42 protein-coding genes and 1 tRNA gene (2 of these 43 only partly in view) are annotated in these 57,671 nt (G+C 62.6%); 19 read left to right on the forward strand and 24 right to left on the reverse strand.

Annotated features, from left to right (window positions below):
• Both RIE53_01340 and RIE53_01345 read right to left on the reverse strand, forming a co-directional pair.
• On the reverse strand, positions 1-1,008 hold the 5' portion of the coding sequence (locus RIE53_01340; protein MEQ9103320.1) for a L,D-transpeptidase family protein. The gene continues 108 nt to the left of window position 1, outside the view; 1,008 of the gene's 1,116 nt are visible here — the first part of the coding sequence; the start codon lies at positions 1,006-1,008; its stop codon lies beyond the left edge, outside the window.
• The gene (locus RIE53_01345) at positions 965-1,567 is read right to left on the reverse strand and encodes a DUF4398 domain-containing protein (GenBank protein ID MEQ9103321.1); all 603 of its coding nucleotides are present in this window, start codon (positions 1,565-1,567) and stop codon (positions 965-967) included. The genes RIE53_01340 and RIE53_01345 overlap by 44 nt, the downstream gene beginning before the upstream one ends.
• Before the next feature lie 272 nt (positions 1,568-1,839).
• Here RIE53_01345 and RIE53_01350 point away from each other — a divergent pair.
• Positions 1,840-1,913: transfer RNA gene (locus tag RIE53_01350), tRNA-Pro, on the forward strand.
• Positions 1,914-2,057: 144 nt separating this feature from the next.
• On the opposite strand, the gene RIE53_01355 is transcribed toward RIE53_01350, so the two are convergent.
• Complete coding sequence (locus RIE53_01355; protein MEQ9103322.1) at positions 2,058-2,744, reverse strand: hypothetical protein; 687 nt, start codon at positions 2,742-2,744, stop codon at positions 2,058-2,060.
• 125 nt (positions 2,745-2,869) lie between these two features.
• Here RIE53_01355 and RIE53_01360 point away from each other — a divergent pair, with 125 nt between their 5' ends.
• The 3 genes from RIE53_01360 to RIE53_01370 all read left to right on the forward strand — a co-directional run bounded on the left by RIE53_01360 (position 2,870) and on the right by RIE53_01370 (position 6,755).
• Positions 2,870-3,433: a helix-turn-helix domain-containing protein gene (locus tag RIE53_01360; GenBank protein MEQ9103323.1), complete on the forward strand. Its 564-nt coding sequence runs from the start codon at positions 2,870-2,872 to the stop codon at positions 3,431-3,433.
• A gap of 48 nt (positions 3,434-3,481) precedes the next feature.
• On the forward strand, positions 3,482-4,225 hold the full coding sequence (locus RIE53_01365) for an SRPBCC domain-containing protein (protein ID MEQ9103324.1): 744 nt from the start codon (positions 3,482-3,484) through the stop codon (positions 4,223-4,225).
• A gap of 109 nt (positions 4,226-4,334) precedes the next feature.
• On the forward strand, positions 4,335-6,755 hold the full coding sequence (locus tag RIE53_01370) for an FtsX-like permease family protein (protein MEQ9103325.1): 2,421 nt from the start codon (positions 4,335-4,337) through the stop codon (positions 6,753-6,755).
• Between the two features lies 1 nt (position 6,756).
• Here RIE53_01370 and RIE53_01375 read toward each other — a convergent pair whose 3' ends face one another.
• From RIE53_01375 to RIE53_01390, 4 genes are all read right to left on the reverse strand, one after another.
• Complete coding sequence (locus RIE53_01375; protein ID MEQ9103326.1) at positions 6,757-7,533, reverse strand: formylglycine-generating enzyme family protein; 777 nt, start codon at positions 7,531-7,533, stop codon at positions 6,757-6,759.
• A gap of 87 nt (positions 7,534-7,620) precedes the next feature.
• Complete coding sequence (locus RIE53_01380; GenBank protein MEQ9103327.1) at positions 7,621-10,041, reverse strand: FtsX-like permease family protein; 2,421 nt, start codon at positions 10,039-10,041, stop codon at positions 7,621-7,623.
• A 50-nt stretch (positions 10,042-10,091) separates the two neighbouring features.
• Positions 10,092-10,784, reverse strand: a complete 693-nt coding sequence (locus RIE53_01385) for a DUF4386 domain-containing protein (GenBank protein ID MEQ9103328.1) — start codon at positions 10,782-10,784, stop codon at positions 10,092-10,094.
• The gene (locus RIE53_01390; GenBank protein ID MEQ9103329.1) at positions 10,781-11,761 is read right to left on the reverse strand and encodes an NAD(P)-dependent alcohol dehydrogenase; all 981 of its coding nucleotides are present in this window, start codon (positions 11,759-11,761) and stop codon (positions 10,781-10,783) included. The genes RIE53_01385 and RIE53_01390 overlap by 4 nt, the downstream gene beginning before the upstream one ends.
• Positions 11,762-11,871: 110 nt before the next feature.
• Here RIE53_01390 and RIE53_01395 point away from each other — a divergent pair, with 110 nt between their 5' ends.
• Positions 11,872-12,564 carry a TetR/AcrR family transcriptional regulator C-terminal domain-containing protein gene (locus RIE53_01395; GenBank protein ID MEQ9103330.1) on the forward strand — a complete coding sequence of 231 codons (693 nt, stop codon included), beginning with the start codon at positions 11,872-11,874 and terminating at the stop codon, positions 12,562-12,564.
• Here RIE53_01395 and RIE53_01400 read toward each other — a convergent pair.
• Together RIE53_01400 and RIE53_01405 are read right to left on the reverse strand one after the other, a co-directional pair.
• Positions 12,551-15,172: an ABC transporter permease gene (locus RIE53_01400; GenBank protein ID MEQ9103331.1), complete on the reverse strand. Its 2,622-nt coding sequence runs from the start codon at positions 15,170-15,172 to the stop codon at positions 12,551-12,553. The genes RIE53_01395 and RIE53_01400 overlap by 14 nt on opposite strands.
• A complete protein-coding gene (locus tag RIE53_01405) occupies positions 15,169-15,492 on the reverse strand; it encodes a PadR family transcriptional regulator (GenBank protein MEQ9103332.1) in 324 nt (107 codons plus the stop codon). Before RIE53_01405 ends, RIE53_01400 begins: the two co-directional genes overlap by 4 nt.
• A gap of 220 nt (positions 15,493-15,712) precedes the next feature.
• Here RIE53_01405 and RIE53_01410 point away from each other — a divergent pair, with 220 nt between their 5' ends.
• Both RIE53_01410 and RIE53_01415 read left to right on the forward strand, forming a co-directional pair.
• Positions 15,713-16,045, forward strand: a complete 333-nt coding sequence (locus RIE53_01410; protein MEQ9103333.1) for a helix-turn-helix transcriptional regulator — start codon at positions 15,713-15,715, stop codon at positions 16,043-16,045.
• A complete protein-coding gene (locus RIE53_01415) occupies positions 16,042-18,675 on the forward strand; it encodes an ABC transporter permease (protein ID MEQ9103334.1) in 2,634 nt (877 codons plus the stop codon). Before RIE53_01410 ends, RIE53_01415 begins: the two co-directional genes overlap by 4 nt.
• A gap of 34 nt (positions 18,676-18,709) precedes the next feature.
• Here RIE53_01415 and RIE53_01420 read toward each other — a convergent pair whose 3' ends face one another.
• Positions 18,710-21,169, reverse strand: coding sequence for a transporter substrate-binding domain-containing protein (locus RIE53_01420; GenBank protein MEQ9103335.1), 2,460 nt, complete (start codon positions 21,167-21,169; stop codon positions 18,710-18,712).
• A gap of 69 nt (positions 21,170-21,238) precedes the next feature.
• Between RIE53_01420 and RIE53_01425 the strand changes: the two genes are divergently transcribed.
• Positions 21,239-22,939, forward strand: coding sequence for an NAD-binding protein (locus RIE53_01425; GenBank protein MEQ9103336.1), 1,701 nt, complete (start codon positions 21,239-21,241; stop codon positions 22,937-22,939).
• Positions 22,936-24,573, forward strand: coding sequence for an NAD-binding protein (locus tag RIE53_01430; GenBank protein ID MEQ9103337.1), 1,638 nt, complete (start codon positions 22,936-22,938; stop codon positions 24,571-24,573). The genes RIE53_01425 and RIE53_01430 overlap by 4 nt, the downstream gene beginning before the upstream one ends.
• 6 nt (positions 24,574-24,579) lie before the next feature.
• On the opposite strand, the gene arsM is transcribed toward RIE53_01430, so the two are convergent.
• From arsM to RIE53_01460, 6 genes are read right to left on the reverse strand one after another with little or no spacing between them, the layout of a single operon-like run.
• Positions 24,580-25,359: an arsenite methyltransferase gene (arsM, locus tag RIE53_01435; GenBank protein MEQ9103338.1), complete on the reverse strand. Its 780-nt coding sequence runs from the start codon at positions 25,357-25,359 to the stop codon at positions 24,580-24,582.
• A 5-nt stretch (positions 25,360-25,364) separates the two neighbouring features.
• Positions 25,365-25,691, reverse strand: coding sequence for a metalloregulator ArsR/SmtB family transcription factor (locus tag RIE53_01440; GenBank protein MEQ9103339.1), 327 nt, complete (start codon positions 25,689-25,691; stop codon positions 25,365-25,367).
• A gap of 33 nt (positions 25,692-25,724) precedes the next feature.
• A complete protein-coding gene (locus tag RIE53_01445) occupies positions 25,725-26,396 on the reverse strand; it encodes a copper homeostasis protein CutC (GenBank protein MEQ9103340.1) in 672 nt (223 codons plus the stop codon).
• Positions 26,397-26,442: 46 nt separating this feature from the next.
• A complete protein-coding gene (locus RIE53_01450; protein MEQ9103341.1) occupies positions 26,443-27,048 on the reverse strand; it encodes a trimeric intracellular cation channel family protein in 606 nt (201 codons plus the stop codon).
• Positions 27,045-27,527, reverse strand: a complete 483-nt coding sequence (locus RIE53_01455; protein ID MEQ9103342.1) for a hypothetical protein — start codon at positions 27,525-27,527, stop codon at positions 27,045-27,047. Before RIE53_01455 ends, RIE53_01450 begins: the two co-directional genes overlap by 4 nt.
• Positions 27,528-27,531: 4 nt before the next feature.
• Entirely contained in the window at positions 27,532-28,572 is a 1,041-nt protein-coding gene (locus RIE53_01460) for a proline racemase family protein (protein ID MEQ9103343.1), read from the reverse strand.
• Between the two features lie 353 nt (positions 28,573-28,925).
• Here RIE53_01460 and RIE53_01465 point away from each other — a divergent pair, with 353 nt between their 5' ends.
• From RIE53_01465 to RIE53_01490, 6 genes are all read left to right on the forward strand, one after another.
• Positions 28,926-30,197 carry an amidohydrolase family protein gene (locus tag RIE53_01465; GenBank protein ID MEQ9103344.1) on the forward strand — a complete coding sequence of 424 codons (1,272 nt, stop codon included), beginning with the start codon at positions 28,926-28,928 and terminating at the stop codon, positions 30,195-30,197.
• 129 nt (positions 30,198-30,326) lie between these two features.
• On the forward strand, positions 30,327-31,235 hold the full coding sequence (locus RIE53_01470) for a dihydrodipicolinate synthase family protein (GenBank protein MEQ9103345.1): 909 nt from the start codon (positions 30,327-30,329) through the stop codon (positions 31,233-31,235).
• Positions 31,232-31,861: a GntR family transcriptional regulator gene (locus RIE53_01475; protein MEQ9103346.1), complete on the forward strand. Its 630-nt coding sequence runs from the start codon at positions 31,232-31,234 to the stop codon at positions 31,859-31,861. The genes RIE53_01470 and RIE53_01475 overlap by 4 nt, the downstream gene beginning before the upstream one ends.
• Before the next feature lies 1 nt (position 31,862).
• Positions 31,863-32,864, forward strand: a complete 1,002-nt coding sequence (locus tag RIE53_01480) for a 4-hydroxyproline epimerase (GenBank protein MEQ9103347.1) — start codon at positions 31,863-31,865, stop codon at positions 32,862-32,864.
• 3 nt (positions 32,865-32,867) lie between these two features.
• A complete protein-coding gene (locus RIE53_01485; GenBank protein ID MEQ9103348.1) occupies positions 32,868-34,124 on the forward strand; it encodes an FAD-dependent oxidoreductase in 1,257 nt (418 codons plus the stop codon).
• On the forward strand, positions 34,117-37,176 hold the full coding sequence (locus tag RIE53_01490) for an aminotransferase class III-fold pyridoxal phosphate-dependent enzyme (protein ID MEQ9103349.1): 3,060 nt from the start codon (positions 34,117-34,119) through the stop codon (positions 37,174-37,176). Before RIE53_01485 ends, RIE53_01490 begins: the two co-directional genes overlap by 8 nt.
• Here RIE53_01490 and RIE53_01495 read toward each other — a convergent pair.
• The gene (locus RIE53_01495; protein MEQ9103350.1) at positions 37,100-37,597 is read right to left on the reverse strand and encodes a hypothetical protein; all 498 of its coding nucleotides are present in this window, start codon (positions 37,595-37,597) and stop codon (positions 37,100-37,102) included. The two genes, RIE53_01490 and RIE53_01495, sit on opposite strands and share 77 nt — an antisense overlap.
• Positions 37,598-37,703: 106 nt before the next feature.
• Between RIE53_01495 and RIE53_01500 the strand changes: the two genes are divergently transcribed.
• Both RIE53_01500 and RIE53_01505 read left to right on the forward strand, forming a co-directional pair.
• A complete protein-coding gene (locus RIE53_01500; GenBank protein ID MEQ9103351.1) occupies positions 37,704-38,099 on the forward strand; it encodes a hypothetical protein in 396 nt (131 codons plus the stop codon).
• Positions 38,100-38,126: 27 nt separating this feature from the next.
• Complete coding sequence (locus RIE53_01505; GenBank protein ID MEQ9103352.1) at positions 38,127-40,325, forward strand: S8 family serine peptidase; 2,199 nt, start codon at positions 38,127-38,129, stop codon at positions 40,323-40,325.
• 21 nt (positions 40,326-40,346) lie between these two features.
• Here the strand turns inward: RIE53_01505 and RIE53_01510 are convergent, their stop codons facing one another.
• On the reverse strand, positions 40,347-40,721 hold the full coding sequence (locus RIE53_01510) for a response regulator (GenBank protein ID MEQ9103353.1): 375 nt from the start codon (positions 40,719-40,721) through the stop codon (positions 40,347-40,349).
• A 92-nt stretch (positions 40,722-40,813) separates the two neighbouring features.
• Between RIE53_01510 and RIE53_01515 the strand changes: the two genes are divergently transcribed.
• Together RIE53_01515 and RIE53_01520 are read left to right on the forward strand one after the other, a co-directional pair.
• The gene (locus RIE53_01515) at positions 40,814-41,407 is read left to right on the forward strand and encodes an ECF-type sigma factor (protein ID MEQ9103354.1); all 594 of its coding nucleotides are present in this window, start codon (positions 40,814-40,816) and stop codon (positions 41,405-41,407) included.
• A complete protein-coding gene (locus tag RIE53_01520) occupies positions 41,404-43,677 on the forward strand; it encodes a protein kinase (GenBank protein ID MEQ9103355.1) in 2,274 nt (757 codons plus the stop codon). Before RIE53_01515 ends, RIE53_01520 begins: the two co-directional genes overlap by 4 nt.
• Here RIE53_01520 and RIE53_01525 read toward each other — a convergent pair.
• The 6 genes in view from RIE53_01525 to RIE53_01550 are tightly spaced (each overlapping or abutting the next) and all read right to left on the reverse strand, a layout consistent with a single transcriptional unit that may run on beyond the window.
• Positions 43,658-47,233 carry an ATP-binding protein gene (locus RIE53_01525; protein MEQ9103356.1) on the reverse strand — a complete coding sequence of 1,192 codons (3,576 nt, stop codon included), beginning with the start codon at positions 47,231-47,233 and terminating at the stop codon, positions 43,658-43,660. The genes RIE53_01520 and RIE53_01525 overlap by 20 nt on opposite strands.
• Positions 47,230-48,774: an ATP-binding protein gene (locus RIE53_01530; GenBank protein MEQ9103357.1), complete on the reverse strand. Its 1,545-nt coding sequence runs from the start codon at positions 48,772-48,774 to the stop codon at positions 47,230-47,232. The genes RIE53_01525 and RIE53_01530 overlap by 4 nt, the downstream gene beginning before the upstream one ends.
• Positions 48,771-49,913 (reverse strand): FIST N-terminal domain-containing protein, encoded by a 1,143-nt coding sequence (locus RIE53_01535; GenBank protein MEQ9103358.1) that lies wholly within the window; start codon positions 49,911-49,913, stop codon positions 48,771-48,773. The genes RIE53_01530 and RIE53_01535 overlap by 4 nt, the downstream gene beginning before the upstream one ends.
• Positions 49,910-51,052: an FIST N-terminal domain-containing protein gene (locus RIE53_01540; protein MEQ9103359.1), complete on the reverse strand. Its 1,143-nt coding sequence runs from the start codon at positions 51,050-51,052 to the stop codon at positions 49,910-49,912. Before RIE53_01540 ends, RIE53_01535 begins: the two co-directional genes overlap by 4 nt.
• On the reverse strand, positions 51,049-53,181 hold the full coding sequence (locus tag RIE53_01545) for an ATP-binding protein (protein MEQ9103360.1): 2,133 nt from the start codon (positions 53,179-53,181) through the stop codon (positions 51,049-51,051). Before RIE53_01545 ends, RIE53_01540 begins: the two co-directional genes overlap by 4 nt.
• Positions 53,178-57,671, reverse strand: the 3' portion of a protein-coding gene (locus RIE53_01550; GenBank protein ID MEQ9103361.1) for an ATP-binding protein. 285 nt of this gene lie beyond the right edge of the window; only the last 4,494 of its 4,779 coding nucleotides appear in the window; its start codon lies beyond the right edge, outside the window — the gene reads right to left on this strand; its stop codon occupies positions 53,178-53,180. The genes RIE53_01545 and RIE53_01550 overlap by 4 nt, the downstream gene beginning before the upstream one ends.

Raw genomic sequence — 57,671 nt, forward strand, 5'->3', positions numbered from 1 at the left:
GCCCTTTCCGCCCTCTCCGTGGATTTCAATGAGTCCGCCAATCCGTGCGTTCGCCGGAATAAGGCCTTCCCGCTTGGCCGTGGTGAAGGCCCGGCGGTCCTCGGCGTTCGGAAAGTCGATTTCCAGGGCCCGGTAATACCGGGTCTCGCCGCGTCCCCGTTTCCGGATGATGCGGTAGCGTCCCTCGGGCGTTGCGTTGTCGCCTTCCATTTGTTTGTCGCCCACCCATTCGGGGCCCAGTTCCACAGGCCAGCTCTGGATGCGGCGACCCGCCGTATACAGATGCAGGGTTCTGTTCAACTTGTCCACGATGATGGCGGATGTACCCGCGTCCCGCGATGCCTTGAGCGTTTCCCGGACCCAACGGTCCCACTGGGGCGCATTCTCCATCCAGGTCGTGAGTTGGGTTTGCAATTCCGTCTCCATCCCCACCAGCAGGCGATTTCCCTGCCGGAGATGCTCGAGCGCCGTGGCGTATTTCCGCGACTTGGCGTGGGCATCGCTGCGATGCAGGTTCAGTTCGGCCTCGGCCCATCGGCGAATGCGGGTCTCGGTGCGTGGCAATTCGGCCATCAGGGACGATACGCTGTTGGCACGGGCATGGACCACCAGGCGTTCCGCCGCCAACTGGCGCCGGAGCGAGTCGCGCAGCGTTGCTGTTTGCTGGATGGTGACTGCTGCCGATTCCACGAGTCGCACGGCCAGGGAATCCACGTGGCTGTAGTTCCTCAGGATGGCCGGACGATCCGATTCCTCACGCAAGGCGGCCAGCGTCTCAGCCCACAGGACCTCGGCTTCAGCCAGTCCGGTCGGGACCAGGTGCCGTGCATCGGAGGCGCGGACCTCGGCCAGGGCGCGACGGGCGTCGTCCACGCTTTGCTCCGGTGCGGCCGGAGACAACGCCAGAAGCACGGCCGTCCCGAGGACGGCCGTGCCGATGGCAATCAGTGTCAGGCGTTTGATCTTAACTGCGGACAGGTGTGCCCGTCCCTGCGATGGCTGTTTCAAGTTCCGTCTGCAAGGATGAGGCCTTCTGCAGGGCCTGCGTTACGATCTGGTTCGCCGTCAGGAAGTCGCCTTCCATCTGGGCCTGCTGTGCGGTCTCAAGCGACTGGCGGACGAGGTCGACATCCACCTGGATGGCAGCCAGCGCCAGGGCACCGTCTTTTCCGCGGGGTGCGCGGGCCATGAGCGTGCCCAGGTTGGTCAACGACTCTTCCAGCGAGACGAACAGACCTTCGTTGGTCGTGCGCATTTCTTCCTTCCGGTCGGCGACCGTCTGCTCGGCCTGCGTAGCGGTTTCCAGGGCGGAAGCCAGCAGTGCGTTGGCACGATCGTAATCACGGGTCAGGGAATTCCTGGCGTTCTGGACTTCAATTTCCGCCTGTGCGGCGGCGAAAGAATCCTGAGCAGCCTGGTAGAGCTCCATGACATACACATCCGCCTCGGCCGCATCGGCCGTCTGCAGGGCCGTCTGGGTGGCTTCAATCTGCTCCTGCGGAGGCTTGGCACAGCCGGCAACCAGAACGGTTACGGCCAGTATCGCTATGAAAGCGAAGTTCTTCATTTCTGTAGGTGTTCATTGGATCCGGCCCTGAGCAATCGCACTTCGACCGCAGAAAACCGGAATAAGGCAATGTTACGGCGGGTCGGGAGGCGGCCTCTCAAAGGCCCATTAAGCTTTGCGTCCGTCCGGTTAAATTCTGCTTAAAAGGCGGTGGATGTCCGCTCTTGCTGGCAGAGGGGGCTTTCATTGCCAGAAAGACCAGCAGTCGGGGCGGATGGCCGTTGAATGCTGGAACCTGCACGCCGAACCTGCATTGCATGGCCCACACATTTCGGGGTGTAGCGCAGCCCGGTAGCGCGCTTCGTTCGGGACGAAGAGGTCGTGGGTTCAAATCCCGCCACCCCGACACCAGAAGAGAAAAGGCAGGCCAACGGTCTGCCTTTTCAATTATGGGGAGGGGTAAGGGATTGTCCAAAGGAAAATCCCGCCACCCCGACTGTCAGGAGGCTTCCAACGCTGCCGCGTTTGGAAGCCTTCGATGTTTACGGCGTCACGCGTGATGGGCGCGACGCCACGTCATCCCCCACCCCGCGAGCACCATCAGGGCGGCCACGCCGCCCAGGGCCAACATGGGTACGAGGGCAGCCTTCGGCATGAATCCCCGGGTGGCCAGGAACAGGCCGAGTCCCATGGCACCGCCGAGCCACCAACCCGCGCGCTCAACAACCGTCATTCCAGCGAGCAGGGCCGGCTCCCCCGCTTCCGCAGGGCCCCGCGCCAACACCGCGTGTCCGGCTGCCCATATCCGATCGGCATCCCAGCACAGCAGATAGATGACGGCCAGCAACATGGCCGTCGTTATCCATGCCGTCAGGCCGAAACCGATACCCCACGTCACGAGCACAATGCTGAAGATGATCGGCAAAAACAGCAGGGCCCCGAGGGTTGCCGTTGCCGGGATGACAATCAGGATGGCGGACAGCACCTGCATGATACCGATGAAGTACCAGTAGGGCCCGGTCTGGTACATGGCTTCGAAAAAGAAACCCACCGGGTTCTCCACCGGCAAGACGGTGAATCGCTGACCGGTCGCCTTGACCAGTCCGGTCGGCAGAAAGGCCATGAGCATGAGGAGTCGATTCGCCAGCGTGAATCGGGCCAGGAACGGAGTCGTCCGGATCCGGGCGTGGAGCGCGCGAAGGCGCGGCGGGAGTTCAGCTGACGGATGACGCGTCATGGTATTCAGGGATGTGTTCGTGGCAACCGCCCTCACTACGGCAGCCGGAGGGCCCGGTTACTTTTTATATTGACAAATAAATTTGTCCATTGTAGATTCGGGGTATGATGCAAAGCGAACTCCACATGATCCATACGCCGCGGGCCGCCTCGGCCGCCCTGGCAGACCTGCGTGTTTCCATCCTGAATGCCCTCCGGGAGCCCAATTCCGCGTCCGGACTGGCGTCGGTCCTGGGCCTTCCCCGACAGAAGGTCAACTATCATGTTCGCCAACTCGAGGATGAGGGACTGGTCCGGAAGGTGGGTGAACGACCCGCCCGCGGATTCACCGAGGTGCTCATGCAGACGGTGGCTCGGCGGTTCATGATTGTGCCGCAGGTACTTGGCGACGTCGCGGCCGACCGGAAAGACATGGAGGACCAGGTATCGAGCATGTACCTGGCCGCGCTCGCCGCAGAAGTCATCCAGGATCTGGCTGAACTGCGCCCGAAGGCCGAGCAGCAGGAAAAGCGCCTTGCCACGCTGTCCCTTGCCTCGACCGTCCGCTTCAAATCCATGGAAGACCAGCACGCCTTCGCCGACAAGCTGACAACGTTCGTCGCCGATCTCATCCGGGAATACCACGCCGACACCGGTCGCGAATTCAAATTGATGGCCGGCGTCTACCCGAATCCCGACACAACCACATAGCACCACGCGTCGCTCAGCGACCAACCCGTCACTCGACCCAGCAAAGCCATGCCAGAACCCAAGAAAACCGCCGGCAAGACCATCCGGATTGCCGCCTCACCCGCCCGCGTTTGGCGGGCCCTCACCGACCCTGAAGCCCTCGCCAGCTGGTTTCCCGTGAAGGCCGAAATCAAGCCGGGCGTGGGCGGAACCATGCGCATGTACTGGGATGAGAAGAACGGATTCGATGAGCGCATTGAGATCTGGGAGCCCGAACGCCATCTGCGCACCGCCGATGACAACGCCGGCTACCCCGGGGTGGCCACGGATTACCACCTGGAAGCGGACGGCGACTCTACCATCCTGCGCGTCGTTTCGTCCGGATTCGGGGAAGACGATCGCTGGCAGGACATCCTGGACAGTTTCCAACTGGGATGGAATTTCGAGTTGGAAGGCCTGAAGTACTGGCTGGAAGTGCACGCGGACAAGCCTCGCACGGTGGTGCGCGCCTCCCGGCGCAATACCGGTGACGTTCACGACGTGTGGACCCGACTGACCGGCCCGGGTGGCTTCCTTCCAGCGTCCGGTCTTTCGGACGGTGCCACCACCCTCGAAACGGCACCACCGTTCCAGATGGTGCTCCGGACGGCACCGGACAGCGCGCTGGGAGATGCCCTGTTGCGGCTCCAGGTGCTGACCGAGGCGGTCGGCGGCCACGTGAACATCTGGGCCTCGTGCTACGATCTGGACACGGCATCCGCAGACCGGATGGCAGCGGAATGGCAACGATGGCTGGACGCAAATGTCCGCTGACGGACACCCGCAGGCCGGGAACGGACAACACAACGCCGTGGAAATCGCGGCGCATCGGCCACCGGGGCGTGATTGAAGGACAGGCACGGATGTTGCTCGTGGCTCCATCATGCTGTATCACTACATCCAGACCGCCATCCGGTCCATCCGCCGGCATCCCGGCTACGCATTCATCAACATTGCAGGATTGTCGGTGGCCGTTTGTGTCGCCCTGCTCCTCTTGTTGTTCACCCGCACGGAGCTGTCCTACGACCGCTTCCATGACAACGCCGATCGCACGTATCGCGTGTCGGTCATGGAGGATTGGGGTCCCGACCAGCAGTTCTTCAATACGACCACCCCATTGCGTATTGGTCCGACCGTCCTGGAGCAGATTCCCGACGTGGAAGCCTGGGTCCGGTACGATCGCTGGCGGACCCGGGTCATAAGCGGCGACGACCTGTTCGACGAGTCGCTCTTCATGGTCGATCCCTCCTTCCACGACGTGTTCGATTTCGAGGTGCTCGAGGGGGATCCCGACACCATGTTCGACGAGCCCACCGCTGTGGTGTTGACCGAAACCGCGCGGGAACGGTGGCTGGGAACGGAAACCGCTCTCGGTGCCACGCTCCAGATGGACATCGGCGATGGCCTGCGGGAATTCACGGTTACGGGGGTCCTGGCGAACCCGCCCATAGAATCGAGCCTCCAGTTCACGGGTCTCCTGTCCTACCGGCTCGGGGAAATGATCCTTCCACCGGGCCGGCAGGATGCCTGGTTCAACGTGGGACCGGAGACGTATGCGGTCCTCGGTGAGGGAGTCACCGCCGAGCAGGTCGAGTCCGACATGGCGGCCATCATCACCCAGAACGGCGTGGGTGCCGAACAGGGCATCGAATACATACTCGGGCTGCAACCGATTACGGATATCCACCTGAATCCCGAGTACCCCGTCGGCCACGGCCGGGTATCGAACCCGGTCTATGTCCAGTTGATGGCGGCATTGGCCCTGTTGCTGCTGGTCGTGGCGTCCATCAACTTCGTCACCTTGTCCATCGGGCGATCCCTCGGGCGCGCCCGGGAGGTAGGCGTCCGCAAGGCCATCGGCGCGGGCCGGGGGCAACTCATGCGGCAATACTGGGGCGAGTCACTGGTCCATACCGGCCTGGCCCTGATCTTCGGCATTGGACTAGCTGAATTGATGTCCCCGGCGTTCGAAGCCCTGAGTGGCCAGCCCGTCCTGCTCAGGGCGGACCTGTCCACGGTGGCGCTCGCCCTGGGCGTCTACGCAGTCATCGGCCTGGCAGCCGGGCTCTATCCGGCCATCCTGCTTTCCGGCATGCAGCCGGTGCGTGCGTTGCGCGGGTCCGCCGGTTCGGTCGGGGCCACCGGACGGGTGCGAAAGACCCTCGTGGTCGCCCAATTCGCGTTCACCATCCTGTTGCTGGCCGGTACCAGCGTCGTGCAGCGCCAGTTGGACTTCATCCAGAAGGCCGACCTGGGCTATGAAGGCGATCAAGTCGTTTACGTATCGGTCGACTTGCCATCCGGAGAGACCTTCGAACTGGCCGAACGCATCCGCACGGCGGCGGCAAGTGACCCCGGAATCCAATCCGTTGCGTCATCCCTGATCACCTTCGGCGAGGCCGGATGGGGACGCGCCGGATACACCGCCACGGACGGATCGTACCGCCGTTTCTACGTGAACATCGTGGACCACGCCTTCGTCCCGACACTCGGTCTGCGCATGGCCGAGGGACGTAATTTCAGCCTCGATCAGCCCGCCGACTTCGCCACCGGACTCCTGGTCAACCAGGCGTTCGTGGATGCGTACGGCTGGGTCGAGCCGCTGCAGGCACAGTTGCCCGGCAACTGGCCGGAGCATCGTATTCTGGGCGTTGTGGAGGACTTCCACTATGCCAGCCTGCACAGCCGCATTGAGCCGGCCGTCATGGCCATGAGCTCAGACCTGCTGTTCGCCGGGATCGAGGATTTTGACTTCCCGGGCGCCATGCGGGGCAACATCGTGTTCCGATTGGACGGTGCAGACCGCCGGGAAGGCATGGCTCGCCTCGAGACCCTCTGGGCCAGAGCGGCACCCGACCTGCCGTTCAACTACCAGCACCTGGACGCCAACCTGGAGGCGCAGTATGAGCAGGAACAGCGCGTGGCCCGGATTACCGGCCTGGGCTCCCTGCTTGCCGTACTCATTGCCGGACTGGGTCTGTTGGGACTCGCGGCCCTCGCCGTGGCGCGCCGCACCAAGGAAATCGGCATCCGTCGGGTCCTGGGTGCAAGCGCCATGGGCATTGTGGGTCTCTTCACGGCCGAGTTCAGCCGACTCGTAACGGTAGCCTTCCTGGTTGCTGTGCCCGTAACCTGGTGGGCGACGGACCGGTGGCTGGAGACCTTCGCCTACCGGACGACGGTTGGGATCAGCCCCTTCCTGCTGGCGGGCGCCGTGGCATTCGGCATCATGCTGGCGGCCGTCGCCGCACGTACGGGCAAAGCGGCCATGGCGCCGCCGGTGACCTCACTCCGGAACGAATAATTTACCGGTCGCGCACGCATCGGAAGCCGATGGACGGCGAGCGGATGTCCTGCAGGGTGCCGGCCCGCCAGTAGATAGCCGTGACGGCGAGCTCCGACGAGAATCCGCCGCCCCGGACCAATCGCATGTCGAACGTCTCCAGGTCATGCCAGATGGGCTCCTGGCCCGGTGCCGGATATTTTTCGTAGTAGGCGCTTATCCACTCCGCTACGTTGCCGCCCATGTCGAAGAGCCCGAACCGGTTGGGTTCACGTGAGCCCACGACGAAGGCCTCCGCGAGCGCGTTCTCGCGGTAGCGCGCATAGTATTCCACTTCCTCCGCGCTGTCCGTACCCGGGAATTTCTGTTTTTCCGTACCCCCGGCTGCCAGGTATTCCCACTCCTGCTCGGTCGGCAGCCGGCCACCGATGTAGGCACAGAAATCCACGGCCTCCTGCCAGACCACCTCGCTGATGGCGCGCGCACCGCGGTTCGGATTGTCCGGTTGCCACATGGGGCGTCCGGTCCGTGACGTGAACCAGTCGTATTGGGCCACCGTCGTCTCGTAACGCGAGACGTCCAGATCGGGAACGGTTACCGGATGGGCCGGAACAGCGTCCGGGTTCGTCCCCTCCCAGGTATCGCCCATCATGTACGTGCCGCCCGGAATCGGGACCCATTCGTAGCCGAGGTCAGTCAGTTCCGCAGCCATCCGACTGCCGGTGCATCCGCTGGCCACCAGCAGGAGCAGGGTCGCGGCCATCGTCACGGCGGCGCCCGGAGAGTTCATTTCGCGCATCTGAAGAAATGGACGGGGGTGCAACAGGAGGCAGGGTGCCCACACGCCCCTGTAGACCCGCATCCCCGTCAAGAGTTGCCCCGGGACCTACGACCGCTGGATGGCCTTGACCGGATCCAGCAACGCCGCCTTCACCGACTGTCCGGCCACGGTCAGCCACGCAATCCCCAGGGCCATGAGCCCCGCCACTCCGAACAGCCACCACGGCATGGAGGTGGCATAGGCAAAACCGGAGAGCCAACGATCCATCATGAACCAGGAGATGGGGAACGATACGATGCACGCCACCAGCACCAATGCCGTGAACTGCCTGGACAGGAGGCGGACCACGGAGACCACCGATGCGCCGAGCACCTTGCGGATCCCGATTTCCTTGTAGCGCAACACGGTGACGTACGAGGCCAGGCCAAACAGGCCCAGACAGGCAATCACGACCGCCAGGATGCTGAAGGTGGTGTAGATGAATCCGAGGCGCTGCTCCTGTTCGTAGGCCGCCCGGAAGTCCTCGTCCACGAACCAGTACGCAAACGGATACTCGGATTCGAACGAAGCATAGCGCTCCTCCAGGGCCGCGAGCGTTTCGGACACCCGTTCGGAGTCGATCCGGATGGGCATGTAACGCGCGTATCCGGCGGTCCGGAAAACCGCCGGCATGATGGGTTTGTGCAGCGATTCCATGTGTACATCCCGCACGACACCAATGATTTCTCCGACGGCATCACCCCCGTCCGGACCCGCTCCCGGGCGATACAGCCGCTTGCCGATGGCATCTTCCGGTGTCCACCCCATGCGCCGGACGGCGGCTTCGTTGACGACCCACGCCGTCGCATCGGCCTCCCGACCTTCCTCGAACGACCGGCCGGCCACGATTTCCAGTCCCATGGTGGCGATATAGGAGTGTGAAACGCTTCCCGTCTGCGCCACGAAGAATTCGCCCTGCGGCATGTTCTCCGAGCGGAACACCGTCGTATTGTGGATGCGATCCTGCCCGGGCAGGATATCGGCCATGGCCGCGTTCCGGATGGCCGGGTTGGCCAGGAGGTCGCCCCGGAAGGCCTCGAATTGCTGTCGGGCCTGCTGTGAATGCACCGGGACCACCACGAGCTGCTCCGGATTGAAGCCCAGGTTCTGTTCGCTCATGAATGCCAGCTGACGGTAGACGACGAACGTGGAAACGAGCATGGTGATGGAGATGGCAAACTGGAACACCACCAAGCCGGACCGAAGCAGCGCTCCACGGCGTCCCCCGGTCACCATGCCCTTCAGGACGGCGGCCGGTTGGTAGGAGGACAACACGGCTGCCGGCCAGGCACCCGCCAGAAGCCCGGTAACGAGAACGGCGCCCAGCATGACCAGCCCGATCCAGGGCTCCAGCGCCAATTGGACGTCCGCCATGCGGTTGAAGGCGGGAATCAGCGCCACCACCAGTACGGAGGCCACCACCATGGCAAAAATCGAGGTCACCAGGGATTCTCCCAGGAACTGCCGGACCAGCTGTCCCCGCTCGGATCCCAATACCTTGCGCAAACCGACTTCCCGGGCACGACCAGCGGCCCGGGCCGTACCGAGATTGACGAAATTGATGCATGCAATGAGCAGGATGAACCCGGCGATGACGCCCAGAAGCCATACGTATCGGAGATCCCCGGCCCGCCCCATCTGGTCTTCGGCCTGACTCTGGAGATACAGTTCCGGCATGGACTGGAGGACCCAGTCATACTTGAATCCAGCCTCCCGTGCATCGTCCATGGTTACCCCCATCATGCGCTCCACATCCTGCCCGACAAATCGGTCCACGGACATGCGTACGGTTTCGCCGAATGCCACCGGGTCCACCCCGGGGCGCAACTTCAGATAGGTGTAGAAGGAGTTGTTCAGCCACTCGGGATCGTTGTGACGGGAGGAAGACAGGAACGATGCCACGAAATCCGGTCGCAGGTGGGCGTTGTGGCGTGGAACCCTGAAAACGCCGGTAATCTCATACGTGGCGTTGCCATCCACGGTGACCACCTTGCCGATCGGGTCCTCATTCCCGAAGTACGTGGCCGCCTTCGTTTCCGACAGGACGAGGGTATTCGGGCGGTTCAAGGCCGTCGCCGGGTCGCCTTTCACGAGGGGTAGCGCAAAGAAATCGAACAGCGTTGAATCGGCCAGGAAAAATCCCGACTCGTTGTATCGGTTGTCCCCGTACGTGACCAGGGTCGGACCCCAGTTGTCCAGCCGCACGGCCGACTCGAGTTCGGGAAACGCATCCAGGAAGGCACCGGCCATGACGGCCGGTGAGCTGGCCGTCAGCACCTTCTGTTCGCCGAGTTCCGCATCCAGTTGGACCTGGAAGATCCGGTCACCGTCCGGGTGGTGTGCATCGAACGCGAATTCGTTCACCACGAACAACGTGATCATGATGAACGCGGCCAGCCCGACGCCCAGACCGAAGACATTGATGAAGGTGTAGGCCTTCTGGCGGGCCATGGAGCGAAGCGTGACGGTCAGATAGTTCCGAAGCATGACAGTACGGTCGTGTGAATGAACACAACACGTGTGTACCTGCGCATTTGTTACGCTCGTCGGATGGCCAACCATAAGGCCAATGGGACTTCCGCAGCAACGGCAAAGACCATGACCGCACCCACCCACACGGCTTCGGCGGATGGATACAGGACCATTCCGAACGTTTCCATCAAGTAGGCGACGCCGGCCAGCCCTGTCAGAACGGCCAACAGCCGAGGGAAGAAGTGCATGCGTGCCATCAGGATTCCCGTCAGGATGAGGCTGACACCAAAGAAGGCACCGGCAATCAAGTACCCCATGCTGTGCAGGTCCATGAATTGCAGGGCCAGATCCGGAGCAGACCCCGGAACAAGTTCCGGATGTTGAAGCACCTCGAGTGCCATGTAGTGATTCAACAGATTGAGGCTGCCGATGGCCGGATGGGCAATCAACCGGAACGTCGCCGCAGCGGTCGCCAGCGTTCGACCCGCCGGACGCAGGACGTACCACAGCAGGACCGCGACCAAGGCATCGGCCATGAAGGCCAGCAGATCCGATGCCAAACCGAACTTGAACAGGAACGCATGTTCCAGGATGTTCGCCGCAGTTTCGGCGGCATTTCCATCCACGACAAGGCGTTCGCGGACACCGCCCTGTGCGAATCCGGCAGCGATGATGACGACGATATAGGCCAGGCCGGCCCAACGGGCGTGGTTTGATCGACCGGACGAAGCGGGCGCAAGGGACGGGGTCGGTTTCATTGGGCCTCCATGGTAATGATGACGTTTCCGGTTTTCCGGCCGGTGTCCACATGGGCATGCGCCTCGGCGATGGCCGACAGCGGCATGGTCCGGTCAATCACGGGCCGGAGGGCCCCGGCGGTCACAGCGTCCCGGACGAACATCAAATCGGTTCGACGGTCTTCACGGTCACGAAGTCCGGTGAAGGAGATCCGTGCGCGCCGACCCCTCGAGAATCGGGTGCGCAGCATGTCCAGGACAATCCGTCCGCCCAGGACCGTCGTCATGTACAGTCCGGTAGGCGCAAGCGATCCCACCGCCTCGCTGAACCGGCTTGCACCAACCGTGTCGAAAATGACATCCCACGTTTGACCTGATTGCGTCCAGTCGTCCTTCTTGTAGTCGATGACCGCATGGGCGCCGAGATCGCTGACCATATCCACGTTGCCGGTGCTGGTCACACCGGTCACATGCGCCCCGAGATGCCGAGCCAGTTGAACGGCTGCTGACCCGACGGCTCCCGAGGCCCCGATGATCAGGATCCGCTGACCGGCTTTCAAACCCGCCGTCTCCCGCAGGAAGGCGAGTGCGGTCAATTCGCCTCCGGTCAGGGCAGCACCCTCCTCGAAGGACAGGGACGGCGGCAGCAGCAGCACCGGTCCGGTCCAGGGTACGACCACATATTCGGCGTGAGCCCCGAAGACGGGTCCCGTTTCACCGAATACGGCGTCCCCGGGTTCGAATCCGACGACTTCGCTTCCGATGGCTGCCACCGTGCCAGCGAATTGCGTACCCAATACCGGTTTCCCGGGCCGGACGAATCCCGTGGCGGATCGGGCAATGAAGGGATCGCCCTTCCGGAATGTTGCGTCTTCCGACGCGAGCGCCGTGGCATGAACGCGGATGAGCAATTCACCCGGGCCAGGCTCCGGTGCAGGAATATCGGCTACCCGAACGACGTCGGGTCCGCCATACGTGGTGTAGACAGCAGCTTTCATGGGGGTGATGCGGTGTGGGTGTTCCTCTAATTCCAGAGAACTTACGGTGTAAGTCTTGAATGGTTGCACACTCGGACTTACGTTGTAAGTAACGTTTTCATCAACACCCCATGTACCCACCATCCGACGCCGGGCAGACACCCCTGACCCGGAAGATCATCATCCAGCACGCCGTCTCCCTGGCCGACGCGGAAGGACTGGACGCGCTTTCCATGCGCAAACTCGCCTCACGATGCGGCGTCGAGGCCATGTCCCTGTACAATCACGTGGACAACAAGGATGATGTCCTGAACGGGATGGTCGAGTCCATCATCCAGAAGGTCCACGTCCCCCGGGCCGACGCCGATTGGCGCCAGGAAATGCGCACACGGGCCCTGTCGGCGCATGCCCTTTTCCTGCAACACCCCTGGGCTTCCATGCTGATCGTATCCCGCGTCAACGCCGGTCCGAACATGTTCAAGTGGGTGGACGCCACCATCGGGTGCCTCCGAGCCGCCGGTTTCTCATGGGCCGCGGCCGATGCCGCGTGGAACGCCCTGGACAGCTTCATCCACGGATTCACACTACAGCGGCTGAACTTCCCGTTCAAGGAAGGAGAGTACGCACAGGCTGCGGCCGCGTGGCTGCCGTCCATCCCGCAGGACACCTTGCCCCATCTCCACGGAATGGCCCGGGAGGTGGCGGAAGAACGTCACAGCGGTATTCCGGACTTCACATTCGGGCTCGACATCCTGTTGGATGGCCTGGAGCGGGTGCTCATCGAAAACCAGGGCTTCCCTTTGACAGGACCTACTCCCTCGTGATGGCGGACACCGGATTGATGCGCGTGGCGCGCAGGGCGTGGACACCGACCGTCAACAGCGCAAATGTCAGCGCCACGATACCGGCCATCAGGATGGGCCACACAGTCAGGTCAATGCGATAAGCGAATCCGTTCAACCACCGCGCCAGCGCCAACCAGGCCACCGGCGCAGCCAGCGCGAAGGCCACGCCCAGCAGGACTACGAATTCGGCCGATACGAGGCGCACGATGTCTGCGAGCCCGGCACCCAGCACCTTACGGACGCCGATTTCGGGTGTCCGTCGATTCACCGCGTATGCCGACAGGCCGAACAGTCCCAGGCAAGCCACGAAAATCGCAAGGCCGGAGAACCAGGAAATGACGGCTCGCATGCGGGCCTCCTGACGGTACAGGGCGGCAACCCGATCGTCCAGGAATGTATAGTCGAACAGCTCGCCCGGAAGCAGTTGGTCAAACACGTCCCGGACTCCCTCCAGGGCCGTCCTTGCGTCGGACCCGGCAAACCGGACCAGCATCATGCCACCCCCGTCCGGCCGGAGCGGGATGACCAACGGCTCCACGGTCTGCCGGAACGATGAAATGTTGAAATCCCGAACGACACCCACGACCGGCCCCCGGTATTGATTGCCCCAGACCACCACGCTCCCCACGCGCTCCCCGGGTGCGAGCCCGAATTGTCGGGCGGCGGTCTCGTTGATGACCCACGCCATCGTATCGGTGGGCTGGGTGCGGGAAAATCCACGACCCTCCAACAATTCCAGGCCAAGCGCATCAACAATATCATGGTCGGCCGTCCAACTGACGCGCATGTATTGACCATCGTCCAGGTTCTGGCCTTCCAAGCGGAATTCCTCCATGCTGTACCGGGACCCCGGAGCATCCGATGTCTGCGATACGGCGCGCACGGCCGGTACGGCCAGAAGGGCATTCCTGAGGGCGTCGGGATTTTCGCTCACGAATGTTCGCCCTCCCTCCGTCAGGTCCACGAGCAGTGTGCCGTCCTGGTCGTAGCCGAGATCCGCGTTCAGGGCATAGGTGAGTTGGTGCCATACCACGATGGCGCCCGCCATCAGGAATACGGAGGCCGCAAACTGGAAAACGACGAGGCCCTTCCGGATGAACATGGCCCGGCGGCGTGGGCCACTCCGTCCCCGCAAGCCGTCAATGGGCGTGAATGACGATATCAGCATGGCCGGCCACCACCCGGCGACCAGGCCCACGCCCACCGCGGAAGCAAGCAGAAGGGTCAAGATGGACGGGTCCAGCACCAGTCGCCACGACACATTCATGCCCGTGAGTTCCGTGAACAGGGGAAGCGCCAGCAGGATGACGATCACAGCAACGCCTGCGCCAATCAGACTCTGGATGAGGGCCTCGGCCAGCAGCTGCCACACCACCTGCAGGCGCCGCGCCCCGAACGTTTTCCGGATGGCCGTGTCACGAACGCGCGATGTGGCCCGTGCGACCGACAGATTCACGAAATTGACGGCAGCGATGAGCAGGATGAACAGGGCAACAATCGAAAAGGTGTACACCACCGCCACCGATCCATTCGCCCGGTACTCCTTCTCCAGGTCGGAGTGCAAGTGGATGGACGCCACGGGTTGCAGGTGCATGCGTGCCATTTCGTGCGGGACGCCCGATACGATCCCGTCGAAGAAGGCGTCCAGGAATTCCGGGAAACGTTTCGTGACGGAACCGGCGGACGTGCGCTCTCCCAATCTGACATAGGTCAACATGCCGGCCCATGTGCGGCTCTGCGCCCGCGGGGAGTCCGGTCCGAACCGACTCACGAACGGGTACAGGAAGTCCACGTCCAGATGGGTCGGCACATCCTGGTCCGCAAAAACGCCCACTACCGGAGAATTCCCTTCGCCCACGATCTCGATCGATTCCCCGACCACGTTGGTCCGACCGAAATATTTCATGGCCATCGACTCGCTGATGACCAGCGTCCAGGGCTCCCGGAGCACCGTCGCGGGATCTCCGTGCAGCAGGCGGTAGCCGAAAACATTGAAAAACGTGGAATCGGCCAATCCTCCGTTCACTTCGCTGAATTGCCGATCCCCCACGCGGAACACGGAAGCGCCCGTCAATGCGTAGAAACGGACCATCTGCTCTACTTCCGGAATCGTTGCCATGAGCTCCGGTCCAACGGCGGGACCGATGGATGCCCAGTGGGTATCGTCTTCCATGAATTCGAGCGTCACGCGATAGAGTCGGTCGAATGCTGGATGACCGGTATCGTAGGAGCGCTCGTGGCGCACGAAGACGAATATCAGGATGACACAGGCCAGGCCAACACCCAGACCCAGCGCATTCAACCCGGAAAACACAGGTTCACGGCGAACACGACGGGCCGCCAGGCGGAAGTGGTTGGAGATCATGGGAAATGCGGGATTGAATGAATGCCCCTTCCAGAGGCGGGGTCGGATGACGATGCTGGCCACGTCCAGCCAGAATCGGAGGGCGGAAGTCGCGGGAGATGCGAGGCGGGAGCGATGCTCGTACAGATCGAACAGGTCCCAGGCCGTATCGCGGCCACGCTCCTCGCCCATCAGGCGACAAAGGATGCGCGCTGCCAGCGCGGGGGGTTCCTGCCAGCTCATGGCTGCAAGCCTCCCTTGACATAGGCCAGAAGGGACATGCGCGTGGATTGGACCGCCGAGAGGGCGGCCATTCCGGAGCCCGTCACTTCGTAGAACCGCTTCCGCCGGCCGCCCTTTGCGGGCGTTACGCTCCCGAGATGCGACCTCAGATACCCTTTCTGCTCCAGCCGGTCGAGCGCCGTATAGACCGCACCCATGGACGCGTCACGCCCGCCCTCCCCTTCTATCCGCTGTTGGATGGTAACCGCGTAGGCTTCGCTGCCGAGCCCGCAGGCCGCCAACAGGACAAGTTCTTCCAGGGCACCGAGATTGGGATTCATGCGCAGACCGAGCGGGATTCAGAGGTTGTTCAAAGGGAAGCATTTTGATGAGCCAGAATCATTTCTTCGTAAAAGCAGGGATCAAGTTTCATCTCCGGGCAAAATGTACCCAGCGCGTGCCACAGCCCGATTTCCGGAAAATGAAACTTGTGATGAAGGCGCCGTATACCGTGTTTCATTTTTTGAAACTCGAATGAGGGACGCCCATTCCCAAGCCGATATGAAACTCCTGACCCGAAGTGAAGAATTCGTCCTCTTGTCCGTCTGGCGACTCCAGGACGAAGCGTACAGCCTTCAAATCCGCGAGCAGATTTCCGAGATCACTGGACATGAATGGTCCCTCGGATCCATATACACCCCCCTGGAGCGACTTGCCCGCAGGCGATTGCTTACTTCACGGCTGAGCAGGGAAACCCCGGAACGGGGTGGACGAAAGAAACGGATCTACGAACTTACCCCCCTCGGAAAGCGGGCGCTTGTGGACATGCAGACCGTGGGCGCCGCCATGTGGGACGGTGTCCTGTCCTTCATACCCGAATGGAGGAACGCATGAACCCGAACCGATCACAGGATCCTTCATCCGTCCGTCCCCCTCGCGTGTCGGCCCGCATCCTTGCGTGGTTGCTCGATGACGACTGGGATACCCCGGCGGGTGACTTCGAGGAATATTTCCACCAACAGGCATCCAGCAAGGGACAACATTGGGCCCGTTGGTGGTACCGCCGGCAGGTCTGGGCCCTTCTCCCGGGCCGATTGGTGCACAAGGCGGGATGGAGCATGTTCATGTTGTGGAACAGCCTGAAGGTGGCCATCCGTGCCATGCGTCGTCAGCCGGTCATGTCAGCCGTGAATGTAGGCGGGCTCGCGACGGGCATCGCGGCAGCGGTACTGCTGACCCTGTTCGTGGTGGATGAGTTCACCTTCGACAACATGCATGCCAAGGAGCACCGGACGGCCCGGGTCGTGGACGTCCAGACCACCGACTCCGGCGAACAACAACACCTCGTCCATACCATGAATCCCCTGGGACCGGCACTGGTCCGGGACGTGCCGGGTGTGGAGACCGTAGTTCGGATGTTGTCAAGCAGTACCCTGGGTCGCCAGACGGTAACGCAGGGGGACCGGACCTATTACGAGGGCCGCTACCTGACCGTGGATTCCACGTTCTTCGATGTCTTCGACTACCCGTTCCTGGCCGGAGACCCGGAAACCGCGCTGAATGGGCCCGGCCAGGTTGTCCTGACGGAATCGGCGGCACGACAGTATTTCGGCGACGCCGATCCCATGGGTGGCACCCTCGAACTCCAGTGGCAGGGGGCGTTCACGGTCACGGGGGTCGTCAAGGACCCACCCCCGGATACCCATCTGGACTTCTCCATGCTGTGCACCCTGTCGACCATGCACGCCTTCCCGGATTGGACTCCTTTCCTGGAGCGATGGGAAACCAGCAACAGCATAACGTACGTCCTCCTCGAAGAGGGCACGGACATCGCCGCGGTCCAGGAAGGACTTGAACGCCTGGTCAGGGACCGCGTGGAGGACCGTCGGGTGTACTTGCAGCCCATGGAAGACATCCACTTCGGATCGGCACACATCGTATTCGACCGTAACGCCAATCCCTCTTCGCGGACCACCGTCCTCATGTTGCTGCTGGTGGGATTATTCATTGCCGTCATTGCCGGAATCAACTATACCAACATCACCACGGCTGCGGCGCTGGGGCGTGTCCGGGAGGTCGGACTTCGGCTGACGTCGGGTGCGTGGCGCAGCCAATTGGTCCGCCAGTTCCTCGCGGAGTCCTTGGCCACTACCTTCGTGGCGACCCTTATCGCCGGGTTGCTGGTGTGGGCTACCCTTGGACCATTCAACAGCCTGGTCGGCAAGAACCTCGAATTCAACGCGCTGGTCCCGGGCTTGCTGGCAGGAATCCTGCTGGTCACCGGTCTCCTGGCCGGGGCATGGCCGGCATGGGTGCTGTCCCGGGTCCGGCCCGCCGACGCTCTGAAGGGTGGATCCCGACTTGTCGGCGGCGGAAACCGGGGCAGGCAATGGCTTGTCGTCACCCAGTACGCGCTGTCCATCGGCATGATCGCGGCCAGCCTGATCGTGCATGCCCAGTTGCGCCTCATCCAGACAGCCAACCTGGGCTTCGATCAGGAGCAGTTGGTTGTCATCGATATCAATTCCGGTCAAGCCCGGTCCAGTTTCGCGTCAATCAAGGCCGACATGTCGGCCGTGCCGTCCGTGCGTGCCGTGTCCGTGTCGTCCAATGTACCCGGAGACTGGAAGAGCATCCGTCAGATGGATGCAGGTCGCACAGCCGACGAGCTGGTTCCATCCGCCTTCCTGGGTGTCGATTCGGCATTCCTGGAGACCTTCGGGATGACCCTGCTCCAAGGACGCAACCTGGACGACCGGAGCGGGGCCGACTCGATGTCGGTGCTGCTGACCGAATCCACGGCATCGCGCCTGGGCGTCTCTGTGGGCGATCGCATCCACATCCCCGGCAGTTCCCTGGCCCGATCGTTCCAGGACAGCACTTTCGAGCCCGAAGTCGTGGGCATCGTGAAGGACTTCCATTTCAGGTCCCTGCATGAACCCATCGGAGCCATGGTCATCGGCTTCCATCGCAATCCGCTGACGGCCATCGACTATTTCACGGTCCGCGTGGATGCCCAGAACCTGGAGGAGACGATGGCGGAACTGCGAACCATCGGGGAGCAGTACGATCCCGTCACGCCATTCGAATACAATTTCCTGGACGATCGCATACAGGATTTTTACGTGCGGGAGGCCCGGTTGGGACGCCTCATGGGTATTGCGACCGGTCTGGCCATCCTGTTGGCCTGCCTGGGCCTTTTCGCCCTCTCTGCCTACATGACCGTGAGACGCACGAAGGAGATCGGTGTCCGGAAAGTGTTGGGCGCATCGGTCGGCCGGATCACCGTGCTTTTGTCCTCGGAGTTCCTGAAACCGGTACTGACCGCCTTTCTTCTGTGCATCCCGGCGACCTGGTTCATCATGGAACGCTGGCTGGAGTCGTTTGCCTACCGCACGGAACCCGGTGCGGGCATCTTCCTGCTGGCTGGCGCGCTCGCCCTGGTATTTGCGCTGACCACCGTCTCATGGCACACCATCCGGGCCGCAAACCGAAATCCGGTCGATAGCCTGAAGCACGAGTAGGGCTCTGGCGTAGCGTCAACAGGCCCTGGTCCGGTCACGACAACACGCGCCGGACGGCGTCCGACAGTTCGCCGAGTGTGAACGGCTTCTGCAACAGCTGTACATCCTCCCTAAGGATGCCTTTGTGCGCCAATATGTTCTCCGTGTAGCCGGACATGTAGAGACACAACAGGCCCGCGTGGTCCGCGGTCAATTTGTCGGCAAGTTCGCGACCGTTCATGTCCGGCATGACCACGTCCGTGATGAGCAGGTCGATGGAGCGCCCCCGGGCCAACTGCACGGCTTCTTCCGCAGTCGATGCGCTCAATACCGTGTATCCCAGCGATTCCAGGGCCATCCGGGTCATGTCCACGATCGAGGCTTCATCGTCCACGATCAGGACCGTCTCCTTTCCACGGCTGGCAGACGGGGCCAATTCCCGGACCGGTTCCGAAGCGTGTTGCCCGTCATGTCGCGGTAAATACACGCGGAAGGTGGTCCCGAGGCCCGGTTCGCTGTACACGTTGATGAAGCCGTCGTTCTGACGGACAATGCCGTACACGGTGGCCAGACCCAGGCCCGTGCCGTGACCGACGGCCTTCGTGGTAAAGAAGGGTTCGAAGATGTTCGCAAGCGTCTCCTTGTCCATTCCGCACCCGTCATCGCTCACCGTCAGACGCACATACGCGCCCGGCAGATAGCCCGGATTGGACGCACACCAGGCTTCCTCGAATTCCACGTTGGACGTTTCCAGGACAATGTGTCCGTTTCCGGCAATGGCGTCGCGGGCATTCACGCAGAGGTTGGCCAGGATCTGGTCCACCTGGGACGGGTCGGTGAAGATGGGCCATACGCCTTCACCGGGTTGCCACTCCAGCGCGATATCCTCTCCCACCAGGCTGGACAACATGGTCATCATCTTCGGAACGTGTCGGTTCAGGTCCAGCGGGACCGGCCGCATGATGTCGCGTCGGGCAAACGCCATGAGTTGCTGCGTAACGGCCTTGGACCGGTTCGCCGCGTCGAGGATTTCCTGCAGGTGATTTCGGATCGGCGCGGACGGATCCGGCCGGAGCAACGCCAATTCCGCGTGTCCGATGATCACGCTCAGGAAATTGTTGAAATCGTGGGCGACGCCCCCAGCCAGGCGACCGATCGATTCCATCTTCTGCATCTGATGCATCTGGGTTTCCAGTGCCCGATGCGCAGATATGTCATGCACGATCATGTGCAGCAGAACGGTGTCATTGAATCGGAGATGCGCCGTGAACACGTCAGCCACGGCGGCGGTCCCGTCGTGGCGCATCATCCGGACTTCGAACCGGCCTCGGACGCCTCCCTCCAGGGCCGTGCGGTACCAGGGTTCTTCCCCCAGCGGCGCCTCCGTGAGGGCATCGAGGTCCATGCGCATGAGCGTATCCCGGTCCCAGCCGAACCATTCCACGGCGGCCTGATTGACTTCCACCACGGAGTTGTCCGCCGGGTCCACAATCAGCTTCACCGCCGCGTTGTTCTCAAATATGGCCCTGAATTTCTCCTCGCTTCGACTCAGCGCCCGGTTGGCTTCGGCCAGGTGACGGGTCCGTGCCCGGACGCGATACTGGAGCAGCCGGATGAACGACACGGCCACGACCAGGACGGTCAGGCCGATAACCAGCGCCCAGAACACGAACCGGGGCAGGACCGGTGTTGGTGGCCGCTCCATCCAGCGCGAAACGGCCGCATAATACGCGGATTCCGGCTCGGTCTTCAACGCAGCCAGGTGCGTATCGATGGTCGCCAACAGGTCTGCATTGTACCCGCGCCGAGTCGCAAAATACAGGGCGTGCGCGTCGAACACGATCGGCGTCCGGGCAAGGCCGTATTCCCGGTAGTGATAGTTGCCGAAGAAATGATTCGGTATAGCGGCATCCGCCTGACCGTCGCGAACCATTGCAAACGCCTCGGTCCACGATTCCGACTCCAGGATGTCCACGTCGTACCCAAACCCGTCAAAACGGTGTTGCAGATTGTCTCCCTGGATGGAGCCCCGCAGGACGACCACCCGCTTGCCGTTCAGATCGGACCACATGTCAATTCCCGATCCCGGCGCCACGAATACCTGGGTCCAGCTCTCCATCACTTCCTCGTTGTGGAAGTCCAGGTATTCCCGACGCTCCTGCGAGTACGCTACATCCGGCATGAGATCGATCTGCCCTGCCTCCAGCAGGTCGAGGCACTCCGACCACTGGCATGGCACCCACGTCAACGTCCACCCCGCCCGTTCCGCAATGGCGTCAAGCACGCCGACGAACACACCATCCGGGCGACCTTCCTCGTTCAGGAAAATCTTGGGCTTGTTTCCGTAGATCCCCACGCGAACGTCGCGCACGTCCTGGGCCCCGACCGGCACGACCGCCCATGAAAGGACCATCGTGACCAGCAGCATGGCCCCGCAGGACCGCCGCCACCCGTTCCGTACGTTGATCAACGCCATTCCGTGGTTCGATTTGGTGCCTTGGAAAGTATACCACATGGTATACTGTGTCACATACCCACACGCGGGCCTGGATTATCTTGCCCATTCCGACAACCTCCCATCCCCATGAAGACCCTCAGCACGCAACTTTCCTGGTTCCTCCATGACGTGGAGATGAAACAGAACCTGCGCCTGTTGTCAAAATACGTGCTGCTCCTCCTTGTCGTCATTGCCGTTTTCTCGGTGATTTTCCACTACATCATGGTCAATGTGGAAGGGCAGCAGCACTCCTGGATGACCGGGGTCTACTGGACCCTCACGGTCATGAGTACGCTCGGATTCGGGGACATCACGTTCCAATCCGACATCGGACGCCTGTTCAGCGTGATCGTACTCGTTACCGGCATCGTGATGCTGCTGATCGTGCTTCCGTTTGCCTTCATCCGGTTTTTTTACGCGCCATGGCTCGAGGCCCAGATCCACAACCGGGCACCCCGCGAACTGCCTCCATCCACGACCGGGCACGTCATCCTTACGGCGCGCGACGCCATTACCCCGGGCCTGATTGCCCGGCTTGAGCGGGACGCCATTCCGTACGTGGTCATTGAGCCCGACACCGTAACGGCTTCGAACTGGGTGGGGGAAGGTCTTCGGACGGCGGTCGGAGAGGTGGACAGCAAGGAGACCTACGACAAACTCCGGGCCGGCCAGGCCAGGCTGGTATTGGCCAACCGGAGCGACATGGTCAATACCAATATCGCGCTCACGGTCCGGGACATAGCACCGGACGTGCCGATTGCCGCTATTTCGAGCGCCGAGGATGCCATCGATGTACTGGAACTGAGTGGGGTCACCCACGTGCTGCCGCTGAAACGTTGGCTCGGCGAACAACTCTCCAACCGGATCAATGCCCAATCGGCAGGCCTCTATCCCATCGGCGAGTTCGAGGATCTCCGGTTCGCCGAACTGCCGGCCCACAATACGCCCCTCTCCGGCAAAACACCGCGCGAAACCCGGCTCCGGGAGAAGACCGGCGTCGGCATTGTCGGCGTGTGGGATCACGGTCGTCTCCGCCCGGCTGCCCCGGACATGACCATTGGCAACAACGATGTGCTGGTCGTCATGGGAACGCCCGCCCAACTCGAAGTGCTGGACGACATCCTGGCCATCTACGACGTCAATCCCAATCCCGTCCTGCTTATTGGAGGTGGAACAGTCGGCCAGGCCGCTGCGCGCGCCCTGGCTGCGAAAGGCGTCCCGGTCCACCTGGTGGAGAAAGACGGCCGCCGCTGCAACCAACTCAAAGGTGTTTGCTCGAACGTCTTCCAGGGGGATGCATCGGATTACGACCTGTTGCAGGAAGCCGGCATTGCGTCGGCCCCGTCCGTGCTCCTGACCACGAATGACGACGCCATCAACGTGTACCTCACGTCGTATTGCCGCCGGCTGAACCCCGAACTCCGGATTGTCAGCCGGATTACCCACGAACGGAACCTGGATGCCATTTACCGGGCCGGTGCCGATTTCGTGCTCAGCTACGCCACACTCGGCATTGACGTCATCATGTCCATCCTGAAGAACAAGGACCTGATCGTGCTCGGAGAGGGGGTCGACCTGTTCACCCGCCCGGTACCGGCGGCCCTGGCCGGCAAGCGTCTGGCAGAGAGCGGCATCCGGCAAAAAACCGGACTGAACGTCGTCGCCCTGCGCTCCGGGTCGGAAACCATTACCCGATTGTTGCCGGATCTCGTTCTCGAGCCCGCTGCCGAACTCGTCATGATCGGCTCGGACGAGCAAGTCCAGGCCTTCCGGGAGGTGTACGGATGACCGCCTGGCGCCGCCTGCTGAACGACCTGGAGTTCCGGCACAACCTGAGGATGCTGGCAGGCTTCCTGGCTGTGATGACCCTTATCGTCGGCGTCTTCGCCGTCGGTTTCCATGTCATCATGTTCGTGGCGGAAGGCCAATCCACCCATTGGTTTTCCGGGATCTACTGGACCTTCACGACCATGACGACCCTTGGCCTGGGGGACATTGCCTTCGCGTCGGGAATCGGCCGGATCTACACCGTGGTCGTCTTGATGACCGGCATCATCATGGTCTTCGTGGTCCTGCCGTTTGCCGTCATCCGCTATTTCTATACGCCGCTCAAGGATGCCATGGCGCACGAACAGCGGCAGTATCAACTCCCACGCCAGGTCCACGGCCATGTCATCGTCACGTCGAACGATGCCATCCGACCCGTGCTCCTGTCCCGGTTGCGACGGGAAGGAATTCCGCACGCCTCCATCCAGGACGGGTTGGCCGACGCGGCAGAAACCTACTGGAACCTCCGCGTCGACCACGCGCGATTGGTGGTTGCCAACAATACGGACGTGGAAAACAACGCCACCATCCACCTGGTCCGGCACGTATCGCCGGACGTGCCCATTGCCGCCACGTGCGGCCGGGACGACACGGCGGACCTGCTGGAGCGGAGTGGCGCCACACACGTGCTGCCCCTCAAACGGTGGCTGGGCGAACAACTGGCCAACCGGATCCATTCCGCTTCGGCAGGGCTGTGCCCCATCGGGACATTCGAGGACCTGAAACTGGCCGAATTTCCCGTCCATAACACGCCGTTGTCGGGCAAGACCATCCGGGAAACCGGCCTGCGTGACAAGACCGGCATCAGTATTGTCGGGGTCCGGGATCACGGAAAGATGGAGGCTCCCCGACCGGATCGTCTGCTGACGCCGTCCTGTGTGTTGCTCATCCTCGGAAGCCCCGGGCAACTGGAGTCCCTGGACAGCCTGCTCCTGATCTATGACATCAACCCGAATCCCGTCATCGTGATCGGAGCGGGCGTGGTTGGACGCGCGGCGGCCCGGACCCTGCAGGGCAAAGGACTCCGCGTCCATCTGGTGGATCGCGATGCGGAAATGGAAGGGCCGGCTGCGGACGTGTGCACGGCGTTTTTCACCGGCGATGCCACACATCCTGACGTACTGCTCCGAGCAGGCATCAAGGATGCACCCGCCATCCTCATAAGCACCAATGACGACCCGACGAACATCTACATGACCGGTCGGGCGCGGCAGATGAACAAGGACCTGCGGATTGTCAGCAGGATCACCCACGAGCGAAACGTGGAGATCATTTCCAGGGCGGGTGCCGATTTCATGCTCAGTTATGCCACGCTTGGCCTGGACGTCATCATGTCCATCCTCCAAGGCCGAAGCCTCATCGTGCTCGGCGAAGGGATCGACCTGATTACCCGGGCCGTACCGCCCACCCTTCACGGCAAAACATTGGGAGAGAGCGGGATAGGAGCAAAAACCGGGCTCAGTGCCGTCGCATTGCGCACCCCGTCCGGAGTCGTGACCCACATGAAACGGGACCTCGTACTGGAACGGGGTCCCGAACTCGTCATGCTCGGCTCCGACGAGCAAGCCGCCGCCTTCCGGGACGCGTTCGGGTGATCCCCGTCACGGTCGAACGCCGCGCACGGTTATACTCCAGATGGGAGTGGGCTCGCCCTTCGGGAGCAGGCTCTCCGGCAGTCCGATAGGCTTCTCTTTCACGATTTCGATGCGCTCAAACCCCGCAGCCTCGAGCAGACCCACATAGGCCTCCTGGTCCATGGCTCCGGACACGCACCCGGCGTACAGCTCGGCCGATGCGCGGATATCATCCGGCAGGTCCCCACGGGTAACCACGTCCGATACGCAGAAATGTCCCCCCGGCCGCAATACGCGGGCCATACTGGCGAAAGCCCGCTCTTTTTCAGGCACGAGGTTCAGGACGCAGTTCGAGATGATGACGTCGACAGAGGCGGGAGCGTACGGCAAGTCCTCGATGTCACCCTCCTGGAATTCAACATTCGTGTAGCCCAGCTTGCCGGCGTTCAAGCGGGCTTTTTCCACCATTTCGGGCGTAAAATCAACGCCCAGCACACGGCCGGTGTCACCCACGATCTGCCGGGCAACGAAGGCATCGAGCCCGGCCCCGGAACCCAGGTCCAACACGGTTTGCCCGGGTGCGAGCCCGGCATACTCCACCGGAAGTCCGCACCCCAGGCTCAGATCGGCGTCGGCGACATAGCCTTCCACGCCATCATATTCATCCCCGATCATGTTCAGGTCCCCGTCGACGCAACAGGACGTCTCGCCGCGGGCCACGGAGGCATATTTTTCGCGCACGGTGGTGCGCAGGAATTCAGGCGTCAGCGCGGTTTGGGGAGCGGTCAGGGAGTCGGACGTGTTCATGACGTTCAGCAGCAGGTAGTAGAGGTGTTCAGGGAGTCCAGGAATGCCGGGATCTGCTCCGAAAAGCGATCGAGTGCTTCGCGGTCCAGGCAGTAACAGACCCGCGGCCCATCGATTTCCCCGTCAATCAGACCGGCCTCCTTCAGCACCTTCAGGTGCTGGGACACGGTGGCCTGCGCGAGGGGAAGCTCTTCCACGATCTCGCCACAAACACAGGACGTACGTGCCGCGAGGACGCGAAGGATTTCGAGACGGGCCGGGTGGCCGAGCGCCTTCATCAGGCCAGCCAGATGGACCGTTTCCGGACGGTACGGGTCGGTTTTTGTTTTCATGATCGTAATACTACGATATACGATCAGAAAGTTTCACCCTGCCCCGGTTTCTTTTTCCAGCGCCGCTACGATGCCCGGAATAGCGCTTGCCCGGGCGTGGATGTCGATGACACCGGTTTCGTCGATGAGCGATTGCACATGGTCGGCCCTGATTCCTCCGCCTGCCATGATGGTCAACCGGCCTTCAGCGGCCGCCACGAGGTCCTTCAGCGTGGCGCGGTTTTCCCAGGCGGTCCCTGTCCCCCCGGCCGTCAGGATCCGATCGATGCCCGCATCGAACAGCACATCCAGGGCCTGGAGTGGATTGGCGCACTGGTCGAAGGCCCGATGGAAGACGAGCGGCACCGGATGCGCCGCATCCACCAACTCCGCGATAGCCCCGGCATCCGGCTCACCCTTGGCGTCCAGGACACCGACCACCAGCCCGTCCACGCCCGCATCGGCAAAGCGCTCCACGTCGCGGATCATGCGCGAGATTTCATCAGGCGTCATGTGGAAGGACCCGGAACGCGGCCGGATCATCACACAAATCGGCAATTCGACCACGTCCAGGACGTCGTTGAACAATTCCAGATAGGGTGTCACGCCTCCTTCGTCCAGTTTGGCACACAATTCGAGTCGGTGGGCCCCGGCCTTGGAAGCCGCAACGGCTTCCTCCAGGGTCGTGACACAGGCTTCAACCAGGATGACGGATTCGGGAGACATGATGGGATTGGATGGCTGGACTGGCGGGAATCTACGGATGAATATCCTATATCCGCGCCTTCGGCAGCCCAACCCCGTGGAACATGGCGTAGAAACGGAGGCCGGAGGTCACCAGCACGGCCGTCCAGATCTGGATGGCGGTCCCGAACCCGAGCGCCTCGACGCCGAGCAGGGCGGCGGCGCCGATGAGCGCGGCGGTCGCGTAGAAATCGTGCTTCACGACGGCCGGAATTTCGCGTACCAGCACGTCGCGAACGGCGCCGCCGCCCGTAGCCGTAAGCGCTGCAATGATCATGACGCCGATGGGGCCGAGTCCGAACGCAAGCGCCTTCAACGCGCCGATGGCAGCAAACACGCCCAGCCCGATGGCGTCGGCAAACATCACGCGGTTCCACTGGGTTGCCACACGGGACGAGGCCACGAACGCGACCGCGCCGCCCAGCAGGCACACGCCCAGGTACAGTTCACTCTCCAGCGCGGCAACGGGAGTCGCCCCCAGCAGCATGTCACGGATCATGCCGCCGCCCACGCCGGTGGCCACGGCCAGCACCATAACGCCGAGCAGGTCCAGATCGTGCCGCGTGGCCCGGAATCCACCGGCCACCGCGAAAACAAACGTTCCAACGATATCCAGGACGTCGAGCGTGGTCACTTCAGGATATCCCGGATGATTTTCAGATGATGGCGGTTGTGCACGCCCATGAACCAGAGCGCCCGGTTGCGCTGGAACGAACCGAAAACGTGATGGTCGTACCATGCTTCCTCGGGCAGCGCTACGGCTGCCTCTACGCATGCCTCCGCCACGTCGAGCGCGTTCAGGATGCGCTCCCTCGGAGGTGACGGTTCCGGAACGACGCCAGTGGGGGCCTTCCCTTTGCCACGGGGAATGGTCCCGGTCACGGAGACAAACACGCGCGGGACGGACCATTTCACGGGTGGAGCCGGCAAAACGGACGGCTCCCGATCCGGGTCCACAGAGTCGGCCAGCTTCGTCGCCATGCCGGCCATGGCGAGTGCGCAGTGCTCCACATGCATGCCGACGGACCACGCCGAAACGTCGGCATTCAGCGCCTCCGCATCGCCAACGTGGTGCCTGAGTGTGTTCAGCGTGGTCTCCAGAAGGGTGTGCATGGGTTTACCGGATGATGAAACCGTCCCGGAGCGGATCGTCCGGGTCCAGCAGGAACGTGGACCGACCGGTGATGAAGGCCCGCCCGCTGACTTCCGGCACAACCGCATCGTGCGGACCCACACGCGTGGTCGCCACCACCTGCACCGTGAACGTCGTCCCCAGGATGCTCTCGATGACAATCGGCGTACCCGGCATGAGTTCACCCCGCGCCGACAGCAGGGCTGCCCTCCCGCTCACGCCGGTGCCGGTGGGACTCCGGTCCACCTCGCCGTCGGCAAAAATGCACACGTTCCGGGAATGATGCGTCGCCTGCTCCGCCGGTCCAGTGAAAATCGTGCCATAGAAGAAGGCCAGGTCCTCGGCTTCCGGATGCGTCAGCGGATGCGCCTCCATGACTGCCTTTTTTATGCGGGTGCCCGCATCGATCAGGCTCCGGGCATGCCGCGTGTTGAGCGTGAGGCCGAGCGAGGGCGCATCCACATAGGCATAGAACGCCCCGCCGAATCCAACGTCGTACCGGACCCGGCCAAGCACCGGTACATCCACCTCTGCATCCAGGGCGTGGGCCCAGGACGGCACGTTCTGGAAGCGGACCTCGGTCACGCGACCGTCCTCGTGGCGCGCATGGGCCGTCACGAGCCCGGCCGGTGTATCTATCCGGACGATTTCTTCGCCTGAACCCTTGCCCGACCGTCCCGCAGAACCTGAACCGTCACCGGTGAAGGGGATTATCCCCTCCTCCAGCACGACCCTCGTGACGCCCAGGATGCCGTGTCCGCACATGGTCGAGTACCCCTCGTTGTGCATGAACAGCACGGCGAAGTCGGCCGACGGCGTCACCGGAGGCATGATCAGACAGCCGTACATGTCGGCGTGGCCGCGCGGCTCGAACATGAGCGCCGTCCGGTACCGGTCCAGGTGCTCGCGTGCATACCGGCGCCGCTCCAGCACGGTGGCCCCCTCCGGCTGCGGAAATCCGCCCGTAATCACCCGGAGCGGCTCCCCCTCCGTGTGCGCATCCACAACCGTAATCTGTTCGATCATGGCGGAATGTACCCAATTTCCGGATTGTTCGTACGTTCCATCGGCATCGGCGTCCCCCGCCACCAAGAAGGCTGTTGAAGAAGTAGAGGACCCCTCGTTCGGAGCGCCATGACATCAGATTCCAGGCGTTCCGACGTTTGCGTAGCCGTAGCTACTCATAGGAGGAACAACACAGAAGATGATGTCATGCCGCCCGAACCCTATGGGAGCGAGGGGGTTACGGGCGGATACTTTGTCATGGCTCCTCCGCGATACTATGGCATCGCGTCGTCGCCCTTCCTCGTCTGCGCCTCGTAAGACCCTCGCTCGAGGGGCCCTCTACTTCTTCAGCAGCCTTCTAAACCACCACTGCCATGTTGTTATACCTGCTGGCCGCACTGACGGCCCTGACTGCGTTCGTCAATGTAAATGTCCTGCCCATGGACAGCGAACGCGTCCTCATGAACCATACCGTCCTCGTGGACGGCGACCGGATAGTCCGGGTCGGACCCGCCGCCGACGTTGAGGTCCCCGACGACGCCCATGTCATTGATGCCACAGGATTGTGGCTCATGCCGGGGCTGGCCGAAATGCATGGGCACATTCCACCCCCGTCCCAGCCCCGGGAAGAACTCGAGTCCGTGATGTACCTGTACCTGGCCGGCGGCATCACAACGGTTCGCGGCATGCTCGGCTGGCCCGGCCAACTGGAGCTCCGGGACGCCGCCAACAGCGGCCAACTCCTGTCGCCCACGCTGTATCTGGCGGGGCCCAGTTTCAATGGCCAGACGGTCACCTCTGTCGAAGCCGCACGGGAGCGGGTGCGTACGCAGGTCGCCGAGGGGTGGGATCTGCTCAAGGTGCATCCCGGCATGTCCCGTGAGGTGTACGATGCGATGGCCGAGGAGGCCAACCGCCTCGGCATCCGGTTCGGCGGACACGTCCCCCAGGCCGTGGGCCTGGAGCATGCCATCGACATGGGGCAGGAAACGTTCGATCATATTGACGGATACGTCGAGCTCCTGGGAACGATGGTCCCGCCCGACGCCGCAGCCCTGGCCCGCATCGTGGAGAAGAGCCGCGATGCCGGTGTCTGGGTGGTCCCGACCAGTGTCCTGTGGGAGACGCTGCTCGGCGTGAACTCCCTGGAATTCCTGACGTCGTTCCCCGAACTGAAATACGTGAGCGCACAGACCCGGGCCTCCTGGGAGAACATCCACCGGAACCGGCTGGCATCGGCCATGCCCGAAGGACCCGCCATCGCGGAGAACCGGAAGATCATCCTGAAGGCCCTGTCCGACGGCGGTGTGGGTATCCTGATGGGTACCGATGCGCCCCAGCAATTCAGTGTGCCCGGGTTCTCGCTCCACAGGGAGCTGGAGTACATGGTGAATGCAGGCATGTCGCCGTACGAGGTTCTCGCGAGCGGCACGCGCAACGTAGGTCGCTACTTTGAGAACGAGGATGTATTCGGGCAGGTGGCCGAAGGGCACCGGGCCGACCTGGTGCTTCTGGCGGCCAATCCGCTGGACGACATCTCGGCGGTCGCGACCCAGCAGGGCGTGATGATCCGTGGCCGCTGGCTGCCGCAGGCCGACATCCAGGCGCGACTGGCCGAAATCGAGGCCTACTACGCCGGGCAGTAGCGGGGAGGGGTTGGACGAGAAGGGCGGGCGCGGATAAGAAGAGAGAGCGTAGGACCGACGGGGGTTGGAAATGCTCGGGGCCTGTAATATATTAGTTGTATACAGCTAATATATTACAGGCGTAACCCCATGTCAGACAACTGGAAAGGCGTATTTCCCGCCATCACGACGGCCTTCAAGGAAGACCTCTCGCTCGACTACAACGGCATCCAGCGCATGGTGGAGGCCCAGATTGACGGGGGCGTCCACGGCATTGTGGTGACCGGTACGCTCGGCGAGGCCAGCACACTCACCTTTGCCGAAAAACAGGAAGTGCTCCGTGTGGCCGTTGAAGCCGCCGACGGACGCGTTCCCGTACTCATGGGCATCGCCGAGAATGCGACATCGACCGCTTGCCAGGCCGTGGAAGACGGCACCGTGAACGGCGCATCGGGCTTCATGCTGTTGCCCGCCATGCTCTACGCGGCGGACCGGCGCGAGACCATTGCGCATTTCCGCACGGTGGCCAAGGCCAGCGGCAAGCCCATCATGATCTACAACAACCCGGTGCTCTACAAGGTGGACACCACGCCGGAAATGTTCGCCGAACTGGCCGACGAAGAGATGTTCGTGGCCATCAAGGAATCCTCGGACGACGTTCGCCGCGTGACCGACATCATCAACGCGACCGGCGACCGTTACCAGATCTTCACCGGGGTGGACAACATTGCCCTGGAGAGCCTGGCGGTGGGTGCCGTGGGCTGGGTTGCCGGGCTTGTGTGCGCCTTCCCGCGCGAGACGGTAGCCATCTACAATCTGGTCCAGGCCGGCCGGATGGCCGAGGCCCTGGCCATTTACCGCTGGTTCAAGCCGCTCCTGGATCTGGACGTGCACGCCAAGCTGGTCCAGAACATCAAGCTGGCCGAGGCCATGACGGGACTGGGCACCGAGCCGGTACGGCCGCCCCGCCTGCCGTTGGTGGGCGCCGAACGCGAACACGTGACCGCCGTCATCCGGCATGCGCTGGACAACCGGCCCGACGTGTCGGACTACGTATGACGCTCGCGGACCAGGCGTACGACCGCATTGAGCGGATGATCGTGACGCTCGAGTTGCCACCGGGGGCCCCGTTCTCGGAGGCCTCGCTGGCGGCCACGCTCGACCTCGGTCGGACACCCATCCGGGAGGCCCTGCAGCGCCTGGTGGCGGACCGGCTCGTCCTCGCCATTCCCAAGCGCGGCATGCAGGTAACGGACATTGACGTGCCCGAATACCTGGCCCTGCTCGAAACGCGGGCGGTGCTGGACCGGCTGACGGTCGGCCGCGCCGCAACGCGCGTAACGCCCGACATTGCCGCCGAGCTCCGCAGGCTTGCCGCCGACATCCAGATGGCGGCCACGAAGGACGATACGGACACCTTCATGCAGCTGGACCGCCAGGCGGACCTCGTGCTGGCCGAGGCCGCGGCGAATCCGTTCGGCGCCGACGCATCGCGGGCACTTCATGCCCACGCACGGCGTTTCTGGTACCAGTACCGGCATGCAGGCGACCTCACCGCATCTGCCGTGCACCACGCCGCCATCCTGCTGGCCGTCGCCGAAGGTGACAAGCGCGAGGCGGAATCCGAGAGCGACCGGTTCATGGCGTATCTCGAACACTTTACCCGGGAGGCCATCGGTCTCTGATATGGCCATTCATCGTTTCACGTGCATAGATGCACACACCTGCGGCAACCCGGTCCGGGTCATCACGACCGGCGGTCCGGTACTGGAAGGCGCATCCATGGCGGCGCGGCGTGAGCATTTCATGGCGGAGTTCGACTGGATCCGCCAGGGGCTCATGTTCGAGCCCCGCGGACACGACATGATGTCGGGAAGCATCCTCTACGAGCCGACCCGGGAGGACTGCGACGTGGGCATCCTGTTCATTGAAACCAGCGGATGCCTGCCCATGTGCGGACACGGTACCATCGGCACGGTGACGGTCATCATCCAGGAGGACCTGGTCCGGCCGGCCGAACCGGGGGTGCTTCGCCTGGAAACGCCCGCCGGACGGGTGGATGCCTACTACATCCTGGAGGGGGACCGTGTGGCCAGCGTCCGGCTCGTGAACATTCCCTCGTTCCTCTACAAGGCAGGGCTCACGGTGGAGTGTCCGGACCTGGGTGAACTGACCGTGGACGTGGCGTACGGCGGGAATTTCTACGCCATCGTGGACAGCCAACCGAATTTCCGCGACATGGCGGACTACACGGCCGGGGATTTCATCCGGTGGAGCCCGGTCGTGCGGCATCGATTGAATGCCGCCCATACGTTCGTGCACCCGCTGGATGAGCGGATTCACGGAATGACCCACATGCTTTGGACCGGTGCCCCCACCGTTCGCGACGCGACCGCCCGGAACGCGGTGTTCTACGGCGACAAGGCCATCGACCGGAGCCCGTGCGGCACGGGTACGTCCAGCCGGATGGCCCAATGGGCCGCTCAGGGGAAACTTGGTGAGGGCGACCTGTTCGTGCACGAAAGCATCATCGGCAGTCTCTTCACGGGACGCGTGGAACGTTTGACCCGCGTCGGGGATTTTGATGCCATCGTGCCCAGTATTGCCGGCTGGGCCCGCGTCACCGGATACAACCAGATCCTGATTGACGACGACGACCCGTACGCCCACGGCTTCCAGGTGATTTGACCCATGAGCATGAATTCGGATATCGTAGTTGTCGGCGGCGGGGCGGTCGGGCTGTGCACGGCGTGGTACCTGGCGGAGGCCGGGGCGCGGGTGACGGTGGTCGACCGGATGAGCGTGGATGAGAAGGCGTCGGTGGGCAACGCCGGCATGCTCGTCCCGAGCCACGTCGTGCCGCTGTCGGCACCGGGCGTGGTGATGAAGGGGCTCAAGATGATGATGAATGCATCGAGCCCGTTCCAGATTGCGCCGCGCGCAGACCGCTCTTTTTTGCGGTGGCTCTGGCTCTTCAACCGGCACGCCAACCGGCGGCACATGGCCTACGGGGTCCCGCTGCTGCGTGACCTGTCCCTGAAGAGTGTGGAACTGTTCCAGGAACTCTGTGCGCTGGAAGGACTTTTGGGCGCCGGTTTTGCGCAGACGGGGCTGCTCAATCTGTACCGGGGCGACGCCGCCATGCGGGACGACCTGGCGCTGGCCGACGTGGCCGAGCGTGCGGGGTTGGCCATTGACCGGTTGGATGAGGATGCGGTGCGCGCCCTGGAACCCGATATCCGGGTGCCCATCCGGGGCGGGGTGTTCTACCGGCAGGATGCGTCCATCCATCCGGAAAAGTTCGTGGTGGCACTCGCGCAGATGCTGGCCGCCCGGGGCGTGGAGTTCGTGGATGCGACAGCGGGCGGCATTGACCGCAGCGTCGGGGTCGTGCTGGATGGCGCGGCGGCCGACGGCCGCCGCGCCATAGGGGGCGATCGGATTGTTGTTGCCGCCGGGGCCTGGACGCCGGCCCTCGTCAAATCGCTGGGTCTTCGCTTGCCGGTCGAGCCGGCGCGTGGGTACAGCGTGACCGTCCGCGAGCACGATACGTCCATCCGCATTCCGTGCGTGTTCACCGACGAGAAGATTACGATCACGCCCATGGCGGGTGAACTCCGGTTCACGGGCACGCTCACGCTGACCGGGTTCAATCGGGAGGTCCAATCGCGCCGAGCCGAGCCCATCCGCCGTCTGGCCCAGACCTATGCGGGCCCCTCCATGGCCATCGAGAAGCCCGAAATGTGGAGCGGCTTCCGGCCCGCATCTCCCGACGGTCTGCCCATGATCGGCCTCGTTCCCGGCACCCGCAATATCTACGTGGCCACGGGCCACGGCATGCTCGGCGTCACCCAGGCGCCCGTCACCGGCCGCATGCTCTCGGCCATGATGGGCGGCCCTGCGCTCGACCTCGACGCCGAGCCGTACAACCCCGGACGTTTTGGGTAAGACGATCTCTAGACCGCAGATTTCGCCGGAGGAGGTGTTGCGCCTGGTTCGGGACGCGTACGCGATTGGGGGCGCCGGCTCCCTCACAGTTGAGCCGCTCCCGGGGGATCGGGATTCCAACTGGAAGGTGTTGGTGGATGGCCGGCCGGTCGGGGTGCTGAAGGTATTCTCTCCGCTGGCGTCGCGGGCATGGATTGAGCTGGAGGAACGGGTGTTGGGGGCCGCGGCCGCCCGTGGTTTGCCCGTGCCGCAGGTGGTGCCCGCGGCCGACCAGCGCACGGTCCTGGCGTGGGAAGGGACGTTCGCGCGCATGGTGACGTGGCTGGAAGGCCGCCCCCTCGGGGACACGAATCCAGTTCGACCTGCGCATGCCCGGGCGCTCGGTCGGGTGCTCGGCCGTCTTGGACGCGCGCTCCAACCCCTGGACACCGCCGGGACCCCCGACGACTTCGCGTGGGACATGCTGAACGCGGACCGGACCGTGCGCGAGCGGCTGGACGATCTCACGGCGCATCCCTTTCTGCCTGAAACGGGCATGGACCTGGTGCAGGACGTGCTCACGCACTTCGTAGCCCAGGTCAAACCCGTACTGGCTGGCCTCCCGCGGCAACTCATCCACAACGATGCAAATGACTGGAACGTCCTCGTCCAGGGCGACGCCATAACCGGACTGCTGGACTTCGGCGACGTCGTGGCCGCCCCCCGCGTGGTGGACGTGGCCGTAGCCGCGGCCTATGCCGCCATGGACCGGACAGACCCGGTGGCGTTCATCGGCGAGGTCGTGGCCGGGTATCACGCCGAATACCCGCTGGACGAACAGGAAGTGGCCCTCGTGGCCGATCTCGTGCGCATGCGCCTGGTGGTGAGCGTGGCCATGTCGGCGTGGCGTCGCCGCTCGGAGCCCAACGATCCCTACCTGACCATCAGCGAGAGGTCCGCCTGGACGCTGCTGCATCGGCTGGCGGCCCTCCACCCCCGTTTCGTGCACTACCGACTGAGGGCGGCCTGCGGAATGGAGCCCGTGCCCGGCTCGCGGCGCATCGGAAAATGGCTCAAGGAGCGCGCGGGGACCTTTCCGGCCGTCATCCGGCCGGCGCTCTCCAAGTTGGGCGCCGACCAGAGCGCATCATCCCCTGTCCTTTTTGATTTTTCCGTCAGCAGCCTGGAGTTCGGGCCCGTCGACCTGACCGTTCCGGGCGCCGCAGAAGACGAAATCTGGCGTCGATGCGGCGACGCGGTAGGCATTGGCCGGTACGCCGAGGCCCGACTGGCCTACACCGGCGTGCAGTTCGCGACAGAAACAGGCGCCCGCCGCACCATCCACATCGGAATTGACCTGTTCCGGCCTGCGGGATGCGCGGTGCACGCCCCGCTGGAAGGCACGGTCCAGGCCGCGCGCATCCACGACGACCAGTTCGACTACGGCGGATGCGTCATTTTGGAGCACACCATCGAAGGGCTCCCCACATTCTGGACGCTGTACGGCCACCTGAGCCATGCTACCGTGCTTGCGCTCACGCCTGGACAGCAGATATCGCCGGGGGAAGCCTTCGCGGAGCTCGGCGCGTGGGATGAGAATGGCGGCTGGGTGGCCCACCTGCATTTCGAGGTCATCACCGACCTCCTGGACATGGAGGGCACGTATCCCGGAGTGGCCTCCCCCGACGAGGCCGATGTCTGGAAGTCGTTGTCCATCAACCCCGCCGACCTGCTGGGACTCGGGCTGGAAGCTACCGCTCCTCCGCCGCCCCCGCTGGACGAATTGCTGGATCGTCGGCGCGCCGTGCTGGGACCGAACCTGAGCCTGGCCTACCGCCCACCATTGCACATTGCCCGCGGCATCATGCAATACCTGTACGACCCCGAGGGACGGGCGTACCTGGATGCGGTGAACAACGTGGCCCACGTCGGGCATCAGAATCTGGCGGTCACGCGGGCTGTTTCGCGGCAGGTGCGCACGCAGAACACGAATACCCGGTACCTCCATGAGACGGTGCTGGAATTCGCTGAGCGCCTGCTGGAGACGCTGCCGGACCACCTGGAGGTGGTCTATCTGGTCAATTCAGGCAGCGAGGCCAACGACCTGGCCCTGCGCGTGGCGCGGACGGCTACCCGCCGTGAGGATGTGCTGGTCCTGGAGGGCGCCTACCACGGGCATCTGGGGTCGCTGATTTCCGTCAGCCCCTACAAGTACGACGGGCCGGGGGGCACCGGAAGGCCGTCCGGGACATGGACGGTTCCCATGCCCGATGCTTACCGGGGGGCGTTCCGCGGGCAGACCGAGGCGACGGGTTCCGCATATGCGGCGCTCGTGAAGGAGGCACTGGACAACGCCGAGGCCGCTGGGCGGCCCATTGGCGCGTTCCTGGCCGAGTCCGTTCCGGGATGCGGTGGGCAGATCGTACCCCCGCCGGGATACCTGCGTCAGGCTGCCGAGTACGTGCGGGCCGCCGGTGGCGTGGTCATCCTGGACGAAGTGCAGGTGGGCATGGGTCGTCCGGGCGATGCGTTCTGGGGCTTCGAGTTGCAGGGCGCCCGCCCCGACATGGTGGTTATCGGAAAACCCGTCGGAAACGGCCATCCGCTCGGCGTCGTGGCCATGACGCGCCCGCTGGCCCATGCGTTCAACACCGGGATGGAGTACTTCAACACCTTCGGCGGCAATGCCGTCTCGGCCGCCGCAGGTCTGGCCGTGCTGGCCGAAATCCGTGATCGGGGCTTGCAGACGCACGCCAAGGATGTGGGCGCGCATCTCATGGACGGGCTGCGGGGACTCCAGCGCCGCTACCCCCTCATCGGGGATGTGCGCGGCGTCGGCCTCTTCGTGGGCGTCGAACTGGTCCTGGACCGCGAAACGCTGGAACCGGCGGCCGCCGCCGCCCGGTACATCGCGAACCGCATGGCCGAAATGGGGGTGCTCCTGTCCACCGACGGACCGCTGAACAATGTCCTCAAGATCAAGCCGCCCATGGTGTTCACGCGTCAGAACGCGGACTTCCTGGTGCACGTGCTGGAGCGGGTGCTGAAGGAGGACGCCGTGCAGATTCGATAGCAGCCTGCAGCGCTTCGGGTTCGTCTGAACCGATGGCAAACCTGCGATTCGAGGCCAGCTCCAACTCCACGGCCCGCATGCCGTTGACGTTCCAGAGCGTCCCGCGCGGAATGATCCGGATCCCCAACCCGTAATACCACGGATACCGCACCACCTTGGCCGACCGGATGCGCTCAAGCGGAATGGATTTCCGGATGAAGCCGCCCCCGAAGCGGATGTCCACGGCCGACGCGCCGACTTCCACGGTCAGCGAGCGGAACAGGGACAGCGGGATGAGCAGCACGACGAAGGTCACCGCCAGGATGAGGCCGACCGGACCTTCGGCGTCCCGGGCCATGACGCTGACAAGCGCCAGGACACCGGCTGTTATTCCGATGGCATACAGGAGGAACCAGCCGGTCTGGGTGTGTCGGTAGTGCATGATGGGCGGGAATTTACTGACTGACCGTCATCGCATCAATCCGGCTTGTTGATTGCCATGCGGCGCCGCGGTAGTATTCGAGATCCTTACCATCCTTCTCCTGCATATGCCCGTTTCCTTTTCCGTCCTGATCACTACCGGCCTCCTGGTCTTCAGCATGGGCATGGGGGGATGCGCTCGTGGCGACTCGCCGCGTGAGACGGAGCGCGACCCGGCCGGAACCACCCTCATTGGCTCGGAGAAAATGGATGCGCCGCTCCGCCGCGCCCTGCGGGATGCCGACAAGAACCAGCACGATGTGTTTCTGGGCGTTGCCGAGGAGACCGCCTCGGATGCCGACGCCTTCATGACCCTGCAACAGGACCTGCGTACGGCCGGCCTCACCATCCGCACCATTTCCGGATCGGTGGTGACGGTCCGCGGACCCCGATCCGCCATTGAAACGGCCGCGGCCGACGATCGGATTGCCTCTCTTCAATTGAGCGCTTCACGCTCATTCTGACCCCAAACCAAACCCAACACAGCACCGATGAACTCCCTGCTGCGCCTGCTCCTCATCGTCCTGCTTGGACTGTCCACCCTGCCCGCCCACGCCCAGTCGTCCCGCATGGATGCGCCCCTGCGCGCCCTCGTCCGCGGCCATGAAGCCGATGTCCGGCTCGGCAAGGCCGCTGCCGATCGCACCGTGGACATTTTCGTCCAGCTGGAAAACGGCGTCGTGCCGGATGCGGTCCGTACGCCGGGCATGACGGTCCGCACCCTGGCCGGAGATATTGCCGTCGTCCGGCTCCCCATTGATGAGATTCCGGTGCTGGCCCGCATGTCGGGCATCCGCCGCCTGGAGGCCAGCCGGACCCGGCATCTCCTGCATGACGAAAGTCGGGCGCTCATCCGCGTGGACCAGGTCCACGCCGGCGCGGATCTCGACCGGGCCTACCAGGGTGAAGGCGTGGTGGTCGGTGTGCTCGACACGGGCATTGACGTCAACCACCCGGATTTCCGGGACGGAAACGGAACGCGCATCCAGTATCTGCTCGAATACCTGGATCCCGAGGCCCACACCGAAGACTCCCGCGAATACACCAAAGCAGACATCGATGCGGACGCATCGGCGGTCCAGCAGATTGACGGTGACGGACACGGAACGCACGTGGCCGGCTCCGCAGCCGGAAACGGTGCCGGCAACGCGGCCATGACGGGCATGGCCCCGAAAGCCGATTTGATCATTGTCAAAGGCACGCGCGCCGAAACCGGGGGTGGTTTTTCCGATGCCGATATCGTGGCCGGTGTCGAGTACATCTTCAATCGCGCCGGTGAAATGGGCAAGCCGGCCGTCGTCAACCTGAGCCTGGGTGGTCATGACGGCCCCCACGACGGCAGCAGCCTTTCCGAACAGGCGCTGTCGAACCTCAGTGGACCGGGCCGCATCATTGTTGCTGCTGCCGGGAATGAAGGCTTTGACAATATCCACGTCGGCCATTCCACGGGTCCGGGAACGACGTACCTGTACGTCGGGGGAGCCAGCAACGAGAGCCAGTTCGGTCTCAATGCCTGGCACGATGCCGGTACCGTCGCCCGTGCTTCGGTTGGCCTCTTCAGCCTGGATAATGGTGTCCTGACCCTGGTCAGCCAGTCGGATTGGGTCGCCTCCGGTGGGTACGCCGAGGGTATGGAACTCACCTTCGATGGTGAAGTGGTCGCCAGCGCGGCCATCGACCTGGAAACCACGGCCCATCCCGACAATGGCGATGGCAATCTCCAGGCCCTGATCGAAGGACTGGAGGGCGTGGACTTGTCCAACTACCTGGCCGGATTCATGATCGAAGCGTCCGGTACCGGTCGTCTGGATGCCTGGGTCTTCGGGGGCGAATTGATCAACTTCTCCTTGCCCATTGACGGCTACGAGGTTATTCCAGGGGACTCGGACATGACCGTCGGCACGCCGGCCACCGCCGAAAAGGTGCTTGCCGTCGGCGCCTTCGTATCCAAGAATTCGTGGACCAGTGGGGACGGGCTCACCTTCCTCTGGCCCGATCCCAACCTGGGCGGCGAGGCACCTGAAATCGGAGCCTATGCCTACTTCAGCAGCCGTGGACCAACGCGTGACGGTCGCATCCACCCGCAGATATCCGCGCCGGGTGCCTTGATCTTCTCTGCCCATTCCGCCGATGTGGCTGAGCCGGACGCGGACCGGATGCTGGCCGGGGGGCAGTACATCGGATTCGAGGGCACCAGCATGGCGTCGCCCCACATTGCCGGTATTGTCGCCCTCATGCTTGAGGCCGACGCTGAACTGACGTATGAGGACGTGGTGAACCACCTTTCCACCACCGCGACCGTCGACGCGCAGACCGGTACCGGGCCCAATTCGACGTTCGGTGCGGGCAAGGTCGATGCCCTCGCTGCGCTCCAGTCCGTGACCGGGTATTCCGGCGTGAATACGTTGACAGAGACGGAATTGCCGCGCGCGGTCACGCTCAGCCAGAACTATCCGAACCCGTTCAATCCGGTGACCTCGGTGTCCTTCTCGTTGCCGCGGGCCATGGACGTGCAGGTCCAGGTATTCGACGCACTCGGTCGCCACGTCGGCACCTTGCTGGAAGGTCCCCTGCCCGCCGGGTCGCATGCGGTCCGGTTCGACGCCGGGACGCGCCCCAGCGGCATGTACCTGCTGCGCCTGAACACGGCAACCACGGTGCTGACGCGCCCGATGATCCTGTTGAAATAGGCCCGGTCAGTCCGACCGCAGCTACCCCACCAACTCCTTGATCCGGGTCTTGAGGGCGGCGAAATCCACGGGTTTCGAGACGTAGCCGGCGCATCCGAGGGCATGGGCACGCTCCCGGTATTCGTCGTTGTCGTAGGCGGTCATCATGCAGACCGGGAGGGGCGGCGGTTCGGCGGTAATCCGCTCCATCAATTCCAGGCCGGTCATGCCGGGCATGTTGATGTCGGACAGGACCAGCACCACGTCTGTCTTGCCGTGTTCGTGGAGGATATCGAGGGCCTCCTCGCCGGAAAACGCGAACAGCAAATCGATTTCGCCCTTCGCGATCTCGCGGCGGAATCGCATGCGGAACAGGGTCTCGACATCACGCTCATCATCCACAACCAAAACTTTCATGGGGGTGCTCCGGCGGTAAGGCAATCGGGGAATGGGTACATTCGAATCGACAATATCCGACGTGCCCCGACGAGATGCCAGAGCCCGCGAACGTGACTGTCCTGCTGCATGCCCTGCGCGACGGCGACCGCCAGGCGCTCGACCGGCTGTTTCCGCTCGTGTACCAGGAATTGCATGACCGGGCCCACCAGGAACGGAGGCGCCTGGGCGGGCACGCCACCATGAACACGACGGCGCTCGTCCACGAGGCCTACCTGAAACTGGCCAGGCAACCCGACGGGGACTACGCCAGCCGGGCGCACTTCTACGCGGTGGCCGCGAAGGCCATGCGCCACATCTTCCTCGACTATGCGAAGCGCCGGACCGCCGCCAAGCGCGGAGGCGCGAACGAGCCGGTTTCTTTGGATGATGCGCCCGACGTGGCTGCGGCCGACCCGAATGCCGCGCTGCCCGATTTCGGGCTCGAGGAAGCCCAGGAAGTACTCCGTTTGAACGGAGCGCTCGAACAACTGGACCCCCGGATGGCCCACGTCGTGGAGTGCCGCTTCTTCGGCGGCATGAGCGTAGAGGATACCGCCGCGGCGCTCGGCGTTTCGCCCGCCACCGTCAAGCGGGATTGGGTCGCGGCGCGACTGGCGCTCTGGAACCACCTTCGGGCGTCCGGCGCCGTGGGCGGAACAGCATGAAAACCCTGGAAGACTGGCTCCTTGAGGCCGTGGAACGTCCCGCATCGGAACAGGAGGCGTTCGTGCTTTCGGCCCCGAAAGACCTCCGGGATGATCTTCGGGCCGCCCTTTCGTCGTATATGGATGCGTCGGGTTATTTTGATACCCTGGCCCGGAAGCTTCACCTGCCCACCACCACCCCCATTCAGGTCAACGCCTTGCTCTCCTCACCCGAAATGCCGGCCGGCACGACCGTTGCCCACTACAGGATCCAGAGTCACATCGGCGATGGCGGGATGGGGGCCGTGTACAAGGCCGAGGATACGCGTCTGGGGCGCACCGTGGCCCTGAAATTCCTGGGCGGGGTCGATGCGCGCGCGCGGGACCGGTTCGTCCGCGAGGCGCAATCCGCATCGGCGCTCGACCATCCGAACATCTGCACCATTTTCGAGATCGGAGACGCTGACGGGCGCGCCTACATTGCCATGGCCTGCTACGAGGGCCAGACGTTGCGCGCCCTGATTGATCGGGGGCCCCTGGACGTGGACTCGGCCATGGATATTGCCCGGCAGGCCGCCTCCGGGCTCGCCGCCGCCCACACGAAAGGCATCGTGCACCGGGACATCAAACCGGAAAACCTGATGATCCTGCCCGATGGCCGGGTCATCATCCTGGATTTCGGGCTCGCCAAGGGCCAGACCGATGCCACGGTCACGCAGGAAGGCACGGTCATGGGGACGGCAGCCTACATGAGCCCCGAGCAGGCCACGGGCCGGGCGGTGGACTATCGTTCGGACATCTGGTCGTTGGGGGCGGTGCTCTACGAAATGCTGGCCGGCGACCGCCCCTTCCCGGGCGCGTACCCGCAAGCCGTCCTGTACGGCATCCTCAACGCCGACCCCGAACCGCTGTCCGGTCGCCGGGCCGGTCTGCCGCTCCAATTGGTGGACGTGGTGGATCGGATGCTGCAGAAGGAACCGGACCAGCGGTTTCCCCGCTTGCAGGACATGATGGATGCACTCCAGGCGGTGCGCTCCCGCGCCGCGGCCAAGTCCGAGGCCCGCGAGCGGGTAGCCGGGGCATCGGGCGGTTCAGATTCCGATCAGGGCGCCGCTGCAGGCGCCAGTGCGGCTTCCCCGGACACGGATCCCGACGTGCTGCATCTGTTGTGCGTGGACGATGAGCCCGAACTGGAACTGCTCATGCAGCAGCGCTTCCGCAAGAACATCCGTTCGGGAGCATGGAAATTCGTGTTCGCCCTGGACGGCCAGGATGCGCTCAACAAGCTCGAACAGCATCCCGAAACCGGCGTCATCCTGACCGACCTGAACATGCCCAGGATGGACGGCCTCACGCTGCTGTCCCGCCTGTCCGAGCTGGACAGACCACTCCGTACCATCGTCGTGTCGGCGTACGGCGACCTGGAAAAAATCCGGACCGCCATGAACCGGGGGGCATTCGACTTCGTGACCAAGCCCATCGACTTCACCGACCTCGAAACCACCGTCGACAAGGCCGCGGCGGACCTCGCAGCCTATCGCCGGGCCCTGCGCGGGCAGAACCAGGCCGTTTCCATCCAACAGGAAATGGACGTTGCCCGGCGCATCCAGGATGCGACCCTGCCGGTGTCCTTTCCGGACGGCGCCTTCGGTTTCTCGTCCGCGGCCGGCGAAATCAATTCCACGTTCTACGATGCCTTCGACATGCCGGGCGGACGCGTGGGGCTCGTTTCCGGCGAAGTGCAGGGTCGGAGTGTGACGTCCACGCTGCTGCTGGCCATGGGACAGACCTTCATCAAAGGCCTGCTCCAGCAAGGCGTCGAGCCCGCAACGGCCGTCGGCATGCTGAACAGCATGCTGTTCGCGGACGACCTGCCGAACGTGGCCTTGCATCTGCTGGTCGCGGTCGTCCACCGGGACGACGGCGCGATGACCATTGTGAACGCCGATCACCTGCCGCCCTTCCTGCTCTCGGCCGACGGGGACATCCAGGCGTTGGATACGGGAGCAGGCCCGGCCGTCTGGGCCGGAACGGACGCCGCGTGGAAGCCCACCACGGCCACGCTACCTGCCGGCAGTACCATCGTCCTGCCCTCCCGTGGATGCGTGCGGGCCATCGGGGAGAGCGGCCACCCGTTCTCGGTCGAACGGCTGGCCGCGACGCTCCGGGAAACCTCGGATTCGCGTCCCACGGCCGTCATCCGGAGCGTCCTGCGCGCGGTCGGCGACCACGTGGGAGACGCCCCCATGCGCGAAGATCTGACCCTCGTGGCTATGCAGCGGGAAGCGTGATCACGAATTCGGCGCCGCCCTGGGCCGAATCGCGGACGGTCATGGTGCCGCCGTGCCCCTTCGTGATGATGTCGTAGCTGAGGCTGAGCCCCAGCCCCGTACCTTCGCCCGTCGTCTTGGTCGTGAAGAACGGCTCGAAGATCCGGCTCCGGATATCGGCCGGAATACCCGGGCCATTGTCCGACACCGTGATTTCAACCTGGCCGCCCACGCGGCGCGTGCCCACGCGCACCCGTGCATCGGACTTTCCGGCTGCATTCAGGGCCTGGAACGCATTGTTCAGCAGGTTCACCAAGACGCGGCCCAGATCCTGGGGCTGCCCCTGGATGGTCCCCGCATCGTCTGCGAACTCCCGGTCGACTTCCAGTTGGAAGCCGTGATCCCGCGCACGCATCCCGTGCCACGCCAGGCCCACGTACTCCCCGACGAAGGTGTTGACGTCAATCGATTCCTTCTCGCCGGCACCGCCACGCGCATGCTGCATCATGGCCCGGACAATGCTGTCGGCACGTTTGCCGTGCTTGGCAATCTGCGACGTGTTCTGCAGAAGGTCGTCGATGATGCCCGAAACGGCCGCGGCGTCGCCCGAGGCGACGGCATCCCGCAGTTCCTCGGCAAGTTCGCTGCTCACCTCGGCAAAGTTGTTCACGAAGTTCAGCGGATTCTTGATTTCGTGGGCAATGCCCGCCGTCAGGGAGCCGAGTGAGGCCAGCTTTTCCTGCTCCACAAGCTGCGACTGGGTGGCCTTGAGCTCGGCGTGGGAGGCTTCCAGCGCTCGATGTTGCTTCTCGATTTCCCGGGCCTGCGCCAGATCCCGCTCCCGGGCTGCTTCGCGCTCGCGTAGCACGACGCGCCGACGCTGGACCCGGTCCACGGCGACGACCAGTCCGGCCAACAGGGCCAGATACAACAGGTAGGCCCACCACCTTGTGTACCACGGTGACAGGATGGTGATGTGGACGGATGCCCCCTCGGCGTTCCAGACCCCGTCGCTGTTGGCCGCAATCACACGGAAGGTGTAATCGCCGGGCTTCAGGTTCGTATACGATGCTTCATTCCGGCCTTCCGCGTCAATCCACTCCGTCTGTTCCGGCTCCAGCCGGTATCGGATGCGGTTCGCTTCCGGACGCTTGTAGTGGAGGGCCGCGAACTGGAAGGACGGCGCATCCTGGTCGTGCCGGAGCACGATGGATTCCGTATCCACGATGGATTTGGTGAGCGGTGATCCGGGGCCGGGGATGACTTTGGTGTTGAACAGCAGGAATTCGGTGATGGCCACGTCGGGCGCCACATTGTTCGTCCGGAGCTGCGTCGGGAAGAAGGCGTTGAAGCCCTGTACGCCTCCGAAGAACAGCTCATTGTTCTCTGTCCGCGCCAGCACACCCTCATTGAATTCAAGGGACTGCAGGCCGTACTCCATACCGAACCGGCGGAAGGTTTCCGTTGCGGGATCGAACCGATACAGACCCGAGTTCGTTGGCGCCCAAAGGGTTACATCGGCATCCCAGATCCCGGTGTAAACCGCCGGATCCATCAATCCGTCTTCGGCGCCGTAGTGGGTGAACTGCCCCGTGGAAACGTCCAGCTTGCTCATCCCCGCCCCGTAGGTATTGAAAAACACCGTGTTCGGGTCTTCAGGGTGGGGATGGATGCCGCTCACGGATCCGCCGCTCCAGGACGTCCTGTCGTTGGGAGCATAGGTGTAGTAGGTGGCTTGGTCCGCAGCGGGGTCGTATCGCAGTATCATGCTCTTCGCGCCGTCCTCGCTCAGCCCGAACCAAAGCACGCCGCTGCCATCCTCTGCCAGAAACCGGGGCAGGAACCGGTGGGGATCGGCCGGGGCATCCGCCCGGTCCCAGAAATCCACGGGGGTGATGCCGCCATCCGGAAAATAAATGAGATTGCCGAACATACTGGCCCAGAGCGTCCCCCGGCTGTCCAGCATGAGCCGCCAGATGACGTCATTGTCCACCGGAACGCCGCGCGGTTCTTCCGTGGACCAGAACTGGCTGCTACCCGTGCGCGGATCAATGCGGGCAATGCCTCCGCGGGTCCCCACGTAGTGGATGCCGTCTGCCGTTTCCTCCATGTCCCGGACATTATCGTTCGGGAGCATGCCATTCTCGACCGTATAGCGTGGCACAAGGCGCTGACGGCGTTCATCATAGACGAGAACACCGCCCATCCCCGGAATATTCGAGTTCCGTTGGCTTCCGAAATACACCTCACCGGACTGCCCTTTGAACAGCGGCGGTTGGCTTTCATTCTGGGTCCGCCAGAACTGGACGGTACCCGTATTGCGGTCAATCCGGTTCAGGTACCATCCGGGTTGTTGCGATTCCGAACCGAACGCGGCGACCCAGAGGATGCCATTCGATTCGGGATAGATGGCCCAGACCACCTCGCCCCGCATGGAGTTTGGATTGTCCGGCGTGGCCTCTCCCTTCACGAAGCCCATGGCCGTCGGGTCGAACCGGGTCACCCCGAAACCGCCCGTACTGGCCCACAGGATGCCGCTCCGGTCCGTGTACATGGTGCCGATGGCATTCGACAGGAGTTCACCGCCTCCGGGCCCCGAACCGGATCCCGAGCGATAGGTCTGATAGGCCCCCGTCTCGACATTCATCCGGACCACACCTTCTACCGTACCCACCCACATAATGCCGGGCGTGTTGGGATCGGAGACCGCCTGCACGGCCCGGTCCGCGTCGCTTTTCGTGACGTCATACTGTCTCCATGAGTCGTCTGCGGTGTCCAATCGGAAAATGCCTTCCCGCAACGAGCCGACCCAGAAGACGCCCGGCTCGTGGACATCCTCGACGGCTGACGTAGCTCCGCCGGGCACATTGAACAGGTTGGTCAGCGTACCGGCCTGCAAATCGAACCGGAAAACACCCTGCCCCCCTGTGATGATGAATGTGTCGCCCTCGCTCTCCTGTACGATGGAACTGGTCCAGCCAATGTCCCCACCGTTGCCGCTGTGGCTTCCCCAATGCGTCACATGCCCGGATTCCGGGTCGAGCTGCTGGAATCCGCTGAGCGCCGAGGACCAGATACGGCCTTCGGAATCGATGTCCAGGAATACGCTGCGGCTCGGATGCAGTTTGGTACTGTCCACCGCAGACGAGTAATAGTTCCTGGACTTGCCCGTATTCGGATCGAATCGGCCGATGGACCCGTCCTCGTAGCTCATCCACAGGTACCCCTCGCTGTCCTCTTTGATTTCCCAGATATACGTGTCGTGGACCGACGTGGAGTCGAACGGATCGGGCATGAAGCGCTCGACCCGCGTGCCATCGTAGCGGTTCAGACCGATTTCCGTGCCGAACCACATGAATCCTTTGCTGTCCTGGGCAATGGAATACACCGTGGACTGGCTGAGTCCGTCTTCCAGGGTCACATTCTCGAAACGGATGGGCAAATCGGTGGCCCCGGACGAGAAGGCTACTTCGTCGTTGGCTATCTGACGGGCCTCGGCCGGGATGGCGGTGACCAGAAGGAGAGCCAGGACGGTTAAACGCGAACGCATGGGGGTAGTGGGGTGGGTGGGGGTCATGGCAAGGTAAGGGTGAACACGGCGCCGCCGCCGGGTGCGTTGATGGCGGTCATGGTGCCACCGTGGCCCTTCGTCACGATGTCGTGACTCAGGCTGAGTCCGAGGCCGGTGCCTTCGCCGGTCGGCTTCGTCGTGAAGAAGGGCTCGAAGATCTTTTCGCGGACATCGGGCGGGATGCCGGGGCCGGAGTCGGCGACCGAGACGACGACGGCCCCGCTCTTCGTCCGCTCCGTGGTGACGCGCACGACGGGTTTTGGCGCCGCGCCGTCCATCCCCACCGCGTAGAAGGCGTTATTGAGCAGGTTGAGCACCACCCGCCCAAGATCCTGGGGCTGAACGGTGAACGTTCCGGCCTGCGGATCCAGGTCCCGGACGACGTCGCATTCGAACATGTGGTCCTTGGCGCGCATGCCGTGCCACGCGAGGTCAATGTATTCAGCCACGAAGGCGTTCACGTCGACGGCCGTGCGCTCGGCCGTGCCGCCCCGGGCGTGCTGCATCATGCTGCGCACAATGGCGTCGGCGCGGCCGCCGTGCTTGGCAATCTGCTCGGCGTTTGAGCGAAGATCGGCCATGATGGCCCTTGCCTCGTCCGCGCCCTCCGGGCCGGCGTCCAGGGCTTCGGCCAGTTCGTCGACCAATTCCCGGCTGACATCCGCAAAGTTGTTCACGAAGTTCAGCGGATTCTTGATTTCGTGGGCAATGCCGGCGGTCAGCGAGCCGAGCGAGGCCAGTTTTTCCGACTGGATGAGCTGCTCCTGGGTGGCCCGCAATTGCTTGAGGTCGGACTCGGCCTGCTGCAGGTCCTCGAACCGTCGGTAGGCGAAGTCAAAGGCCTTGGCAAACCGCAGCAGCACCGCTTTCGCTTCCTCGCTCGGATCGGTCTCGCCGAACAGCAGGAAGCCGATTTCCCCGTGGGTGGTTCGGGCCTGGACAAAGGTGAAGCCGCCGCTGTGCCGGACGTCCTCCTCCGTGACCGCCTCGGGGTCGATCCTCTGGAAATCCCCGTCCTCGATCATGTGGCGCAGGTACTGGACCGCGGCCTCGGGATCGAACTTGAAGACTCCCAGGGGCTCCTGGCCCCGCTCCCATTCCATGAGCGCAGGTACGGCCGAAAAATCCCGCGGCAGGTCCATGATGAACTCGATTTTCTTGCCGCCGACACCGGTCAGGGCCTTTTCATAGCCTTTTTCCGTCCATTTGGCGTGCCAGAACATTTCGCACGGGAAGCCGAGCCCATGGTATTCCTCGTACATGGTCAGCACCACGTCCAGCAGTTCTTCAGCGGACTGCATGGCGACGGCCCGGGAACGCACTCGTTCCAGGGCATTGTCCACTTTCAGCGCGGACAGGGCGGCCTCGAGGGCCGTGTTGGCTTCCTCCACGGCTTCCCGCTTGGCCTCCAGTTCGGCGACCGATTCGTCGAGGAAGATGGCCGTCGTGCGTTTGATTTTCTCGAGCCGCTGGAGTCGGAACTCCAGCATTTCGATTTCATCGCGCAGCGCACGGATGGTCTGTTCAGGGTCCTCGCGTTCGCTCATTTCTCCTTCAGCACGACACAAACGGATGTGATATTGTTGAGCTCATTCCGTCCACCTTGCACACGCGAAATCTCTCCCAGGGAGAAGAACCCGGCCATCGGCGCGTTCCACATCTCCCTGACGGTGTTGATTTCGCGCTTCAGGAGGGGGCCCATCGACAGACGCCTTCCGGCACAAGAGAAGTACACGATGGCATCCGCCTCAGGAGCCCGGTCCTCTTTCATGGATCGACACCCGTCGATAACAGCATCGACGACATCGTCTTCCGGAGGCAACGAGAACCTGATTTTTGAACCCTGTGGAACCCGTCCGTTGCACATCACCGAGCTGGATTCGAGATCATACACCAGCGACGGACGCATGACGGCCGCCCCTTCATTGCGAATGAGCTGGGGCGGGAGCGACATGGCGAACTCATCGATCCAGACTTCAGAGGTCAGTTCCTCGCGAGAGCATACTCCGGAGTACTTGAGCATCAAGTCCAGTGCCGGTTCACCGTCGATTTCATGTACCCACATGCCATCACTCTTGGTGACGGTCTTCACGGGCCCAACGGGTTTCCATCCGCACGTGGCCACGCCGTTGACGGCAATCCTGTCTCCGTCAATGACCAACATGACCAGGCCGCGATCCATATCGACGTCGGTCGTAAACACAGCCGTCTCCGTCGTATCCGAACTCATGGCTGCCATGGCACCGAATATATGGGCCTCCGGGCCCATGACGGACTCGACTCCGGCAATCACATCTTCGGCGATGGTTTGCATGTGGCTCGTACCCACCATGAAGACGGGATTGTCCACCCATTCCGCGGCTTTCCGGGCCATTTTGGCCGCGGTTTCCGCTTCCGATTCCGGCGTCAGCGATTCATGAATGACTCGGAAAGTCTCCGGAGCCATGTCGGACAGCAGCACAGCGACCGAGTCCTGCTGGAATCCGCCGTCGACGAATTCTCCGTACGTCGTGGCGCCGAATACCTGGATGTCGTGTGACGCGAAAAGTCGTCGAAGAAGACTGCGGTCCCAGTTGTTCGCCACGAATACAAATGCAAGGGTCGGCGCGAAACCATCGGAGAGCGCACCTTTCAATGCCGATTTGGCGGATTCCAATGAGTCTGCCTGGAACGATTTTGCCTTCATCCTTCGACCTCCTTGAGCAACACGCAACAGGACGTGAGTGCATTGTATTCCAGTTTTCCACCCGTGACACGCGCCATTTCACCGCTGGACAGCAGGCCCACCATCGGGACGCCGAACAGTTTGCCGGCTTCCCGGATTTCGCGGTTCATGGCGGGTCCGAGCGAGTTGTATCGTCCCCAGCAGGAGAAGTACACCACCGCATCCACATCCCCGGTGTCGTCCTTTATCCGCTTGAAGTCCTCAAGCACGGTATCGATGACCTCGCCGTCCGGCTCGATGGAGAAGCGCACCTTGGCACCTTCTTCCATGGTTCCGGGGCACATGATGGCCCGTGTTTCCTTGTCATACAGGAGCGCAGGCCGCATGATGGGATCCCCGTGCGGCCTCTGCAGCTGCAGAGGCAACGTGTTGACTTCCAATTCCCAGTTCACCGGATCGTCCAGGTCCAGGTCTTCCTGGCCGATGTATTTCAGCAGGGCATCCAGGGCCGGGACCCCGTCGATTTCATACACCCACTGGCCCTCGCTGCGGGTTATCGTGCGCGGCGCCCCAACCGCCTTCCAGCCGCACGCGGCCCGGCTGGTCATCTGGATACGATCCCCGTCAATGACGAGGGTCAGGATCCCCCGGGAGCTTTCGGCATCGGCCGTGTACACGTACGAGGGGTCATTGACGGATGGCATGCCGGCTCCGGCACCGGCCAGTTCGGCGTCGTCGCCCAGCACGTCCTCGAAGGTCTCCAGAATGGCTTCTCCGCGTGTTCTCAGATCTGAAATCAACGCCATGATGACGGGATTGCGGTAGCGTGCCAGCGCCTCCGTGGCTACGGACCGGGTAACGTCCTCCTCGTCACCCCCTTCCAGGGGTTCCAGACGCAGGTAGAAGCACTCCTGCGGCACATCGAGCAGGAGGATGGCAATGGACCCGGTCTCAATGCCATGGCGGGTGAATTCACCCCAGGAACTGGCTCCGAACACGGCGACACCGTGATCCTGTAAATACCGTCCGATGGTACGGATTTCGTCGGGCAACGAAGAGAACACGATGGCGAGGGTCGGTCGGAAATCGTCCCCGACGTTCGCCTCTAACCAGGATTTGAATCCTTCGACGTCTTTTGCCTGGAAATCTTTGGCCTTCATGGAGTAACCGGAAGCGCGATGGTGAAAAGGGCTCCGCCGGAGGCGCTGGTCCCTACGGTCATGGACCCACCATGACCTTTCGTCACAATATCGTAACTGAGACTGAGACCGAGACCGGTGCCTTCGCCCGTTGGCTTCGTCGTAAAGAACGGCTCGAAGATTTTCTGCCGGATGTCTTCCGGGATGCCGGGGCCATTGTCGGCGACGGTAATCACAATCCGGTCATCCTCGCGCGACGTCGCGACGCGTACCCGGGCATCCGGGGCGCCGCCCTCCATCTGCGTGGCGTAGAAGGCATTGTTCAGCAGGTTGAGCAGCACGCGGCCCATGTCCTGCGTCTGCAGCACGGCCGAGCCGGCATCGGGGCTCAGCGCGCGCTCCACCTCGCAGTCGAACGTGTGGTCCTTGGCGCGCATGCCATGCCAGGCCAGGTCGATGTATTCCGCCACGAAGGCGTTCACGTCGACGGTTTCCCGCTCGGCCGTCCCGCCCCGGGCGTGCTGCATCATGGCCTGCACAATGCTGTCGGCGCGCTTGCCGTGCTTGGCGATTTGCTCGGCGTTGGCCTTCAGTTCACCGACAATGCTCTGTGCTTCGGCCGCGTTGCCGCTGGCAATGGCTTCCGACAGTTCGTCGGCCAGTTCGCCTCCCACCTCCGCAAAGTTGTTGACGAAGTTAAGCGGATTCTTGATTTCGTGGGCGATGCCGGCCGTCAAGGAGCCCAAAGAGGCCAGTTTTTCCTGCTCGATGAGCTGCGCCTGGGAGGCCTTCAGCTCTGCAGTTCTGGCCTCCACCTGCCGCTCGAGTTGCTCCTTCTGTCCCTCGATTAGCTGCTGCTTTTCCTGGATGAGTCGGTTGTTTTCTTCCAACCGAGACCTGGACTGCTGAATGGATATTGAGAACCGTACCGCAAAGTAGTAGATGACGGCGGAGGGAAAGGATATGAAGACAGCCAGGAAGAGGAGATCATTCCAAAACGTAAACTCCAGAATTCGTAGCAGGCCTAGAACGGCTGCTGAAATGGAAATTACGAATCCCGCGCACAGCACCCATGCCCCTTGTTTCCGCTGAAACGCTGCCCGAACCAGCAGGACTATAGCAAGGAGGAGCACCAACAGCACCAAAACAAGAGTCGGGACTGAAGTCCACGTACCAGTGAAGATGTTGTTGACCAGTACCAGGATGCCCGATACGACGGCCATCCGGTGGAACGCGTTCTTCCAGCGCACGGCATAAGCTTCGATAATGGCTACGGCCATCGCGATGAAACTGCCTACGAACATTGGACCCAGCAACGTGGCCGAAACAAGGGTTCCAATGAATCCCACGCTTTCCTTGGACAAGAATGTGAAGACAACGAGCAGGCTTCCAAGGAGCAAAGGTTGAAGGCTGAGGAAGAACAGTTCCCTGCCTGCTGAACTGCGCACCTGGATGACGAGTCCAAAAACGCCAATGGCGAGCAATGCAGCGCCGAGGAGGCTGATGCTCCAATGCAATGGGGCGTGACCGGCGTTTTTTCTGGCAACCCAACTCGCCTCCGACCGAAGGCCTGCGGTAAAACCCGGTGCAATCACTCCTTGTACGATAGACTGCTTGTACAACACACGTAACCAGTCGGCCACGGCATGATTGGAGTATCGCACTGCCAACACATGCGTCCCTGGCAGCATCTCGATGGGAATGGCTTGATCGCGATTGTCACGCCACACCTCTTCGGAGCGATTTGCTCCCCACGTCCCCTGGGAGGACACCAAGTTGCCGTCCAGATAGAATTCTGCTGCTCCACTCACGTACGCTTCAAGGACCCACTCCGTCGTTTGTAAAGAATCGACCACGAACGTCGTTCTGAACCACCCCATTCCAGGCCACTCGTCGTACAGGGGATCACGAGTAGAAATCTGCGACTGAGTTAGTTCGGTCCACGAGGTATCGTCATAATCGGGGCTCGACCAGGCAAGGGAATCGCCCATTCGAACCTTCCATGTGAATTGATACAGTCCCAAAGCCCCTGACGAGTCAAAGCCCTCTTGAGATACGCGATTCTGTTGCGCATGAACCGGAATCGTCAGCGTTGCCGACAGGGCGATAATCGTCAACAACACTCCGGATATGTGACGTGGCAATCTCATGCTGGTATCGTGATGGTGAACAGTGCACCGCGGTGAACGCTCTCGCCGACGGTCATGGTGCCACCATGGCCTTTGGTCACGATGTCGTAGCTAAGGCTCAGACCCAAACCAGTGCCTTCACCCGTGGCCTTGGTCGTGAAGAAGGGCTCGAAGATTTTCTGGCGGATGTCCTCGGGGATGCCCGGGCCGTTGTCGGAGACGGTGATGGTCAGGCCGTTTTCGGTTCGCCGGGAGGCCACCTTGACCAATCCGTCGTCCTGCTCTTTGACAGCATCGAAAGCATTGTTTAGCAGGTTCAAGACGACACGGCCCAATTCCTGAGGCATGACCTTCAGTTCGCCCGCCTCCGGGTCAAAGTCACGCTCAACATCGGCGCTGAAGCCGTGGTCGCGCGCGCGGCGGCCATGCCACGCGAGGTTTGCGTACTCCTCGAGGAAGTCATTGACCGCAACGGTCTCCATGTCCGATGCCCCGCCGCGCGCGTGCTGCATCATGGAGCGGACGATGGAGTCTGCGCGCTTGCCGTGCTTGGCAATTTGCTCTGCATTGTCGCGGAGATCCTCAAGGATCATGGCCGCCTCTTCTGAATTGCCACTGGCCACAGCCTCGGCCAGCTCTTCCATGAGCTCTGTGCTCACCTCGGCAAAGTTGTTGACAAAGTTGAGCGGATTCTTGATTTCATGGGCAATACCCGCCGTGAGCGAACCGAGTGATGCCAGCTTCTCCTGCTCGACCAACTGCTTCTGGGTGGCCTGAAGGTCAGTCAGAGCTTTTTCGGTTCGGGCCTTTTCCGCCAAAAGAGCCTGATAGTCCTCTTGGGCCTTCGTCAGATCGTGATAGCGCTGGTAAGCCAGGCCGAATACGCGCGCAAAGCGCTCATGCAGCTGAATTTCGTCCGCCATGATCTCGTGACGCGTAAACGTGTACAGCCATCCGTCCTGAAACGGGAATGTGGCAAAACACTCCATGGCCTCTTGGCCACGCTGCATCCGCTCTTTCCAGTCCGGCAGCGGCATCGTGTCAAACACGGCGTGGTAGTAGTCGAGCAGCTCTTTGCCTTCCAGGACAGATATCTGGTGGGGTTCCTGCTCTCGCCAGCCATCGTAGGCCCGGCGAATCACAGGATGGACATTGACAGACTCACCGCCCAGCACCAGCATGGTCGAACCTGACTCATCCTTGGTGGCAGCATGGAACTCATAGCGCTCTCCCTCACCGGCTATCGAAACACCAGAGCGAAGGGACTCGATTCCGAGTGCTTCCATCTCATCGAATAGACGGGTGGACACGTCGCTGATATCCTCGGGCTTCTGCATGGCCATGGCCTGGGCGCGCACACGCTCGAGCGCCGCCTCAATCTGCGATTCGCGCGCCTGGGCTTCGGCTTCCTCCAAGTCGATGAATCGACGAAAGGCCAGGTCGAAGACAGCTGCAAAACGAAGCAATGTGTCGGTTGCTTCCTCGCTTGGGTCTGTCTCGCCCCAAAGATTGTAGCCCAACTCACCATGGGTGGTGCGGGCCTGGATGAAGGTCCATCCGCCCTTTTCCCGAAGCAACTCCTCCGTCAGTACACCGGGTACTATCTCGAGGAATTTGCCCTTTTCAATCATGTGGTTCAGATACTCGATCGAGGCCTCGGTGCCGAACTTGAAGATGCCCAGCTTCTCCGTGCTGCGCTCCCACGCCGCGAGTTCTGGAATCATGGAAAAGTCCCGAGGCAGTTCCATGATGGCCGTCACCTGTGATCCGTCCATGTCGGTGACGGCTTTCTCGTAATGCGTCTCCAGGTAGCGGGAGTTCCAGAAGGCGCCGCAGGGAAAGCCGAGCCCCGAAAACTCCTTGTGGATGTGCTGCATCACCTTGAGCAGCTCATCCGAACTACGCATGGCTGTGGCTACGGCACGGACCCGCTCCAGAGCAGCCTCAATTTGGGATTCGCGTTGGGCCTGTTCCGCCTCTCGAAGATCCTTGAAACGGCGATAGGCAAGATTCAGCACCTGTGCCGTTCTCCTGAGGAGATCCACCGATTCGGGTTCGGGGGGCTGGTACGTCACCATACCCATGGACCCACCCTGGAAATCAGAGAACGTCCAATAGGCAAGCATCTGACTGAAGTTACCGCCAGCCATTTTCAGGATGGCGTCATGCTGTGCGGGCGCCCTCTCTGACAGCATATGCATGAACTCGGCAGCCCGGATTCCCTCGTTGACAAGCGTATAGTCGGATTGCGATGACTCGTAAAGGGCGATGCACTCCTCAAGAATGGGCACGCCTTTTTTGGGCATCGAAGCGGATCCGATCATCAGCTCTCCACCATCAGGATTCCGCATGGCCCCCCAGGACTCGAATTCATCTTCGTCGAGGTCGTAGAGATGAACCATGCCGACTTCAAGATCTTTTTGACCCAGCGCGGCCATCTGATGCCGCATCTCGGTTACCACATCGGAGAGTTCTGAGGAGGTCCGCATGGCCATGGCCCGGCCGCGGATGCGCTCGAGTGCTGCTTCGATCAAGGCTGCTTGTGCTTGCGCCTCGGCCCGCTCCAGATCCTGATGCCTCCGATACGCGTGGTCGAAAGCCTGAGCCATCCGGGGAAGAATCGAGAGAATTTCCTCGGGGGGCTTGATCTTGAAATCAATGCAGAGTCGTACGGAGTCCGAAGGGCAAACGGCAACCCAGATCTCGGAAATCTGATTCTGGTCAATGGCCTCCTGGTATTCCTCGGTGTAGTCGGGATCATACTTCAGAGCCTCCTTCATCAGAAGCGCTATGGCTTCGGCATCTTCATGGAATACGGTGGACTCCTTCGCTCCCAGGAAGTCATGCACCATGACCTTCGGATCAAGATCGTCTGGATTAAAAATCCAATCGAAGGAATAGTCGGGGGACTCTGGCCCCAGTCGCGCCATCTCCGTTACCCGATGCTTCCCCTCGGGCGTTCGCGTATAGACCGTGCAGGCCATCACATCGGAAAGACCCAGCTGTACGAGCTGCTCCCGAAGGACATCGGCTACATCCACGATCTCGCCCGAGGTCTGCATGCCTGAGGCCCGCGCCCTCACTTTCTCGACGGCCAGGTTTATCTCGGCTTCGCGAGCAATGTGCTGAGCCTTTCGCAGTTCGTCTACGCGGCGTAGGGCCTCATCCAGCACGTCGGCCAAACGACGCTGAATAGACTCCACTTCACTCGGGGGATCATCTCCCCAAGCCATCGCAATCCATCCATCGTGAATTGGAGTCGATGTATACCACAACTCCAGAACCTTGGCCGACTCGACCAACGGCCGTGTTGTCTTCGCATATTGGGGGAAATGGTACTCCAAGCTCTTGATGTTAGCCAGAAGCTCCTCCCGATGGATATGACTCTTTGAAAAGGACTCTGTTTGCTGCAGAGCGCGCTCAACGGTCGGGTGCGGAGGATCCGGACGCTTGGGAAAGAACTGCCCGAACTCTTCCAGCGAGTCAGGCACGTTATCAGCGTCCAGAATGACCCAGAACCTGAGTTGGTCTTCATCGTGATGCTGGGATATGGATAATTCCTGCACAGCCCCTCCCCACAGCCGATCCACCTCCATTTTGAGCTGTTTCATGACCAGCGTCAAGTCGTCGGGCGACTGCATGCCCGTAGCTCGGGCCCGCACCTTTTCGACGGCCAGGTTGATCTCGGCCTCGCGGGCCAGTTGCTGAGCGTGCCGCAGCTCTTCGACTCGCTGCTGCGCTTCTGTCAGGACGGCAGCAATCCGGGGCTGCGCCGAAGCCACTTCTTCCGGCGGTTCCGTAACCCAGCTCAGATACATCCGACCTACCTGTACGGCGCAAACCGTAACCCATCCGTCTTGCATGCCACCATCAAGTGCCGCCTTCAACAGGTCGGCCTCCGGTGGATTGTAGTGCGCCAGTGATCTGTGAATCTGCCACATGGCATCAAGGTCGAAGAACAGATTCGCATATCCTTCCTCTAAAGCCCAGACCCTTTCGACCATGGGATGAAGGGGATCAGGTTTTTTGGGATACAGCAGTCCGAATTGGGCGAAGTCTTCGGGGACCTCTGCTGCATCAAAGATGGACCAGAACCGGAGCGTCTCGCTATCGGCCTCCTGCACCAGTCCTACTTCCACTATGCTCCCACCGTACAGCGAATTTGCCTCAACTTTGATCTGCTTGACGACTTCGATCAAATCCGATGGGTCTTTCATCTCTCCCGTCACGCGGCGGATGCGCTCAAGCGCGGCATCGATTTCCAAATCCCGGTTTGCCTTGGCCAACTCTTGCGTGCGGGCGTCCACTTCCTGCTGGAGCCTACGGGCGCGGGCCTCCAGTTCATCTATCGGAAAGGGAACCCCGTCCATCTGCGCATCCCACGGCACGGAGGCGTGCACTTGTGCAAGAAGCCAGATTTCGCTCTTGAAAACCCACGTGAATGTCATGCGGGCTTCCATACCGCTGCTTTCCGCCGATTCTGGATTGGCAACGGTGAACTCGCTCATGGC

This window comes from Rhodothermales bacterium, assembly GCA_040221055.1.
Classification (GTDB): domain Bacteria; phylum Bacteroidota; class Rhodothermia; order Rhodothermales; family UBA10348; genus 1-14-0-65-60-17.

Coding starts and splice junctions, on each gene's coding strand:
- RIE53_01495 (MEQ9103350.1), bottom strand. CDS start 37,597: ATGCACTACCGACACACCCAGACCGGCTGGTTCCTCCTGTATGCCATC.
- RIE53_01380 (MEQ9103327.1), bottom strand. CDS start 10,041: ATGCTTCGGAACTATCTGACCGTCACGCTTCGCTCCATGGCCCGCCAG.
- RIE53_01455 (MEQ9103342.1), bottom strand. CDS start 27,527: ATGCACACCCTTCTGGAGACCACGCTGAACACACTCAGGCACCACGTT.
- RIE53_01425 (MEQ9103336.1), top strand. CDS start 21,239: ATGAAGACCCTCAGCACGCAACTTTCCTGGTTCCTCCATGACGTGGAG.
- RIE53_01395 (MEQ9103330.1), top strand. CDS start 11,872: ATGTACCCACCATCCGACGCCGGGCAGACACCCCTGACCCGGAAGATC.
- RIE53_01385 (MEQ9103328.1), bottom strand. CDS start 10,784: ATGAAACCGACCCCGTCCCTTGCGCCCGCTTCGTCCGGTCGATCAAAC.
- RIE53_01520 (MEQ9103355.1), top strand. CDS start 41,404: ATGAAAACCCTGGAAGACTGGCTCCTTGAGGCCGTGGAACGTCCCGCA.
- arsM (MEQ9103338.1), bottom strand. CDS start 25,359: ATGAACACGTCCGACTCCCTGACCGCTCCCCAAACCGCGCTGACGCCT.
- RIE53_01535 (MEQ9103358.1), bottom strand. CDS start 49,913: ATGAAGGCAAAATCGTTCCAGGCAGACTCATTGGAATCCGCCAAATCG.
- RIE53_01410 (MEQ9103333.1), top strand. CDS start 15,713: ATGAAACTCCTGACCCGAAGTGAAGAATTCGTCCTCTTGTCCGTCTGG.
- RIE53_01500 (MEQ9103351.1), top strand. CDS start 37,704: ATGCCCGTTTCCTTTTCCGTCCTGATCACTACCGGCCTCCTGGTCTTC.
- RIE53_01505 (MEQ9103352.1), top strand. CDS start 38,127: ATGAACTCCCTGCTGCGCCTGCTCCTCATCGTCCTGCTTGGACTGTCC.
- RIE53_01355 (MEQ9103322.1), bottom strand. CDS start 2,744: ATGACGCGTCATCCGTCAGCTGAACTCCCGCCGCGCCTTCGCGCGCTC.
- RIE53_01525 (MEQ9103356.1), bottom strand. CDS start 47,233: ATGACCCCCACCCACCCCACTACCCCCATGCGTTCGCGTTTAACCGTC.
- RIE53_01470 (MEQ9103345.1), top strand. CDS start 30,327: ATGTCAGACAACTGGAAAGGCGTATTTCCCGCCATCACGACGGCCTTC.
- RIE53_01375 (MEQ9103326.1), bottom strand. CDS start 7,533: ATGCGCGAAATGAACTCTCCGGGCGCCGCCGTGACGATGGCCGCGACC.
- RIE53_01545 (MEQ9103360.1), bottom strand. CDS start 53,181: ATGAGATTGCCACGTCACATATCCGGAGTGTTGTTGACGATTATCGCC.
- RIE53_01530 (MEQ9103357.1), bottom strand. CDS start 48,774: ATGAGCGAACGCGAGGACCCTGAACAGACCATCCGTGCGCTGCGCGAT.
- RIE53_01475 (MEQ9103346.1), top strand. CDS start 31,232: ATGACGCTCGCGGACCAGGCGTACGACCGCATTGAGCGGATGATCGTG.
- RIE53_01415 (MEQ9103334.1), top strand. CDS start 16,042: ATGAACCCGAACCGATCACAGGATCCTTCATCCGTCCGTCCCCCTCGC.
- RIE53_01430 (MEQ9103337.1), top strand. CDS start 22,936: ATGACCGCCTGGCGCCGCCTGCTGAACGACCTGGAGTTCCGGCACAAC.
- RIE53_01390 (MEQ9103329.1), bottom strand. CDS start 11,761: ATGAAAGCTGCTGTCTACACCACGTATGGCGGACCCGACGTCGTTCGG.
- RIE53_01420 (MEQ9103335.1), bottom strand. CDS start 21,169: ATGTGGTATACTTTCCAAGGCACCAAATCGAACCACGGAATGGCGTTG.
- RIE53_01365 (MEQ9103324.1), top strand. CDS start 3,482: ATGCCAGAACCCAAGAAAACCGCCGGCAAGACCATCCGGATTGCCGCC.
- RIE53_01480 (MEQ9103347.1), top strand. CDS start 31,863: ATGGCCATTCATCGTTTCACGTGCATAGATGCACACACCTGCGGCAAC.
- RIE53_01540 (MEQ9103359.1), bottom strand. CDS start 51,052: ATGAAGGCCAAAGATTTCCAGGCAAAAGACGTCGAAGGATTCAAATCC.
- RIE53_01445 (MEQ9103340.1), bottom strand. CDS start 26,396: ATGTCTCCCGAATCCGTCATCCTGGTTGAAGCCTGTGTCACGACCCTG.
- RIE53_01485 (MEQ9103348.1), top strand. CDS start 32,868: ATGAGCATGAATTCGGATATCGTAGTTGTCGGCGGCGGGGCGGTCGGG.
- RIE53_01460 (MEQ9103343.1), bottom strand. CDS start 28,572: ATGATCGAACAGATTACGGTTGTGGATGCGCACACGGAGGGGGAGCCG.
- RIE53_01370 (MEQ9103325.1), top strand. CDS start 4,335: ATGCTGTATCACTACATCCAGACCGCCATCCGGTCCATCCGCCGGCAT.
- RIE53_01345 (MEQ9103321.1), bottom strand. CDS start 1,567: ATGAAGAACTTCGCTTTCATAGCGATACTGGCCGTAACCGTTCTGGTT.
- RIE53_01440 (MEQ9103339.1), bottom strand. CDS start 25,691: ATGAAAACAAAAACCGACCCGTACCGTCCGGAAACGGTCCATCTGGCT.
- RIE53_01510 (MEQ9103353.1), bottom strand. CDS start 40,721: ATGAAAGTTTTGGTTGTGGATGATGAGCGTGATGTCGAGACCCTGTTC.
- RIE53_01360 (MEQ9103323.1), top strand. CDS start 2,870: ATGATCCATACGCCGCGGGCCGCCTCGGCCGCCCTGGCAGACCTGCGT.
- RIE53_01465 (MEQ9103344.1), top strand. CDS start 28,926: ATGTTGTTATACCTGCTGGCCGCACTGACGGCCCTGACTGCGTTCGTC.
- RIE53_01405 (MEQ9103332.1), bottom strand. CDS start 15,492: ATGAATCCCAATCTCGGTGCCCTGGAAGAACTTGTCCTGTTGGCGGCC.
- RIE53_01400 (MEQ9103331.1), bottom strand. CDS start 15,172: ATGAGCTGGCAGGAACCCCCCGCGCTGGCAGCGCGCATCCTTTGTCGC.